The 47855-nt window shown below is 59.4% G+C and carries 41 protein-coding genes and 4 pseudogenes; 9 read left to right on the forward strand and 36 right to left on the reverse strand.

Annotated features, from left to right (window positions below; genetic code table 11):
* Positions 1-75: 75 nt before the first annotated feature.
* A pseudogene (locus tag ABRP93_RS07730) lies at positions 76-924 on the forward strand (HNH endonuclease signature motif containing protein); the annotation flags it as partial.
* Positions 925-987: 63 nt separating this feature from the next.
* Here the strand turns inward: ABRP93_RS07730 and guaA are convergent.
* The 3 genes from guaA to guaB form a co-directional block, all read right to left on the reverse strand.
* Entirely contained in the window at positions 988-2562 is a 1575-nt protein-coding gene (guaA, locus tag ABRP93_RS07735) for a glutamine-hydrolyzing GMP synthase (RefSeq protein WP_349887539.1), read from the reverse strand.
* A 143-nt stretch (positions 2563-2705) separates the two neighbouring features.
* Complete coding sequence (locus tag ABRP93_RS07740; protein WP_349887540.1) at positions 2706-3857, reverse strand: GuaB3 family IMP dehydrogenase-related protein; 1152 nt, start codon at positions 3855-3857, stop codon at positions 2706-2708.
* A gap of 7 nt (positions 3858-3864) precedes the next feature.
* Positions 3865-5385 (reverse strand): IMP dehydrogenase, encoded by a 1521-nt coding sequence (gene guaB, locus ABRP93_RS07745; protein WP_349887541.1) that lies wholly within the window; start codon positions 5383-5385, stop codon positions 3865-3867.
* 120 nt (positions 5386-5505) lie between these two features.
* On the opposite strand from guaB, the gene ABRP93_RS07750 reads away from it, so the two are divergent.
* The gene (locus ABRP93_RS07750; RefSeq protein WP_349836557.1) at positions 5506-5877 is read left to right on the forward strand and encodes a DUF5319 domain-containing protein; all 372 of its coding nucleotides are present in this window, start codon (positions 5506-5508) and stop codon (positions 5875-5877) included.
* Between the two features lie 20 nt (positions 5878-5897).
* Here ABRP93_RS07750 and ABRP93_RS07755 read toward each other — a convergent pair whose 3' ends face one another.
* A complete protein-coding gene (locus ABRP93_RS07755) occupies positions 5898-6659 on the reverse strand; it encodes a hypothetical protein (RefSeq protein ID WP_349887542.1) in 762 nt (253 codons plus the stop codon).
* A gap of 65 nt (positions 6660-6724) precedes the next feature.
* Entirely contained in the window at positions 6725-7297 is a 573-nt protein-coding gene (locus ABRP93_RS07760; RefSeq protein WP_349887543.1) for a sigma-70 family RNA polymerase sigma factor, read from the reverse strand.
* A gap of 434 nt (positions 7298-7731) precedes the next feature.
* On the opposite strand from ABRP93_RS07760, the gene ABRP93_RS07765 reads away from it, so the two are divergent.
* Positions 7732-8028: a WhiB family transcriptional regulator gene (locus tag ABRP93_RS07765; protein WP_023016784.1), complete on the forward strand. Its 297-nt coding sequence runs from the start codon at positions 7732-7734 to the stop codon at positions 8026-8028.
* A gap of 79 nt (positions 8029-8107) precedes the next feature.
* Here the strand turns inward: ABRP93_RS07765 and ABRP93_RS07770 are convergent.
* The 6 genes and pseudogenes from ABRP93_RS07770 to ABRP93_RS07795 form a co-directional block, all read right to left on the reverse strand.
* A pseudogene (locus ABRP93_RS07770) lies at positions 8108-10447 on the reverse strand (AAA family ATPase).
* Positions 10448-10529: 82 nt separating this feature from the next.
* On the reverse strand, positions 10530-12149 hold the full coding sequence (gene groL, locus ABRP93_RS07775) for a chaperonin GroEL (protein WP_023025277.1): 1620 nt from the start codon (positions 12147-12149) through the stop codon (positions 10530-10532).
* Between the two features lie 9 nt (positions 12150-12158).
* A complete protein-coding gene (groES, locus tag ABRP93_RS07780) occupies positions 12159-12452 on the reverse strand; it encodes a co-chaperone GroES (protein WP_005277188.1) in 294 nt (97 codons plus the stop codon).
* Between the two features lie 176 nt (positions 12453-12628).
* Positions 12629-13870, reverse strand: coding sequence for an ATP-binding protein (locus ABRP93_RS07785; RefSeq protein ID WP_349887544.1), 1242 nt, complete (start codon positions 13868-13870; stop codon positions 12629-12631).
* Positions 13871-13976: 106 nt separating this feature from the next.
* The gene (locus ABRP93_RS07790) at positions 13977-15236 is read right to left on the reverse strand and encodes an FtsX-like permease family protein (RefSeq protein ID WP_349887545.1); all 1260 of its coding nucleotides are present in this window, start codon (positions 15234-15236) and stop codon (positions 13977-13979) included.
* A complete protein-coding gene (locus ABRP93_RS07795; protein ID WP_349887546.1) occupies positions 15220-15825 on the reverse strand; it encodes an ABC transporter ATP-binding protein in 606 nt (201 codons plus the stop codon). The genes ABRP93_RS07790 and ABRP93_RS07795 overlap by 17 nt, the downstream gene beginning before the upstream one ends.
* A 112-nt stretch (positions 15826-15937) precedes the next feature.
* Here ABRP93_RS07795 and ABRP93_RS07800 point away from each other — a divergent pair, with 112 nt between their 5' ends.
* The gene (locus ABRP93_RS07800; protein WP_349887547.1) at positions 15938-17089 is read left to right on the forward strand and encodes a sensor histidine kinase; all 1152 of its coding nucleotides are present in this window, start codon (positions 15938-15940) and stop codon (positions 17087-17089) included.
* On the forward strand, positions 17086-17721 hold the full coding sequence (locus ABRP93_RS07805) for a response regulator (protein WP_284852068.1): 636 nt from the start codon (positions 17086-17088) through the stop codon (positions 17719-17721). The genes ABRP93_RS07800 and ABRP93_RS07805 overlap by 4 nt, the downstream gene beginning before the upstream one ends.
* An 11-nt stretch (positions 17722-17732) precedes the next feature.
* Here ABRP93_RS07805 and ABRP93_RS07810 read toward each other — a convergent pair whose 3' ends face one another.
* From ABRP93_RS07810 to ABRP93_RS07855, 10 genes are all read right to left on the reverse strand, one after another.
* The gene (locus tag ABRP93_RS07810; protein WP_349887548.1) at positions 17733-18161 is read right to left on the reverse strand and encodes a hypothetical protein; all 429 of its coding nucleotides are present in this window, start codon (positions 18159-18161) and stop codon (positions 17733-17735) included.
* Between the two features lie 89 nt (positions 18162-18250).
* The gene (gene tsaD, locus ABRP93_RS07815) at positions 18251-19294 is read right to left on the reverse strand and encodes a tRNA (adenosine(37)-N6)-threonylcarbamoyltransferase complex transferase subunit TsaD (RefSeq protein WP_349887550.1); all 1044 of its coding nucleotides are present in this window, start codon (positions 19292-19294) and stop codon (positions 18251-18253) included.
* Positions 19294-19815 carry a GNAT family N-acetyltransferase gene (locus tag ABRP93_RS07820; protein WP_349887551.1) on the reverse strand — a complete coding sequence of 174 codons (522 nt, stop codon included), beginning with the start codon at positions 19813-19815 and terminating at the stop codon, positions 19294-19296. The genes tsaD and ABRP93_RS07820 overlap by 1 nt, the downstream gene beginning before the upstream one ends.
* A complete protein-coding gene (tsaB, locus tag ABRP93_RS07825) occupies positions 19812-20504 on the reverse strand; it encodes a tRNA (adenosine(37)-N6)-threonylcarbamoyltransferase complex dimerization subunit type 1 TsaB (RefSeq protein ID WP_349887552.1) in 693 nt (230 codons plus the stop codon). Before tsaB ends, ABRP93_RS07820 begins: the two co-directional genes overlap by 4 nt.
* On the reverse strand, positions 20504-21013 hold the full coding sequence (locus tag ABRP93_RS07830) for a hypothetical protein (protein WP_023025258.1): 510 nt from the start codon (positions 21011-21013) through the stop codon (positions 20504-20506). The genes tsaB and ABRP93_RS07830 overlap by 1 nt, the downstream gene beginning before the upstream one ends.
* Before the next feature lie 174 nt (positions 21014-21187).
* Positions 21188-22777 (reverse strand): aspartate:alanine exchanger family transporter, encoded by a 1590-nt coding sequence (locus ABRP93_RS07835; RefSeq protein WP_349887553.1) that lies wholly within the window; start codon positions 22775-22777, stop codon positions 21188-21190.
* Between the two features lie 88 nt (positions 22778-22865).
* Positions 22866-23366 carry a tRNA (adenosine(37)-N6)-threonylcarbamoyltransferase complex ATPase subunit type 1 TsaE gene (tsaE, locus tag ABRP93_RS07840; protein ID WP_349887554.1) on the reverse strand — a complete coding sequence of 167 codons (501 nt, stop codon included), beginning with the start codon at positions 23364-23366 and terminating at the stop codon, positions 22866-22868.
* The gene (alr, locus tag ABRP93_RS07845) at positions 23356-24453 is read right to left on the reverse strand and encodes an alanine racemase (RefSeq protein ID WP_349887555.1); all 1098 of its coding nucleotides are present in this window, start codon (positions 24451-24453) and stop codon (positions 23356-23358) included. The genes tsaE and alr overlap by 11 nt, the downstream gene beginning before the upstream one ends.
* Positions 24454-24564: 111 nt before the next feature.
* Positions 24565-26436 (reverse strand): glutamine--fructose-6-phosphate transaminase (isomerizing), encoded by a 1872-nt coding sequence (gene glmS, locus ABRP93_RS07850; protein WP_349887556.1) that lies wholly within the window; start codon positions 26434-26436, stop codon positions 24565-24567.
* 224 nt (positions 26437-26660) lie between these two features.
* Positions 26661-29465, reverse strand: a complete 2805-nt coding sequence (locus ABRP93_RS07855) for an FAD-binding and (Fe-S)-binding domain-containing protein (RefSeq protein WP_349887557.1) — start codon at positions 29463-29465, stop codon at positions 26661-26663.
* A gap of 202 nt (positions 29466-29667) precedes the next feature.
* Here ABRP93_RS07855 and ABRP93_RS07860 point away from each other — a divergent pair, with 202 nt between their 5' ends.
* Complete coding sequence (locus ABRP93_RS07860) at positions 29668-30501, forward strand: dienelactone hydrolase family protein (protein WP_349887558.1); 834 nt, start codon at positions 29668-29670, stop codon at positions 30499-30501.
* 22 nt (positions 30502-30523) lie between these two features.
* Here ABRP93_RS07860 and ABRP93_RS07865 read toward each other — a convergent pair whose 3' ends face one another.
* The 4 genes from ABRP93_RS07865 to glmM all read right to left on the reverse strand — a co-directional run bounded on the left by ABRP93_RS07865 (position 30524) and on the right by glmM (position 34315).
* Positions 30524-30820 (reverse strand): hypothetical protein, encoded by a 297-nt coding sequence (locus ABRP93_RS07865; RefSeq protein ID WP_023025251.1) that lies wholly within the window; start codon positions 30818-30820, stop codon positions 30524-30526.
* Positions 30820-32556: a hypothetical protein gene (locus ABRP93_RS07870; protein ID WP_349887559.1), complete on the reverse strand. Its 1737-nt coding sequence runs from the start codon at positions 32554-32556 to the stop codon at positions 30820-30822. The genes ABRP93_RS07865 and ABRP93_RS07870 overlap by 1 nt, the downstream gene beginning before the upstream one ends.
* Positions 32556-32870, reverse strand: coding sequence for a hypothetical protein (locus ABRP93_RS07875; protein WP_023025249.1), 315 nt, complete (start codon positions 32868-32870; stop codon positions 32556-32558). Before ABRP93_RS07875 ends, ABRP93_RS07870 begins: the two co-directional genes overlap by 1 nt.
* Before the next feature lie 101 nt (positions 32871-32971).
* Positions 32972-34315 (reverse strand): phosphoglucosamine mutase, encoded by a 1344-nt coding sequence (glmM, locus tag ABRP93_RS07880; RefSeq protein WP_349852264.1) that lies wholly within the window; start codon positions 34313-34315, stop codon positions 32972-32974.
* A gap of 194 nt (positions 34316-34509) precedes the next feature.
* Here glmM and ABRP93_RS07885 point away from each other — a divergent pair, with 194 nt between their 5' ends.
* Positions 34510-36435, forward strand: a complete 1926-nt coding sequence (locus tag ABRP93_RS07885) for a BCCT family transporter (protein ID WP_349887560.1) — start codon at positions 34510-34512, stop codon at positions 36433-36435.
* Positions 36436-36767: 332 nt separating this feature from the next.
* Here ABRP93_RS07885 and rpsI read toward each other — a convergent pair whose 3' ends face one another.
* The 6 genes and pseudogenes from rpsI to eccCb form a co-directional block, all read right to left on the reverse strand.
* Positions 36768-37310, reverse strand: coding sequence for a 30S ribosomal protein S9 (rpsI, locus tag ABRP93_RS07890; protein WP_023025246.1), 543 nt, complete (start codon positions 37308-37310; stop codon positions 36768-36770).
* Positions 37310-37753 (reverse strand): 50S ribosomal protein L13, encoded by a 444-nt coding sequence (rplM, locus tag ABRP93_RS07895; RefSeq protein WP_034653789.1) that lies wholly within the window; start codon positions 37751-37753, stop codon positions 37310-37312. The genes rpsI and rplM overlap by 1 nt, the downstream gene beginning before the upstream one ends.
* Positions 37754-38135: 382 nt before the next feature.
* Positions 38136-38423, reverse strand: coding sequence for a WXG100 family type VII secretion target (locus ABRP93_RS07900; protein ID WP_005277116.1), 288 nt, complete (start codon positions 38421-38423; stop codon positions 38136-38138).
* 44 nt (positions 38424-38467) lie between these two features.
* A complete protein-coding gene (locus ABRP93_RS07905; protein WP_284853378.1) occupies positions 38468-38782 on the reverse strand; it encodes a WXG100 family type VII secretion target in 315 nt (104 codons plus the stop codon).
* A 133-nt stretch (positions 38783-38915) separates the two neighbouring features.
* The gene (locus ABRP93_RS07910; RefSeq protein WP_349887561.1) at positions 38916-40082 is read right to left on the reverse strand and encodes a type VII secretion-associated protein; all 1167 of its coding nucleotides are present in this window, start codon (positions 40080-40082) and stop codon (positions 38916-38918) included.
* Positions 40083-42464: pseudogene (gene eccCb / locus ABRP93_RS07915) on the reverse strand (type VII secretion protein EccCb); the annotation flags it as partial.
* A 96-nt stretch (positions 42465-42560) separates the two neighbouring features.
* Between eccCb and ABRP93_RS07920 the strand changes: the two are divergent.
* Together ABRP93_RS07920 and ABRP93_RS07925 are read left to right on the forward strand one after the other, a co-directional pair.
* Positions 42561-42789: pseudogene (locus ABRP93_RS07920) on the forward strand (hypothetical protein).
* Between the two features lie 178 nt (positions 42790-42967).
* Positions 42968-43873, forward strand: a complete 906-nt coding sequence (locus ABRP93_RS07925) for an IS3 family transposase (RefSeq protein WP_349887562.1) — start codon at positions 42968-42970, stop codon at positions 43871-43873.
* Positions 43874-44227: 354 nt separating this feature from the next.
* Here the strand turns inward: ABRP93_RS07925 and ABRP93_RS07930 are convergent, their stop codons facing one another.
* The 5 genes from ABRP93_RS07930 to ABRP93_RS07950 form a co-directional block, all read right to left on the reverse strand.
* Positions 44228-45109, reverse strand: coding sequence for a hypothetical protein (locus ABRP93_RS07930; protein ID WP_349887563.1), 882 nt, complete (start codon positions 45107-45109; stop codon positions 44228-44230).
* A 2-nt stretch (positions 45110-45111) separates the two neighbouring features.
* Positions 45112-45660 (reverse strand): flavoprotein, encoded by a 549-nt coding sequence (locus tag ABRP93_RS07935; protein ID WP_349887564.1) that lies wholly within the window; start codon positions 45658-45660, stop codon positions 45112-45114.
* 58 nt (positions 45661-45718) lie between these two features.
* Positions 45719-46477, reverse strand: coding sequence for a T3SS effector HopA1 family protein (locus ABRP93_RS07940; protein WP_349887565.1), 759 nt, complete (start codon positions 46475-46477; stop codon positions 45719-45721).
* A 14-nt stretch (positions 46478-46491) separates the two neighbouring features.
* Entirely contained in the window at positions 46492-47574 is a 1083-nt protein-coding gene (locus ABRP93_RS07945) for a hypothetical protein (RefSeq protein ID WP_349887566.1), read from the reverse strand.
* 31 nt (positions 47575-47605) lie between these two features.
* Positions 47606-47855: hypothetical protein (locus tag ABRP93_RS07950; RefSeq protein WP_349887567.1), on the reverse strand; the 250-nt coding region annotated here is incomplete at its 5' end.

The following is a 47855-nucleotide window of genomic DNA, read 5'->3' on the forward strand; positions in this document are numbered from 1 at the left end:
GGCATGGTGGAAAGGTACCTCACTTCCCCAGCGAGATGCTGGTTTCAAGGTGTCCACCATCTGGGGGTCAGGTCCCGCGTAGTTAACCGCGCGCCCAGCAAGAAACAGGCGTGGGAGCTGCGCGCGGAATGCTGTGCGATGTCTGCGGAGATGAGCGTTATCATCAAACACGCCCGGCGCCGGGTGCGCGAGATGAAAAAGTCCACGGTCAGCCCCGGCGTGCGCACGTACCGGCGGCCCAATGACTACTGGACGCTCGCTATTACGGGCACTTCTCGCTTCATCGCGGATCTGCAGGGCGCGATTACTGCCACCGATAAAAAGCCGCTGCAGGCGGTGGAAGATATCTTCTTCGGTGCCGGCAGCGCCGCGCGCTCCACGGTGGTCACCAACGCCATCGTGCCGCTGGAGAAATTCATTCGCATCCGCGACGGCCACGGCGACGACGTGCAACTCGATCTCACCAACGGTGCGACCATGTCCGGTACCGAGTACCTGCGCCGCGTGCTTAACGATGCCGGCTATTCCGCCCCCGGCCCCAGCCCCAGCGGCAACGGCGATGGCAACAGCAGCGGCAGCGGGGACGGCGAAACGGGCTATGTCACCCTCGTGCACCCGGTGGAAGGACCGGTCAACCTCTACCGCACGGCGCGCGTGGCCACCGATAAACAAAGGATGATGGCGGCCGCGGAAAATCCGCGCTGTGCCTGGCCCGGGTGCAACCAACCGGCGGATCTATCCCAGGTCCACCACCTGACGGCCTGGAGCCGCGGCGGGGAGACCAATATGAAAAACCTCGTCGTGTGCTGTGCCTACCACAACGGCATCAACGACGACGATCCCAATGCCCCGCCCCGGCGCGGGCGGCTAGAAAGAGTGGGCGGTCGCATCGTCTGGCGGCCACCCGTAACGCCCCGCAACTAGCCGCAGGTATGCGAAAAGGCGCTCAAGTACTGAGCGCCTTCTACGCATGCCGTTTTGTGGGTTTTACTCCCACTCGATGGTTCCCGGTGGCTTGGAGGTGCAATCCAAGACCACGCGGTTGACGTCCTTGACCTCGTTGGTGATGCGGGTGGAGATCTTCTCCAGCACGTCATACGGCAAACGGGTCCAGTCCGCGGTCATGGCGTCCTCGGAAGATACCGGGCGCAACACGATGGGGTGGCCGTAGGTGCGGCCATCGCCTTGGACGCCGACGGAGCGGACATCGGCAAGCAGCACGACCGGGCACTGCCAAATCTGCTCGTCCAAGCCGGCATTGGTCAGCTCGGTGCGGGCAATCAGATCCGCCTGGCGCAGGGTCTCGAGGCGATCCTCGGTAACCTCGCCGATGATGCGGATACCCAGGCCCGGGCCCGGGAAGGGCTGACGGCCGACGATCTCTTCCGGCAGGCCCAACTCGCGGCCCACCGCGCGCACTTCGTCCTTAAAGAGCAGGCGCAGCGGCTCGACGAGCTCGAACTCGACGTCATCCGGGAGGCCGCCGACGTTGTGGTGCGACTTAATATTGGCGGTGCCGTCGCCGCCGCCGGATTCGACGACGTCCGGGTACAAGGTGCCTTGGACGAGGTAGTCGACGGTGGAGCCGGCGGGGGCATCGTCAAGCACGCCGGCCACGGCGCGCTCGAAGGAGCGGATGAACTCCGCACCGATGGCCTTGCGCTTTTCCTCGGGGTCGCTAACACCCGCCAGCTTTTTGAGGAAGGCCGAACGCTCGTCGGCGGTGACCAGCTTGGCGCCGGTCGAGGCCACGAAATCCGTTTCAACCTGCTCGCGCTCGCCCGCGCGCAGCAGGCCGTGGTCGACGAAGACACAGGTCAGGCGATCGCCGATGGCGCGCTGCACCAAGGCCGCGGCCACGGCAGAGTCCACGCCGCCGGACAGGCCGCAAATAGCGCGGCCCTCCTCGCCTACTTGAGCGCGGATATCCGCGATGAGCTGCTCGGCGATATTATCGGCGGTCCAGTTCTGCTCCAGACCGGCGATCTCCGTGAGGAAGCGGGTGAGCACTTCTTGGCCGTGGGGCGAGTGCAGCACCTCTGGGTGGTACTGCACGCCGGCCATCTGCTTGGCCGGGCACTCCATCGCGGCGACTGGGGCGCCGGCGGAGGTTGCGGTTACGTCGAAGCCCTCGGGGGCGGCGGAGACGGCGTCGCCGTGGGACATCCATACCTTGTGCGTGGGCTCGAGGCCCTTGTGCAGGATGCCGCCCTTGACGTCGATATCGGTGCGGCCGTATTCACGCTCACCGGTAGACGATACGGTACCGCCGAGGATGTGGTTCATGGCCTGGAAGCCATAGCAAATGCCGAAGACCGGGACGCCAAGCTCCAGCAGCTCAGGCTTGAGCGCTGGGGCGCCATCGGCATAGACGGACGACGGGCCGCCGGACAAAATAAGCGCGGCGGGGTCTTTAGCTTTGATTTCCTCGATAGAGGCGGAGTTGGAAACAACCTCGGAGTAGATTTTGGCCTCGCGCACGCGGCGGGCAATGAGCTGCGCGTACTGAGCGCCAAAGTCCACGACGAGGACTGGGCGCGGGGTAGTATTTGGCTTAGTCACGCCCCATAGTCTAACCCATAGGCCCCGCGGCCTAGGAAGCGCTTGCCCATGCAGGGCACCGCGGTGACTTTCAGACCGTGGGGCGCAGCGATTCGGGGCGCGGCGGCGCGGGCCCGCACGGTGCGAGGCGCGCCGCGCGCTACTTAGTAGCGAACCGCGAGCTCGACCTTCTGGAAGGACTTCAGGTCGGTGTAGCCACACTTTGCGAGGGCACGCCGCAGCGCACCCACAAGGTTGGTGCGGCCGAATGGTTCGCTAGATGGGCCGTGCAGCACGGTTTCCAGGCTCGGCGCAGCCACGGGCGCGGCATTACCTGCGGTGAGGAAATCCACATCAAGGTCGGTATCGACGCCGGCGAACTGCGCGTATCCGCGCGGGAACCGCGGGTGGCCTGCGGTAGCCGGCCAGTACCATCCCCTACCGCCTGCCTCGCGGGCCTGGGCAAGAAGGGGGCCGAGCGCGACGCTATCGGCACCGCAGGCGAAGGCCTTGGCGATGGTCCCGGAGTTATCGAATTCCGCATCCGCAATGATGTGCACGTAGCGACCCTCGGTCTCGTCGAGGTAGTCGCGGCGGGCGGCGGCGGCATCGGCAATGGCGGTGGCCATGGCGGTATCGATGCCGACGGTTTCCGCGTTGGTCGTCACACCCGCGCCAACGATGACGCCAGCCGCCCCGGTGCGCATCAAGTGCAGCGCCGTGGTGTAGTCGGCCACGCCACCGGCGATGACGGGTACTTCAAGCGAGCCGATAAATTCCTTCAGGTTCAGCGGCTCGCCACCGGTGGCGACGTGCTCCGCAGACACCAGCGTGCCCTGGATGAACAGTAGCTCGGCCCCGGCGGCAATGGCCTTCGGCGCCATCTCGCGGGCGTTTTGAGGCGAAACGCGCACGGCGACGGTTACACCGGACTCGCGCACTTGGGCGATGCGGGAGGCGAGGAGGGCATCGTCAAGCGGGGCGGCGTGCAGCTCCTGAATGGTGGAGTTATCGCCCGGCTGGGAATAAATGCGCGCCAACGCACCCTCGAGGTCCTCGTGGCGGCCCCACAGGCCTTCGGCGTTGATGACGCCCAGCCCGCCCTGCTTGCCCATCTCGATGATGAACTCGGGCGTGGCGAGCGCATCGGTGGGGTGCGAAACGAAGGGAGTATCGAAGGTATAGGCATCGATATTCCAGGTGGTATCCACGTCCTTGGACGAGCGCGTGCGGCGCTGGGGGACGATGGAGACCTGGTCTAAATCAAAGGTGCGGCGGGCCTCGCGGCCGATGCCGATTTCGGCGTATTCACGCATGATTGTCCTAGCGGTAGTTCGGGGCTTCGGCGATTTGCTGCAGGTGGTGCGGGTGGGATTCCTTCAGGCCCGCGGCCGTGATCTGGACAAATCGCTTGGTCTTGAGCTCATCTAGGGTGGCCGAGCCGGTATAGCCCATGGCCGCGCGCAGGCCGCCGATGATTTGGTGCACGATGGCATCGATCTCACCGCGGAAGGGCACGCGTCCCTCCACGCCTTCTGGCACGAGCTTATCTTCGCTGCGCACATCGGCCTGGAAGTAGCGGTCCTTGGAGTAGGAGCGCTTCTCGCCGGAGAGCCCGCGGCCTTGCATAGCACCCATGGAGCCCATGCCGCGGTAGCGCTTGTACTGCTTGCCCTGGTAGACCACGATGTCACCGGGTGCCTCGGTGGTGCCGGCGAACATGGAGCCCAGCATGACGGTATCAGCACCGGCGGCCAGCGCCTTGGCGATGTCACCGGAGTACTGCATGCCGCCATCGCCGATGACCGGCACGCCCGCGGGGGCGGCGACGGTTGCGGCTTCCATCAGCGCGGTGATCTGCGGCGCACCGACGCCGGCGACGACGCGGGTGGTGCAGATGGAGCCTGGACCGATGCCGACCTTGATGGCGTCCGCGCCGGCGTCGATCATCGCTTGGGCTGCCTCGCGGGTGGCGAGGTTGCCGCCGATGACATCGACCTTGTCGCCGAAGTCCTTCTTCACGCGGGAGACCATCTCGAGCACGCGGTTATTGTGTGCGTGGGCGGAGTCGACGACGAGGGCGTCAACGCCGGCATCGACAAGCGCGGCGGCGCGCTGATAGGACTCCTCGCCGGTACCAATGCCCGCGGCAACCAGCAGGCGGCCGGAAGCATCCTTGGAAGCATTGGGGTACTGCTCGGATTTTACGAAGTCCTTGACGGTGATAAGGCCAATAAGCTTGTTATCGGCATCAACAATCGGCAGCTTTTCTACCTTATTGGCCGACAGAAGCTCTAGGGCCTCGTCCTTGGATACGCCCTCGCGCGCAACGACGAGCGGCATCGCGGTCATGACATCGCTGACCTTGCGGTTAAAGTCCGACTCGAAACGCATATCGCGGTTGGTGCAAATGCCCAGCAAGGTGCCATCCCCATCCACAACCGGCAGGCCGGAAATGCGGAAGCGGGCGCACAGGGCGTCGACCTCGCCAATGGTCATCTCGGGGCGGGCGGTGACCGGGTCCGTGACCATGCCAGACTCGGAGCGTTTGACGATTTCTACCTGCTCGGCCTGCGCCTCCGCAGAAAGGTTGCGATGCAGCACGCCGATGCCGCCCTGGCGCGCCATGGCGATGGCCATGCGGGCCTCGGTCACGGTATCCATCGCTGCGGATGCCAGCGGCACGCCCAGGCGAATGTTGCGGGTAAATTGCGCGCCGGTATCGACCTCGGAGGGCACGATATTAGACTCGGCGGGCAAAAGAAGCACGTCATCGAAGGTCAAGCCGCGCAGGGCTACCTTGTTCGGGTCATCTCCACCAGTGTGAATAGGGTAATCGCTCATCGAGGTATCTCCTTAAACAGGTTCAGCGGCTACCTCAACTGTAGTGCGTGCCCGGCCAATGGCACCATTCAGGCTAGGGGTTAATTGCCTTAAGCGGGCAAGTTCAATAGGCTCGCAGGCGTGAACTTCTTCGCCAATATGCCCCGCGATCCTTTTGCAGACGATCCGAACGACCCTGCGTCCTTCCTGGAGGAGGACGAGCAGGTCATGCCGCTTTCCGATGAAGACCGCGTCGCCCTCATCCACGATCTCGCCTTGGTAGAGAAATTCGCAACTGTGCTCGGACCACGCGGGATCGACGGCATCTTCTTCCTGTGTGAAGACTGCCAGGAAAACCACTTCTACGAGTGGGATATTATGGCGGCCAATATGCGCGCCACGCTGGCGGGCGAGCTCGCCCCAGTGCACGAGCCGGGGGCGGAGCCCGACCCGCGCCGTTACGTGCCGTGGGACTACGCGCTAGGCTACGTAGACGGCCTAGAGAACCGCTAGGGCGTAAGTCACCGCCCTCGTTATTCCTCGGCGCCCGCCCCCAACTGAATGGTTGTGGTGGGTGCTTCTTCGGGCTCGCGCGTCTCCGGCTGCGGATTCGCCGGCGCCTGCTCCGTTACCACCACGGTTGAGGTCTCGTACTGCGTTTCCGTTACGGTTGTTGGCGCTGGCTCGGGGTTATCCTGCGGCTTTTGACCCGGCGCGGTCTCAGTGGCAGTTTCTGTCACGGTTTTCGCCTTCGGGCGGGCAGGGCGCTTCTTTTCGGCTTCCTCCTTGGCGGCGATGGCATTTTCTTCTTTGCCTTCGGCCTCTTCGAGCTTGGAGCGGGCTTCCTTCATAAGCTCGCGCGCACCATCGAAATCTCCCTCTGCCGCGCGGGATTCCATCTCATCTAAGGTGCCGGCCAGCTCCACGTTGCGGGTCTCATCCGGCCTATCAAACACGCCAGAATTAACCATGACCCCGCCCGCACCGGCGAGGATTACGGTGGCGGCGGCCGCACCGATAAGTCCATGCATCACGGGGCGATTGCGCCGGCGAGACCGCGCCTTATCGAGACTGATGACTTCCGGTTCTTCCTCTGCCCCGTCCACGCGCGGGGCTGGCGGCATCTGTTTATCGATGTCCCCCTTCAGCCCTAGCAGCAACCCAGCGAGCTCATCGCTGCCGTTGGAAGGGTCTTTACCCTGCGACAGCTCGGTGAGGAATGCATCATCATCTACCAAGGGCTGAAGCTGCTCCGTCAGGTCATCGTTATTCTTTTTGGAGTGTTTGGAGGCCATGATGGTTTCTGTCCCTCCTTCCTTTCTTAAGGTTTACGCGTGTCTCTAGAGCGGGGATTGTTGCTTTAGCCCTCAGTGGCTAGTTGTTGCCCAAGGGCCTTTCGCAATTGTGCGAGGGCTCGGTGTTGTGCGACGCGAACCGCACCCGGGGTAGATCCCACGATATCGGCGGTTTCTTCTGCCGAAAGACCAACGAACACGCGCAAAATAACGATGTTTTTTGCCTTGTCACTTAAGGTATCGAGCAAGGCGCGCATTCTGTTACTACCATCATTTTCTAGCGCCCATTCCTCGGGCGTCGCCTCGTTTGCAGTGTTTTCTGGAAGCTCCTCGGCGGGCGTGGAGCGATCGCGGCCCATGGCGCGGTGGGCATCGGTAACCTTATTAAATGCGATGCCGTAGACATAGGCCATGAAGGGCCGGCCCTTATCTTCATAGGATTCGATAGATGTGGCGACGGCGAGGCAGATTTCTTGGGTCACGTCCTCCGCGGTGGGCTGGCGCCCGCCACCGATCCGCGCACGACAATAGCGCAGCACCTGCGGCTGAATAATTTGCAGGATAGATTGCAGTGCGCGGCGGCTTCCACCAGCGGCCAGCGGAACGAGATCCGCTAGCTCTTTATCCTTATCGCTCACGAGTGCACCCTCTGCAGACTTTTAAATCGATATTCAACCATATTTCCTCTGGGGTATTGAGCGCAAAGGGCCAACTACGGTACACACCAGCAAACCTGCGACCCGGCAACCACGGCAACGCTCTTGCTTGACGATGCCCCAGTAGGAAAAGCACCGCGCTGAAGCCTGTGTCGGCGGTTGTTGTGGCTCTCCAACAGGGTTTATGCCACTTGCACCATAGAAAGAGGAAAATTCATGATTCGTTAACCTTAGCCATTATTGCAGGTAAAAGGGTGTTAACGAGTCACATAAATGGAAGCAATACCTGGAAGTAAAACACTAGTAACCCTTTGTTTACCCAGACGCGACACACTACGAATCGTTGCGGTTCGCGGATGACTCTCCACCAGCCGCCAGAGTAAGAATTCTCGTCCTGTAAAAGGAGCGTAAGTAACGTGTCTCAGTCCAAGTCTCTTCTCGGACCTACTGCAGATGTATGGGATTGGCAGTTGCAAGGTGCGTGCCGCGGTGAAAACTCGGACGTGTTTTACCATCCAGACGGAGAGCGTGGCCGCGCCCGCGCCCAGCGCGAAAATCGCGCCAAGGCCATTTGCAATTCCTGCCCAGTTATTGAGCTCTGCCGCGAGCACGCCCTGCGTTCGGCAGAACCGTATGGTGTATGGGGCGGTATGAGCGAATCCGAGCGCGTCGTGGCGCTGCGCAAGCGCCGTCGCGCGACGGTCAACGCTTAATCCAGGCGCAAAGCCCTCACACCGCTTTCGCAGCAGGCGCGTGCGAGTGGGAGCACACGCGGAAGTGCGGCGTTTCGAGTTAGCCTTCCGCGGCTAGCGCTTCCTGCAAATAGCGCCCCGTGAGGGACTCCGTCAAGCCCGCCAGTTCTTGGGGCGTGCCGCTAAAGACGAGGTGCCCGCCGGCAGAGCCGGCACCAGGGCCGAGCTCGATGACGTGATCGGCGTGCGCGAGCACGGCGAGGTTGTGGTCGATGCAGATGACGGTATTGCCGGCATCGGCAAGCTGATCCAGCAACTGCAGCGTGCGTTCGGTATCGGCGGGGTGCAGGCCCGTGGTTGGCTCGTCTAGCACGATGACGTCTGCGGTCGACTTTTTATCGGCAAGGTGCGCGGCCAATTTAAGGCGCTGGCGCTCGCCGCCGGATAGCGTCGATAGTGGCTGGCCAAGGCTTAAATAGCCCACGCCGGCAGAAACGAGCGTGTCACAAATCTTGGCCGCGGCGGGCACTTTGACGCTGCGCAAAAAATCGGCGGCGCGGGAGGCGGAAAGTTCGAGGACATCGGCGATATTGAGCTCGCCCAGGCGGTACTCCAGCACGTCGGCGGAAAAGCGCCGGCCCTGGCAGATTTCGCAGGGAACGTCCACGCCGTCCATGACCCCGAGTTCCACATACACCACGCCCGCGCCATTGCATTTTGGGCACGCGCCCTCGGAATTAGCGGAGAAGAGGCCGGGTTTTACACCATTGGCCTTGGCAAAGGCCTTGCGGATGGGGTCGAGGGCGCCGGTATACGTTGCAGCATTGGACCGGCGCGATCCCTTAATGACACTTTGCCCGATGTGCAGAAGCCTGTCTCCTGCTACCCCTGGCAGGCACGCGGCCAGCGAAGACTTGCCGGAACCGGCAACCCCGGCGATGACCGTGAGTACTCCCTCCGGAATATCGACATCGACTCCCTGGAGGTTATTGCGCTGCGCGCCACGAATGGCAAGGGCCTTGGTGGATTCGCGCACCGATTCTTTCAGCGTGGCGGGATCGGCAAGGTACTGCGCGGTTACGGTGCCGCTTTGCCGCAGCTGCGCAGGAGTTCCTTCGAAGACGATGGTGCCGCCTTCGGTGCCGGCGCCGGGCCCGAGATCCACGACGCGATCCGCAATGGCGATGGTGGACGGGTTGTGCTCGACCACGAGGATGGTATTTCCCTTATCGCGCAGGCGAAGCAGCAAGTTATTGATGCGCTCGCAATCGTGCGGATGCAGGCCGGCGGTGGGCTCGTCGAAGACATAGGTGACATCGCTAAGCGGCGAGCCCATGTGGCGCACCATGCGGGTGCGCTGGGCTTCACCGCCGGACAAGGTCCCGGTGGCGCGCGATAAGGTGAGATAGCCAAGGCCGAGCTCGATGGCGGTATCAACGTCGGCAGAAATGGCATCTACCAGCGGCTGTGCGCCGGGGAGATCGAGCTGAGCGAGCCAGCCGTGCAAGTCCGTAAGTTCCATCTCACAGACATCTGCGATGGACGCGCCGGCGATATAGGACTCGCGGGCGTGGCGCGCCAGCCGCGTGCCGGCGCACTCAGGGCAATCAACGAAGACTACGGCCTGCTCGACGAAGGCGCGCATGTGCTTTTGCAGGCTTTCGACCGGCTTGCTCAATACGTTGGTGCGCAAGCGCGTGGCAAGGCCCATATAGCTCATGTTGACGCCGCCGACCTTGGTCTTGGTCTAGGCGAAATACAGGTTGTGTTTTTGCTCTTTACTGAACTCGCGCACCGGAATATCATCGGGATACAGGCCAGATTCGGCATAGCCGCGCCACATCCAGGAGCCGGGCTTCATGCCGGGGTAGATAATGGCGCCATCGGCAAGCGAAAGCTCCTCATCCACCAAGCACGATAAATCGATATCGGATACCTACCCCGTGCCCTCGCACTTCGGGCACATGCCGCCGGCGCGCTCAAAGCGGCGAACCTCCTTGGTGCCGTTGACCTCGATGGCGCCCTGTCCAGAAGCGGAGGGAACGTTGAAAGAATAGGCCGCGGGGCCGCCGGCGCGCGGTGAGGCGGCGCGCGCGAACAGCACGCGCAGAAGGCCGGTGATATCGGTGGCGGTACCAAAGGTAGAACGCGACGATGCCGCCATGGGCTCCTGCCCCACCACTATGGCCGCGGTAAGGTGCGCCAAGCTATCCACGTCCGGCCGGGCCAGCGAGGGCATGAAGCCTTGGACAAAGCCGGGATAAGTCTCATTGACCAAGCGCTGCGATTCCGCGGCGACGGTATCAAAGACGAGCGAAGACTTACCAGAGCCGGACACGCCGGTAAAAATGGTTAGCTTGCGCTTGGGAATCTCCACCGAAACATCGCGCAGGTTATTTTCCCGCGCGCCGGTAATAATAATGCTCTCCACGAGCTTCAAGTCTAAACCAAAAGCCCGCTGCTCCCTCCCCTGGCTAGGCGGGGAAGGTGCGGCGGGCTCTGGGCTATATGCAGCGCAGGAATTAGTGGTGGTGATGGCCGTGGCCGGCCTCAGCGTCGTCTTCTTCCTGCGGCTTTTCCACAACGGATGCCTCGGTGGTAAGAACCATGCGGGCAACGGAGGTGGCATTGACCACTGCGGAGTGGGTGACCTTTACGGGATCGATGATGCCGTTATCGATGAGGTTGCCGTACTCCAGGGAGTTGGCGTTAAAGCCTTCACCGTTGGCCATCTCAGATACGCGGGAGACGATGACGGAGCCATCGAGGCCTGCGTTTTCTGCGATCCAGAAGGCTGGGCGGGTCAGGGCGCGGGCGACGGCGAGAACGCCGACTTTAGCCTCACCCTCGAAGTCCTGGGCAAAGGACTCGAGTTCCTTGGAAATCTGCACCAGCACGGAACCGCCGCCGGCGATGACGCCTTCTTCGACGGCCGCACGAGCGGCGTTGATGGCGTCCTCGACGCGCAGCTTGCGCTCGTTGACCTCAGTCTCGGTGGCGGCACCGACGCGAATGACGGCCACGCCGCCGGAGAGCTTAGCCAAGCGCTCCTCGAGCTTTTCCTTATCCCAGGTGGAATCGGTGCGGGCGATTTCGCCGCGGATCTGTTCACGGCGATCATCGAGGGCCGCGGCGCTGCCTCCGCCATCGACAAGCACGGTGTCTTCCTTGGTAATGGTCACGCGGCGTGCGGAACCCAGCACCTCGAGGCCGACCTCGTTCAAGTTGACGCCCACCTCAGGGTCCACCACGGTGGCGCCGGTAACCACGGCCAAGTCATCCATGAAGCCCTTGCGGCGCTCGCCAAAGTACGGTGCCTTTACGGCGGCGACCTTCAGGACCTTGCGGATGGAGTTGACCACGAGCGCCTGCAGCGGCTCGCCCTCGACGTCTTCCGCGATGATGAGGGTCGGGCGGTTGGTCTCCGCGATCTTTTCCAGCAGCGGCAAGAAGTCCGGCAGGGAAGAAATCTTGTTGCGGACGAGCAAAATGGCGGCATCGTCAAGCACGGCGTGGTTGGTCTCTTCCTCCGTAGCGAAGTACGGGGAAAGGTAGCCCTTGTCAAAGGAAATACCTTCGGTGACATCCACGGTGGAGTCCATGGTCTGGGACTCCTCAACGGTGACAACGCCGTCCTTGCCCACCTTTTCCATGGCACCGGCAACCATCTCTCCGACCTCCGGATCGCGGGAGGACACGGTGGCTACCTGCGCGATTTCGGAGGCGGAGTTGACCGGGGTGGCGCGTGCCTTGAGCTCCTCGACGGCCTTTTCCGCCGCTGCGGAGATGCCGCGGTTGAGCTCAATTGGGTTAGCGCCGGCTGCAACGTTGCGCAGGCCCTCAAAGATGAGCGCCTGGGCCAGCAAGGTCGCGGTGGTGGTGCCGTCGCCAGCGATGTCGTTGGTCTTGACCGCAACGGACTTAACCAGCTGCGCGCCCAGGTTCTCGAAGGGCTCCTCGACATCAATATCGCGGGCGATGGTCACGCCGTCATTGGTAACGGTCGGGCCACCGAAGGCCTTGGACAGTACGACGTTGCGGCCGCGCGGGCCGAGGGTGACCTTGACGGCATCAGCCAGCGTATCGACGCCGCGCTGAATTCCCTCGCGGGCTTCTTGGTCGAATGCAATAAGCTTTGCCATAAGTAGTTCCTACTTCTCGATGATGGCGAGGATGTCGCGCTGGCTCAGCAGCAAGTACTCTTCGCCGTCGTACTTCAGCTCGGTGCCGCCGTAGCGGGAGAAGACAACGGTGTCGCCTTCCTTAACGTCCATGGGGATGCGGTCATCGTCGTCTTCCCAGCGGCCCGGGCCGACGGCGATAACGGTTGCTTCCTGCGGCTTTTCCTTTGCCGAATCCGGGATAACCAGGCCGGATGCGGTGGTGGATTCTGCTTCTACGATCTGTACGAGGACGCGGTCCTCAAGCGGCTTAATAGTTGCCATGATGTTTCCTCCGTATTGTTCGTTTGCGCACCTTAATGGCGCGCGCGTGCCGGTTGTGGATGTCCAGCACAGCCGTCGTCGCGGGTGAACAACTGTGGGTCAAACAACCTGATTAGCACTCTACCCTCGTGACTGCTAACCCTCAACAACGACGCGACCCCCGCAGCCGGGCCGCGCTACGGTGCCAAGTGCGTCAGGGACACCACGTGTACTCCGCTCGGATGCCGAAAGCTCAGGTTTCCTCCCGTCACGATCATCAAGACGGGCGGAGCCTCCCATTCGAAGCGTTCTGCGAAGGCCTGCAAATTGCTTGCCGCCTTCTCAATGATCTCTTGGCTTTGCCCCAATTTAATTTCTACGAAGACGGTCCTGCCCGCCAGCTCAAATACCGCATCTACTTCCAGCCCAGATGCGTCACGGGCATGAAAAATACGCTTTCCACTTAACACCGCTAAATCATGGACTACTTGGGATTCAAAAAGCTGCCCGGCAAAGGCAAGGTTGCGCAGTAATTTATCCGGGGACGCGTCCACGGCAGCAGCCGCCAACGCCGGATCCGCCAGATGCCTCTTTGGTGCCGTTCGCAGGCTAGCCCGGGAGCGAAGATGAGAGGACCATGCCAACTGTTCTTCCACGATGAAGATGCGTTGCAACGCGGCAAGGTACTCGCTGACCGTAGCCCTTTGCGCGCCAATATCGGTAGCAATAGAAGAAATGGACTGTTCTGTAGCTACTCCACGGGCAAGCGAACGAATAAGCGTCGTTACTTTTACCGGATCTCTTCGCACACCATCGGCGGCATTGATATCCACGTGGGCTACGGTATCGATATAACTGCGCAGGTTCTCTTGTGCCGCCTCAACGGAATAATTCCGGTTTGCGGGCCAGCCTCCGTGCGCCATACGCTCGATAATCCCTGCAACATCTACAACCGTCTCCCCATTCGTCTGCGGGGATTCCTGAGCTACCAATTCGGCTAATGATACTGCGCCATTAGAATGCCCTGATTCATAAAAACTGAAGGTCTTCATCCGCAGCCTAGCTATACGCCCCGCGCCCGAGTGCCTGGATTGCTCCTCCATTGGCGCTGTTGACCCAGTGAGAATGAACTGCCCGGGTGCTTGCCGGCGGTCAATTTCATGCCGCACCAAGTTCCACAACTGCGGTTTTTCTTGCCACTCATCAAAAACTCGCGGCGTCTGCCCCTCCAACGCCAAATCTGGGACCGTGCTGAGCTGCATGTCGAGGTTTAAATCCGTATCCACCTGGACAAGACTCCCCGCAATTTGCCGAGCGGTCGCAGATTTCCCGCAGCCCTTTGGACCTTCTATTAGCACCCCTCCGGATCGCTGCAGGGCCTCATGAAGCCGCGAATCTTCTACTCGTGGAAGATACAGATAGCCGTCTTGACCATTCATTTTAAACCCATCCATCAGTTTGAGTGCGTTTTACCCATCAGAATATCAGAGTTTCACCCATCAGTTTGAGCGCGTTCTACCCATCAGAATATCGGCGATCCATCCATCAGTTTGTGCGGATCTGGGCGGTTGAGCGCAGGAATCCCGCAAGAATGAGCTTGACGGCGCACAGCGCAAGAAACATTGCGCCAAAAATTAGACCGAATGGCGCCCACCACACCCCGGCGAGGCCCTCCCATAGGGCGCCCATCCAGGAAGGAGAATCGGGATGCAGCAGGTGGTTGAGCAGTATCACTACCGTTGCGCTCAAGGCAATGACTATGGCCGCAGCAGTAACAGTCAGGCAGAAGGCCTCGCCCACCTGCACCCGCGCCCACGCCGCCGGTGAGGCGCCGGCCAACCGCAGGCCGCGCACATCGCTGGCGATGCGCGAGCGCATAATGAGCGAGGTCAGCACCGCACCAACGATGCTCGGGGCAACGACTGGGCCGAGAAACGCCGCGAAGACTCGCCCCGATGACAAGGTATCGAGGCTTGACGTACCTTTGAGCATCATCACCCCAGAGCCCACTGCAACGATCAGGCCACCGAGCAATACCCACGGCACGATATGAGGCACTGAGAAGCGGCGGCGCACCCGCACATTGGCCCCGGCGATGCCGCACAGGCGCGTCCATTGGTCCAGGGCGGGCATAAGCCACGGCGTCATGAGTGCCACCAGGATGACCAGACCCATGGAAGCGGCGAGGCTATCGCCAGGATCTTCTATCTGCAGGCAGCCGTACACGGCACCGCCTACCAAACCTGCGGACACGAGGCAGCGCAGCACCACCCACACCGGGCGCGGTTCCACTCGCGGGCGAAAGACCCGACGCAGCGGTATGAGGGCACCGCAGACCGCCGATGCCACACACACGGACACGGCAATGCGGATGACCAACGGGGTGATGGCCAACTCCGGCATGGGAATCCCGTCGCTGCGAAAGGCCGCGGCCATAGGCTCGACAAACAGGCGCGCCGGGAAGGTCCCGATGAGCGCCGCGAGAGCGCTTACGGCACTGACCTGCCCCACGATGAAGCTATTGATCATCCACCCGGGCATGCCAATCATGCGCCACGAGCGGTAGACGGGTTCGCGTTCCTCAATAATCAACCGCATCTGCGACAGCGTAATCAAGACTACGGCGCAGACCGCCATGCCCAGCACGGTGCCCCCGAGTGGCCCCGTGGGATCATCGTCCGCGTCCGAGGTGGCCACCAACATCGATACCGCTAGCGCGCACGCGGCCGATGAGACCACCATGGTCAGCGCGACGGCGAGCCAGGATAGCCAATTGCTTTGTAAATCCTTAAGCCACACCAGCATGGTTGGCCTCCTGGAGCTCAATGATGCGGTCGGCAGCCTCCGCGGCAAGGTGCGAGTGGGTCACCATGACCACCGCGGCCCCGCCCCGTGCGGCGGTGCGGAGATGGGTAAGGACGAGCTGGGCGGTGGCATCGTCAAGCGCGCCCGTGGGCTCATCGGCAAAGATATACGGCGCACCGGCCAGCAAGGCGCGGGCGACGGCGACGCGCTGCTGCTGGCCGCCGGAAAGCTGTGCGGGCAGCCGGCGCTCCAGACCGTCAAGCCCCAAAGACGCAAAGGTCTTCCGCACCTCGTCGCGGGTGCAGCGCCGGCCAGAAAAGTGCGCGGTCAACGTGGCATTCTTGCGGGCGTTGAGCGATTCCAGCAGGTTATAGTCCTGGAATACAAAAGCACGCTCCGTGCGGCCCGGCGCGTTGACCGTGCCGGAGCTGGGCTTATCCAGCCCGGAAAGCAGGTTCAACAGCGTGGTCTTGCCGCTGCCGGATGGCCCCATAATCGCGACAAATTCCCCCGGCTCGATGTTTAAGTTCACCTCGGCAAGAGCTGGATGGGTGCCGTAGCGCTTGCTCAGATTCTGTGCTTTTAACATGCCTCCCATTCCACCGGCCGCATCCCGCACGCGCGATGGGGAAGGCTGCCCGAAAAATGGTGGGGCTAGCTCTACTGCCACCACCCCGGCGCGGCGGCTAGGCTGAACGGATATGCGAACTGTCAAGGCCAATGGGTGGAGCCTCGCCCTCGGAGTGCTCGCGCTTCCGGGACTGGTGGTGTCGGTGCTCATGCTGCCGTGGATTCCGCTAGTAGCCCGCGCCGCGGAGTTTATCGGCCGCTGTGGTGCGAGGTGGATGGGCGTTGATATTCCCGCGCGGCGGGCCAACCGTTGGTTTGATTGGCAGCAGTTTTATCACCTCATACTGCAGCTTCTTATTTGCGTGGCCTGCTTTACCAACTGGGTCTTTGTTGGTTTTGTCGCGGGCGTATTAGTTATCGCGCCGTTTATTCCACAGGCCGAGTTCAACGTCGGCGAGTGGACCACCGATAATCGCCCATTGATTTTTGTCGTGTGCTGGCTCGCAGCCGCAGTGCTCCTCGCTTTGCTGGTGGTGCTCAACCGCCTGCTGGTCAAGGCCTCTATTTCTTTAACCCGGCTCGCGCTGAGCCCCTCTGCCCAGGAATTGGCGGCCTCACGCGCCACGCTTATTGATGCCTTTTCGGGCGAGCGCCGCCGCATCGAGCGCGAGCTCCACGATGGTCCCCAGCAGTACCTGACCGCGCTCAAGCTCAACCTGGCTGCGGCCAAACTCCAGTCTCCGCCCGAGGCTCAGCAGGCGCTTGCCGATGCCGAACATAACGCCACCCATGCCCTATCCGCCCTGCGTGCTACCGTGCGCGGCATTGCACCACAGGTACTTTTCGATGACGGCCTCATCCCCGCCCTCGATGAACTCTTGGCCCACAGCGGGCTCGACGCGGAATTGCACGTTGAAGGCGCGGAACGCTCGATTGGGGAAACGACAGCACTACTGGCCTACCACGCGGTAGCAGAGGCGCTGACCAACGCATCCACCCACGGCGGGGCCACCGCCGCCAGCGTGTCCATCTCTTTTGGCGACAATCTCCGCCTCAGCGTCCGCGATAATGGCGTCGGCGCTGGGACCAGCGCCGACACGAACACCGGCACGAGCATCGGAACACACTCCGGAAAGAGCACCGGAGCAACCGCGGGCACAGGGCTGGCCGGGCTGCGCGAGCGGGCCGCGGCACTTGGCGGCACCGTCGACTTCTCCCCTGCCCGTACAAAGGGACAAGGAGCAACCTTCACCATGTCACTACCGCTAAAGGAGGCCCGATGAAACTCTTATTGGCAGAGGATTCTGCCCTCTTGCGCGCCGGGCTAGAACAGCTTTTGACGGCACTGGGCCATAGCGTGACCGCTGTCAACGATGCCGAGGAATTGCGCGCCTGCGCGGGCAGCGATGACTTCGATCTGATCATTAGCGATGTCCGCATGCCGCCTACCATGAGCGATGATGGCTTGCGTGCCGTGCACGATGTGCGTGCGGCGGACCCGTCGCAACCGGTGGTGGTGCTCAGCCAATACGTGGCGGCGAGCTACTTGGACCGGCTCTTAGAGCACGGCGGATTCGGCTACCTGCTCAAGGAGCGCGTATCCGATGTGGACGAATTCGTGCACACCCTTGAGGAAGTGGCGGGTGGTGGCACCGTCGTCGACCCAGAAGTGGTCACCGCCTTGCTATCCGCGCGGCGCACGGGGCTGAGCCAATTAACCGCCCGCGAACGCGAGGTTTTGGGGCTCATGGCACAAGGCTTGAGCAATCAAGAAATTGAAGACGCGCTGGTATTAACCGCAGGGGCGGTAAGCAAGCACGTGTCCAATGTTTTTCTAAAACTCGGGTTTCGTCCCGAAGACGCCAATCGCCGGGTCAAGGCCGTGCTGATGTGGCTGCGCCACACCGAACGCTAAAGGATGGGTGCTTACGCGCTCTTCGTGGAGTTGATGACCGCAGCGCGCCAGAGCGTGTACTCGTCCGGGAAATCCTCGCGGTAGTTTTTCACCGCACGGATGCCGTGCTCGACGGAAGCGATGACCTCATCGATGGTGTCCTCTTCGCCCTCTGCATCCACGAAGATAACTGGGCCGCTGATAGCGCGGATGGGATCTTGTAAAAAGGCGGAGTTTCCCGTGTCGGCGGCATTGCGCGCCAGGGAAGCAACCGGGTTGGGCTCGGCGCCTTCCTGCTTAGCTTCTGGGTTATACAGCGCGGCGTAGGTCGTCCCGTCATCTTGAAAGACGACGGAGACGCGCCCCTCGGTGGTGCCGCCCAAAAACTGGTTGGCGTGTTCTAATTCGAACTCGATTTTTCGGCGAGTGAGATCGGGGTTGACGAGGAAACCAACGGTCATGAGAGAAAGCTCCTTTAAAGCCGAGAGGGCATGAACGCGTTAAAGGTTACCGCCGACTCCCCCACCCTGCAGTGCGAGGAAGAAGAACTTTAGGTTAACTGTGGCTCTTCCACATCCAATTGCGTATCGGTACCGATACCCAGGTTCGACGGCGCAGCCCCCTCATGAATGAGCTGGGCGCCAAGTGCAGCAATCATCACGCCGTTATCGGTGCACAGGTTAAACCGCGGCACGCACAGCTCGACACCCGCGGCGTTGCAGCGCTCGGCGGCCAGCTCCCGCAGCCGGGAATTGGCCACGACGCCGCCACCGAGCAGGAGCACCTTCGCCCCGGTATCCTCGCAGGCGCGAATGGCCTTGGCGGTGAGCACATCGGCCACAGCTTCTTGGAACGAGGCGCATACATCCTCCACGGAGATGGTCTCGCCGGCCTTTTCGGCGCGCTCCACATAGCGTGCAACGGAGGTCTTGAGCCCCGAGAAAGAGAAATCATGCCGGTGCTCGCCGCGCAGGTCTTCGGCGCGCGACATGCCACGGGGGAAGTCGATGGTGGGTTTTCCGCGGGCAGCCAGCTTATCAATGACCGGCCCGCCCGGGTACCCCAGCCCTAGGAGGCGGGAGACTTTGTCGTAGGCCTCACCGGCGGCATCGTCAAGCGTGGAGCCCAACTCGCGCATGGGCTTTCCCACGGCCTCGACTTCGAGCAACTGCGTGTGCCCGCCGGAAACCAGCAGCGCGACCGAGTGCGGCAGGCTCTCGCCCTCAAGGTTGGCCACCGCCACATGGCCGCCGAGGTGGTTGACGCCATAAAAAGGCACGCCCCACGCTGCGGCATAAGCCTTGGCCGCGGAAGCGCCCACCAGCAGGGCGCCGGCCAGACCCGGGCCCACGGTGGCGGCAATGGCATCGGGCTTATCGATGCCCGCCTCCTCCAACGCCGCCCGCATCACCTGCGGCATGGCCTCCAGATGCGCGCGGGAGGCGATTTCGGGCACGACGCCGCCAAAGCGCGCGTGCTGCTGCATCGACGAAGCAACGGCATTGGCGATGATCTCCATGTGGCCGTCCTGGTCCAGCTCGACGATGCCCACCCCGGTCTCATCGCAGGAGGACTCGATGCCCATGACCTTCATTACTGCTCCTTTGCTTCGCGCTGGCTTGCTTGTGGCGACTGGCTGGGGCGCACCATGACGTGCGCATCCGCGCCAGAAGGCTGATAATAATTGCGGCGAATCCCCTCGATGCTAAAGCCATAGCGTCGGTATAGCTCGATGGCGGGATCGTTTCCCACGCGCACCTCTAAGAAGATGGGCGCGCTTTTTAAGTCCGCGATATAGCAAATATTGTCCATCATCATGCGCGCGATGCCGCGGCGCTGGGCCTTTGGATAGACGCCAATGGTGTGGATTTCAAACTCTGGGTCAGCGGCTGGGCCCATCATGCCGATGCCGGCATAGCCCAATAAGACCGGCTTCTCGCCATCCTCCGGAGCTGTGGGATCGAGGGCGCCTTCCACCCCGAGGTAAAAGTTGAAGGGCTGGGCCATTTCTTGCTTAAATACCGCTCCTGACCACGGAGTTTCACCGGGAAAAAGCACCTTTTCCAGCTCGGCGCAGCGCGGGGCATCGGCGGGGGTGAGCTCGCGCAGGTTCACAGGCGCACCTCTGGAATGGCCGCGGAAAGCTGCTGCTTTTTGGGCGGAACCGCATCGGGGCGGCGCAGGTACAGCGGTACGAATGGCTCCGGATCCGCGTCAAGCCGCGCGACGGCCACCAGGCCCGCTGCGGTGGGTGCGGCTTCGCTGCGTGGCAGCGCAGCAAGTTCCTCCGGCAACTGCTCAGCCAGCTTTTCCGGGATGACCACCCGCGCAACGTCTCGCACGTCAAGCTCCCCCGGCTTCGAAACGTCTGGGCCCGCAACGCGTTGTCCCGCGCGGTAAGTGGCCCAATAAATTTCCTTGCGGCGGGCATCGGTAGCAACCAGCGCCGCGTCCGCCGTGTCCCTTTCATCGGCTGCATCGGCCCCCGCTAGCGCGGCGTGCGCGATGGCATCGTGGGTGCAGACGCCGTGGAGGGGGATGGAGAGGGCATCGGCAAGCGCCTGCGCCGTAGCCATACCAACGCGCAAGCCGGTAAAGGGGCCAGGGCCCATGCCCGCAACGATGGCGTCGAGGGCGCCGAGCTCCACCCCGGCCTCACTCATCACCGCGAGGATGGTGGGCATGAGCCGTTCATTGTGCGCGCGCGTATCGGCCAGCACGCGCTGTGTTATCTGCCCAGACTCGGTGTCGACTACCCCGGTAACCAGGGCGGTCGTCGCCGTATCAATGGCCAGGACGCGCATTAGCCGACCAGCTTCCACACGCCGTCTTCACTCTGGAAGGCCAGCGGCTGGGAGCCCTGAACCAGTGGAACTCCGCCGTCGAGGCCGTGGCCCTGCTGCTCCATGGCCTTAACCTGGGTGTTGATCATCTCGCAGACCTCAACCTCGGAGGAATCCAATTCCTCTACATAGGGGTCAACGTTGTGGCCCAGCGCCATGACGTAGCTCTTGCCCTCAGGAACGACGCCGTCCTCAAAAGTGATGTCATCGGGGTTGGGGGCTGCTTCCTTAACTTTATCTTCCGCCATGCCTGGGCAGATGAAGCCGATGGCGCTGTAGTCGGCGCCGTAGACATCAGACGGGATGAGCGACATTACCTCAAGGTTCCGCGGGGCGTGCTGCAAGGTGTTGGTGAGGTTGCCCTCCAGGGAATCCTCATCACGCAGGGTAGCCCCGGCAACGAGCACCATCATCACAATGATAAATAGCGCGATAATGGTCGTGGTCAGGTTGCGTGCAAATTTAGTCATGGGGTGAGTAACGCTCCTCGGGTCAAGGGGGTCCTATATGTACATATGGTGAAGTGATTGTCAGTTCTATTTCCGAGGCTACTCGGCGGCCAACAAGCACTCACCCACTGGGTAGTGCCTGCCAGTGTAGGCGGCTTACCCAGTGGGTGAATAATTAGCGCGGGACATATGGGGCTAAAGCAATAACAATAGCAGCACCTGAGCGGCGATAATCTTGCCAATGATGGTGGTTGGATACACCGTTGCCCAGCCGCGCCCGGCAAGCTCCGTGCCGGTTTGGCCCCGGATATAGGCAAATACTGCTGGGTTCGTGGTCATGCCGGCCGCACAGCCCATAGCCTCGTCCCACTTTAAGCGCAGCACCAGCATGCCGATGACGCCGATGAGGATGGCCGATACCAAGGTAATGATAAAACCGACGCCGATGATGGTCAGCGAGGATGGATCCGTCAGGGCATCGCGGAACGATGCGCCTGCTGATGTCCCCACGCCCGCCAGGAAGAGCGTCAGCCCCAGGTTCGAAATGGTTTCCCTGGTATGGAAGGGCATCTGCCAATTAATGGGGCCGGTGCGGTTCAGGTAGCCGAGGATGAGGCCGACCACGACGGGACCGCCGCCAAATCCCAGCTGCAGGGTCGATCCGCCCGGCATGGGGATGGGAATAAGGCCCAACAGCATGCCCAAGGTCAAACCGATGGACATGGACAATAGATCAGCATTACCGAGCGCCGATTCAGAATCGCCCAAGTACTTGCGCACCTCGCGCACGTGGTGCGAGCTACACACCACGCGCACGCGGTCAGAGTAATTCAGCACCATATCTGGGTGCGGAACCGCATCGCTATCGCCCTTGCGCACGCGCGCGATAATAAAGCCATGCTCGAGCGCATCGATATCGCGGATGCGCTTGCCCGCGACCTTCGGGTTCGACACGGTCACGCGCTTATACTGCAAACCCGCCTCTGGGGTGAGCTCCACGGGGTATTCCTCACCGAGCACCTCGATGGCACCGGCGACGTCTTTTTCGGAGCCATTAATAAGGAATGCCTCGCCCTTGCGCAGGGGCATATCCGGCTGCGCAAGCCGGTGGTGTTCCATATCGGAAATCTCGCGGGTAGCCACCACGGTATGCCCGGTGACGCGGTACAGGTGCCCGGCCGTATCCGGGAAGTCTTTGGTCAGCCGCACGCCTTTGGCTACCAGCGGAGCGGGAATCATCCCCTCTTTCTTGGCATCTTCCTCGTGGTCCACCTTGAGGATTTTCGCGCCAATAGCGGCGACCAGGATCGCTCCGATAACCGCACCCGGGTAAGCCAGCGAATAGCCGACGACCGGGGTGGAATTGCCCAGCATATCCACCACTGCCGCCATACCTGGTGTGGACGACAGCGAACCGGCAAACATGCCGGCCGCCACATCGGTTTCGAGGCCGAAGACGCGGATGAGCCCGAAACCCACGCCGACCAACAGGACCAACATGCCGATCATAAAGACGGTCAGCGTCCAGCCACGGGTAGCAAATTCGCGGACGAACGACGGCCCGAAATTAAGACCGATGGCATAAACAAAAATGGCCAAGCCGAATTGATATACCAGCGGTGGAATTTGGATATCCGGATTGGCGGTAGAAAGCCCGAGCGCCACGAACATCGCGGCCGCGGCACCGAGAGAGATGCCAAAGAATTTGATTTTGCCAATGGCCAAACCAATGGCCATGATGGCAAAAAGGGCGAGCAATGGACTAGAGGCTAGGAGATCTAACACCCTTCAAGGATCCCGCACCTTAAATACCTAAAGCAACTTGACGCCCTAAGATATCCATCACTTATACCTTAAAATTAATGAGATCTACCTAATCATTGTGGCGCCATGACCAGCTAATACGGCGCACGTCCTCATCGGCGCCGGAAAACTCCGCCGGTTCGCGGTCGATGCTGATAAAGAGGTACCTATCTGCGATCTGCTCGATAAGGCCGCCGCCCCATTCGGCGACGACGACGGCATCGGCAAGCTCGGTGTCCAAGTCCAAGGCATCCAGCTCCCCCAGGGGATCGCCGGAATTGGCCCCGCCCTCATCCAAGAGGCGGTACGCGTCCACGTGCACCAGGTCCGGTCCCCCAACCCGGGAGCGGTGCACGCGGGCGATGACGAACGTGGGCGAGGTAATCCGGCCCTTGACTTGCATGCCCTGGGAAATTCCCTGGGTAAAGGTGGTTTTTCCCGCGCCCAATGGGCCATCCAGGATAACGACATCGCCAGCTTCTAGTGCGGCGCCCAGTTCCTTACCGCAGGCGTGGGTCTGCTCCACCGTTGCCAGATCGCGGGTTCCAGACTCAGGAAAATTACTGCGCATCGGCCTCTCCTATATATTCGCGTTCGGTGCGGCCGGTGGGTCGGCACACCACTTCATAGTTGATGGTGCCCACGGCATCGGCAAGCTCAGTGGCAGACATGCCACCCTGTCCAAAGATGGTGACCTCATCACCGGGGGCAATGCCGTGCAGGTTATCTCCTAGATCCACCACTATTTGGTCCATGCACACCCGGCCTACCTGGGGATAAAGTCGCCCGTCGATGCCCACCTGAAGGTAGCCCTGGGACGCGCGCGGCAGGCCATCAGCATAGCCACAATCCACAGTGGCCAGGAACCCTGGCTTATCCGCGCTCCAGGTACGCCCGTAACTGGTGGCCTCATTCTTTTCGATCGGCTTGACCCCGAAGACATTCCCAGACCAGGTCATTGCCGGGCGCAGGCCATGCTCTCTCCCTGCGATGGGCTCGAGCCCGTAGCAGGCGATACCCACCCGCACCTGCTCAAAGTGCGCCGATGGGCGCGAGAGCGTGGCCGGCGAATTGGCCAAATGATTAACCGGGCACTCCAGCCCAGCAGCGCGTGCCGCATCCAGGGCGCGCCGAAACTCTTCTTCCTGGGCGTCATTATGCGCATTATCCGGATCGTCCGCGCAGGCAAAGTGGGACATGAGGCCCAGCACGGTGATATGCGGGGCTTCCCGCAGCAGCGCGAAAACCTCATCCCAGTCCGCCTTATCCACCCCGGAGCGGTGCATTCCGGTTTCGACCTTGATATAGACCTCGGCGGGAATCTCTGCCTCTACTAGCTTCTGCGCCTGTGCCGGGGAATTGACCGCAATCTGGATGCCACAGGCCAGGGCCTCTTCTAGCACCTGATCCGTCTGCCAGATCCATGCCGCGATGGGCGAATCCACCCCCATGCGCCGCAGCTGCACTGCTTCTGTCAGCGTGGCGACGCCAATGGAATCCGCCCCCGCCTCCAGCATCACGGGCACGACTCTTTCTACGCCGTGCCCGTAAGCATCCGCCTTCACCACGCACATCAGCTTGACGTCTGGGCCGATCTTCTCCTTCATCAGCCGCACGTTATGCGCGATGGCAGCAAGGTCAATTGTGGTTTTCAGCATGCCACTATTGTGCCACTTTCCACCCGCGCGCTGAATTTACTGCAGATATGCACAAGACCCCTCTCCCACCTGTGCAAAAAGGACGAGAAAGGGGTCAGAACCGCCGGAAGATTATTCCACGGTCACGGACTTGGCCAGGTTGCGCGGCTGGTCAACGTCATAGCCCTTGGACTTTGCCACGTGCGCGGCAAAGATCTGCAGGGGCACCGTCGCAAGCAGCGGCTGCATCAACGTCGGCGCCTTTGGCACGCGGATGACGTGGTTAGCGTAATCCTCTACCGCGGTATCGCCTTCTTCTGCGATCACGATGGTAATGGCACCGCGGGCGCGGATTTCCTGGATATTGGATACCACCTTGGAGTGCAGCGAATCGCGCCCGCGCGGGGATGGCACGATGACAAAGACCGGCTGGCCCTCCTCGATCAGCGCGATCGGGCCGTGCTTGAGCTCGCCTGCGGCAAAGCCTTCTGCGTGCAGGTAGGCGATCTCCTTGAGCTTCAGCGCGCCTTCAAGGGCAACCGGGAAGCCCACGTGGCGGCCCAGGAAGAGCACGGATTCCGCATCCTTCATGGAGTTAGCCAGGCCAGCTACCTGCTGTTCTTCATCGATGACGCTTTGTACCTTTTCCGGCATATTGCGAAGCTCAGCAAGTACTCCCTGAATTTCATCGGAGAACATATTGCCGCGCAGCTGTGCCAAGTACAGGCCCAGCAAGTAGGTCGCGGTAATCTGCGCCAAGAAAGCCTTGGTGGAGGCCACAGCGATTTCGGGACCAGCGTGGGTGTACAGCGCCGCATCGGATTCGCGCGGAATGGACGATCCCTGCGTATTGCAGATAGCGATGACCTTCGCACCCTGCTGGCGTGCGTGACGCACGGCCATCAAGGTGTCCATGGTCTCGCCGGACTGGGACAATGCCACGACCAAGGTCTTCTCATTGACGATCGGATCGCGGTAGCGGAACTCGTGGGCGAGCTCAACCTCGGTGGGGATGCGGCACCAGTGCTCGATGGCGTACCGCGCCACATGGCCGGCATAGGCCGCCGTGCCGCAGGCGATCACGATGATCTTATCGATGGACTTCAAGACCGACTCATCGATGCGCAAGTCATCTAGGGTCAGCTGGCCCTGCTCATCAAAGCGGCCGAGCAAGGTATCGCGCACGGCGGCAGGCTGGTCATGGATTTCCTTTTCCATGAAGGAATCAAAGCCACCCTTTTCAGCGGCGGCCGCATCCCACTTGATCTCAAAGGCCTTGCCTTCAGTGGGGTTGCCGTCGTAGTCAGTAATGACGACATCGTCAGCAGTGATGGTGACTACCTGGTCATTGTCCATTTCCACTGCGGACTTGGTGTAATCAATAAAGCCCGATACGTCAGAGCCCAAGAAGTTCTCGCCCTCGCCCAAACCAATGACTAGGGGCGAATCGCGGCGGGCGGCAACGATGCGATCCGGCTGGTCGGCGTGAATGGCCAACAGGGTAAACGCGCCGTCGAGGCGCTTAGCAGTCAACTGCATCGCCTTGGTGAGGTCACCTGCGGCGTCGTTGTGGAAAACATCGCCAAGCAACGCAGCGGCAACTTCAGTATCGGTTTCAGAAACGAAGTTGTAGCCCTTGTTCAAGAGCTCGGTCCGCAGCTCCGCGAAGTTTTCGATGATGCCGTTGTGCACCACGGCCAGCTTGCCGCCGTCAACGACGTGCGGGTGCGCATTGAGATCGGTCGGACCACCGTGCGTGGCCCACCGGGTGTGCCCGATTCCCAAAACGGAATCCTGCAGCGGACGCGCTGCAATCTCATCATCCAAGGCAGCAACCTTGCCCGCCTTCTTCCGCCAGCTAATCTCCCCATCGGCGTACATCGCCACACCAGCGGAGTCATAGCCGCGGTATTCCAGTCTGTGCAGACCTTCCACGACTACATCCAGAGCGAAGTATTCGCGGTCACCGCTAGCGTGACCAACATATCCAACAATTCCACACATAAAAAGGAATCCTACCTCATTGGTCAACACGAACCGGGGGTTGGACTAGGGCCTGTTATTTATGGCCGCACACTTATTCGGGCCTTTTATAGTTACTGGAAACTGGCCTGCCCACCGCTAGTTTTCGCACCCTCGGTGAGCAGCCCTCCCGCCCTGCGGCTGACTGGGGCGCGGAAGAAGACGGGGGCATCGGCAAGCAGCCGCGCCCCTTCCCCACCGGGCTGCTAGCGCGTGGCGCGCTCCAGCATCTCAAGGACGTGGTGGTAATCCTCGCCGGTGGCGCGGGTCATGCCCAGCTCACACGTGCGGTTGGTAGAGGCGTGATACTGCGCGCCCAGCTCCGTGACCTGGGCGGCCTCGGCGCGGGTGGCGGACTCCGTGAGCTCTGGGTGGAGCATGCCGCGGTCGCCGGCATAACCGCAGCAATTCCAGGCGGTGGGGATGTGTACCTCCGTGGCTGCAGCCCGGGCGACCTTTTCTACATCTCCCATCATGCCAAGCTGGAACGCCGAACAGGTCGGGTGAATCGTCATGGAATCGACCGGCTGGGTGGTCTCGAGGCGCGGCAGCAGCGTATCGGCGGTGAAGCTCAGCGCATCGATGACGGTGATGCCGATGGATTCCAGCATCTCCTGAAAACCCGCGGTACAGCTGGACGCGTCCACGATCACGGGCAGGCAGGCGTTATCCGTGGCCTCCATGACGGTCTCGCGCACGCGCTGCTCCATGATGTCGTGACCCTTGCGCATGCCCTTTGAGGACCATGGCGTTCCGCAGCAGAGCTTTTCTATGCCCTTAGGCACCTCCAGCGCGATCCCCGCCCGCTCCAAGACGGTAATGAAGGCTTCCGTTGCGCCCATGCCCTCGCCTTGCGGGGCGAACATAGAGTTTACGCAGGCTGGAAGGTAGATTCCCGAGGTTTCAGCGTAGCGATCACCCACGCGCCCGGCCAGGCGCTCGCGGGACTTGCCGCCCTTGCCGAGCTCCGGCTGGTATCCCGGCACGGTATCGGGGCCGATGAGCGAGCGGGCCACGTCGGTAACCTTCGTCACCAGCTGAGCCGGCAGCATGTGCGCACCGGTCAGCGCCGTTGCGGCACCGCGGCTGGTTACCTGCCAATTCTTGGCGGCAGCGGACCAGACCTTTTCTTCTGTGGCCCCGGCATTCTCGTGGCGCAGCTTCTTGATGAATTTGCCGGTATCGATGCCCACCGGGCAGGCGGTTAAGCACATGGAATCCACGGCGCACGTATCGATGCCCATGTACTCATAAGCCTCATCGAGTTCTGCAACCAAGTGCGTATCGCCATTTTCCTGCGCCCGCTGGCGGGCACGGCGCACCACGATGCGCTGGCGTGGGGTCAAGGTGAGGTCCCTCGACGGGCAGACCGGCTCGCAATAGCCGCACTCAACGCACGGGTCGATTTCTTCTTCCACCGTGGGGTTGAGCTTGATATTTGTAATGTGTGCATCGGGGTCATCGTCCAAGATGACACCTGGGTTCATCGTGCCGGCGGGATCGCAGGCGCGCTTGAGCAGCTGCATGACCTCGTAGAGCTCATCGCCGTACTGGCGGCGCACATACGGGGCCATGGCGCGGCCGGTGCCGTGCTCGGCCTTGAGGTTTCCCTCTGCCGAAAGCACCAAGTCCACCATTTCCTCATTGAAGTTGTTATAGCGGCCAATGGCGCTATCGCCCTCGAAGCGGTCCGTTAGAAGGAAGTGGGTATTGCCGTCTTTCGCGTGGCCGAAAATGACCGCATCATCGTAGGAATAGCGGGTAAAAAGCTCCTGCAAGGAGGAACAAGTATCGGCCAAATCCCCCACCGGCACCACAACGTCTTCCAAGAGCGCCGTGGTTCCTGAGGGCCTCGCTTCTGCCACTTGGGCATACAGGCCCTTGCGGAAGTTCCACGCGGCGGTGCGGGTGGGAATATCGGCAGAAAACTCCGCCGGCGATTGCAGGTCCAATTCCCGCAAAAGGGACGAGCCCTTGTTCTCTTTTTCCCGCAGCTCTTCCTTGTCATCGGATTGGTACTCGATGAGCAACGCGGCCTGTGAATCCACATCGAAACCGGTAATGGCCTGCGGGACCTTATCAAAGCCTTGGCCCACGCGAATGGAGGCAGAATCCATCAGCTCCAGGGTGGCGGCACCGGTCTCCACCAGGGAAGGCAATGCCTTCGTAGCGGCGGAGAGATTATTAAAGACCGCCACGGTAGTCGTCGTGAGGGAAGAGATGTGCACGGTGCGAAAGACCGCTTCCGCGATAAACGCGAGTGTGCCTTCGGAGCCCACCAACAGGTGCTCAAAAAGCTTGACGGGGCTATCAAAATCCAGGAAGGAATTAAGCCCGTAGCCCATCGTATTTTTTAGCTGGAAGTGGCGGCGGATGATATCTACTGATTCCTGGTTATCGCGCACGCGGCGCTGCAGGCGGATGAGCGTATCCACCAGCTCGGGTTCTTGCGCTTGGAATTGCTGGTCCGCATCCGCGTCCGCAGTATTGATCACCGTGCCAGAAGGCAAGACAAAGGTCAGCGATTCCAAGGTGTTGTAGGTATTAAACTCGGTGCCGCAGGCCATGCCGGAGGAATTATTCGCCACCACGCCGCCGATGGTGCAGGCCGCCTCGCTGGCCGGGTCCGGGCCAAGCTTGCGGTTGCGCAGCCCTAAACGCGCATTGACCTGGCGCACGGTTGCCCCTGGCTGCACGCGCACCCGCTTGCCGTCATCGAGGACGTCTATGCCCCGGAAATGCTTGCGCACATCCACCAGATACCCCTCGCCGGAGGCCTGGCCGGCCAAGGAGGTGCCGCCCGAGCGCAAGGTCACCGGAATGCCGTGCTGCCGCCCCGCCTTGAAAATAGCGGCCACGTGTTCTGCCGAGCGCGCTTCAATAACGGCCTTCGGGGTGTAGAGGTAGTGCGAGGCATCGGAGGCATAGGCCACCCTGTCGATGATGCCGGTCTTTACTTCCGGACCATCCTGCGGAAATAATTGGTCGATCTTAAGGGTGCCGGTAGTCATTTGCGGCGACCTGCCTTCCCAGAGAAGCATAGAAAATGTTACCTAGTGCACATTTTCGCCTGCTTTCTCGCCGGCGCGCAAGTAAGGCAACCCATAGAAATTCGGCGCCGCGCACCCCTTTTGGCCTCCGCGAATCCCCCGCATGTGCCACTCGCCACCCCTTGCCACCAGCACGGGGTGATCTTCATCTATCCTAGAATGCGTGTCTGCGAATTTGAATAAACACCTAGGAACGTTATCTAAGCGTGGCCGCAACCGCGTGCTGGTTGGCGACCTTGATTATGCAGGTATTACCGGCAAGGTTTATACCCCTGCGGAGGGCCAAGGCCTGCCCGCCGTCGCCTTTGGCCACGATTGGATGCACAGCATCAAGGATTACCACGCCACGCTGCGCCACCTCGCCAGCTGGGGCATCGTCGTGGTTGCCCCCAATTCTGAAACCGGCTTTTTCCCGGACCACCGCAACCTGTCCGCAGACATGGAATCTGCGTTGCAGATCGCCGCTGGGGTGAGGCTGGGGACCGGCAATATCACAGTATCGCCGGGCAAACTCGGCATGATCGGTCACGGCATGGGTGGCGGCACCGCGGTTTTGGGCGCGGTTGATAACCCCAAGGTGAAGGCCGTTGCCGCGATTTATCCCGCCGTGACCGCCCCATCCGCCGTCGAGGCCGCCCGCAGCCTCGATACGCCAGGCTTGGTCATTGGCTCTGGTCGCGATGACATTTTCAATGCCGGAAACCCCGCCAAGCTGGCCTATAACTGGCGCGGCCAGGTGGCGTTCCGGGCCATCGACAAGGGCACTCAGGCTGGCTTTAGCGAAGATCGCTTCCGCAAATTGGCCATCGGTTCCGGTGCCTTCCAATCTGGCCCCACCGAAATCGCCCGCGGCCTCGTCACCGGTTTCTTGCTCTCCACCCTTGCCGGCGAGTCCGCCTACGATGGCTTTGCGGATCCTGAGGCGAGCGCGAAGAAGGTAGAAAGCTTTACTGGCGACGAACTAGCCGAGCGCGCCGGCGTTGCCCGCGATGACTAAAAGCTAACTCGCTGAATTAGACCTATCCACGTCGCAGCACAGATTTCACCTGCCCCGATGCGTTATTGACACGCGTTGGGGCAGCACCATTTTGGCCGCTTCTGCCACCGCGGCGCCACGTTCCAGCAGCTGCTTGCCGATGCCCCACCGCATCACCTTCCTTTCCCCCATGCTGCTCATTTTTGGCCTGCTGCACGGCCTTGGCCGTGGACTTTTCTAGCTCGTCTTGGGCCTTAGCCAGGCTTTTTTCAAATTCCAACATGCGTCGCGCGGTGCGCTCACGAAACCCTTGCGCGAATTCTGCGAAATCGTTATTCATTACCACTGCCCTGCCTTTCGTGCAGTCACGGATGGTTCATCTGAGTCTGGCGCTGGCGCAGGCTGGGTATCAGCCTCGGGAGCAGGTGCCGGCGCCGGGGCTGGGGCCGGTGGCTGTTCAGGTGCCGGTGCCGGCGCTGGTGCTGGTGCGGACTCAGGTTGAGGCTGCGGCTCTGGCGCAGGTGCTCCAGCTCCAGCGGCTTCTGCTGACTGCAGGTGCTGCACCTTTTCTGGAGGCGGGGCAGGCTCTTCCACCTGGGAAAGCTCCGGAGGTGGCTCAATCGTTCCGTCTTCCGGGCACGGTTCAGGCTCGGGTTCGGGTTGAGGCTCAGGTTCTGGGCACGGTTCGGGTTCCGGTGCTGGTTCCGGTTCAGGGCAAGGTTCCGGCTCGGGTTCTGGCTCAGGCGCAGGCTCGGGCGCAGGTTCCGGACAATCGGCATCCGCGATGTTTTCCAGGCACTCCGCAGCGCCCTCAATGATGAGGCCTACACCCACCAACGCAATTCCTGCGCCGACGATTCCCAAGCTGCCGCTGCAGGAGGACTCGATGTCACAAGCCGCATCTTCTTCTACGCCAGCCGGTGTTGTTGGTTCCTCCTCGCACTCAGAATCCTCCGGCACAGGCTCAGGGACTGGGTCGGGCTCCGGCTGAGGTGCGGGTTGTTCCTGTTGTTCCGGTGGGCAATCTTGTGGTTTCGGTTCTGGTTCGGGTTCCGGATCTGGGTCCGCATGCGCCGGCGTGGTCGTGGATTCGGTCGGTCGAGGATTATTGTTCACCGAACCGCGGCACTGCTGGCACTGGCACCCGGAAGGATGCTGCTCAGGTGTGGGGTCAGGTGCTGGCTGTGGGGCCGATGCCGGCTTTGGATCTAGTTGTGGTGCCGGTTTCGGATCTGGCTTTGGCTCTGGGGTTGGTTCCGGCATCGGCTCCGGCTGGGGCGGGCACTCAGCGGTGGATGCGGGCTGCGTCGGTTGCGCTGGCTGTGGCGGGTTGGAGGCGGTGTCGCCCCCACCATCGGGCATCGGACGAGTAGGAGCTGGCGTGTCTGGGCACTTTTCCACCGGTGGTGGGCAGGAATCTTCCTCGGCTTCTGCCGGCTCGGGGCATTCCTCAGGTAGAGGGCGCTCGCAGACGCATTCGCAGCGGGACTCAAACTCGTCGTAACAGGATTCAATGGCATCATCGCGATCCCGGCACGTGCTGGCGATTGAATCATTGGTGTCATCGATGATTTTCGCACCAATGGTGGAAACGATGGGAATAATGAACTTGGCCAGCGGATGCCTAGTTGCCACCATGGACAAGATATTAAGCAGCGGGATGACCGCAGAAATCAGCTCTGTCAGTGCGGTATCGGAGGTATCGACGACATCGGAAATAGCGCTCGAGCATTGCTTGGCGGAGTCAGTAAGCTGCTTGCCTTCATCGCGGTGGATATCAAAATCCTTTTGAATGCCGGTCAGGTGCTCGCGCAAGGTGCCATGGGCAACATCGGAATCATCCGTGCGCAGGAAATCCGCAAGGCCTTTCCCGCCGCCGTGCGGCAGATTTCCTCCCACCGCGGAGATGGTATGGCGCAGTATGTTTTGCGGGGCGATTCCATCTACCGCGCTGATGAGCTCACCCAGAAGCCCCAATGGCATGCTGGGACCAGAGTAATGTCCCAGGCAGGCCAATTGGAACTGCGAAATGGCGGCGGAATAATCCCCTAAAAGCGATTTAGTCAGCGTACTCACTAGTCCACGGCCTTTCCGCTCTCTCCTGCAAAGGAGCGGCTAAAGCCGACATCATACGTGGCGAATGCGCGCATCTGGTCGTGCGCTGCCTGACCTGTGGCAGAGATATTGTCTAAGCGCCACGTTCCATTGTCATGAATGCGCGCGAGGATGCTGCGGATGCGTTCCCCGTGCCCGGAGAAATTTCGCCCAGCCGCCGCAATAGGAAAGTCTGGAACGTCGGCGCGGTGAGCTTGGCGCTGTTCATCATTGGCGCTTATAGCTTGTTGTAGTGCTGTCATCGCCTCTGCAGGGCGAAGGAAAACCTCAGACATCGGTATAAATCCCCAAATCCATATGCGGTAAGTGTGCTCACCTTCATTGGACTGGGGTTTATACCAAATGGTTCCCCAATACTTCTTATTTTCTTAACTGCCTACACCGAGGCGACGACGGCAGAAAGCCTACCTGCCACCTTGCGGGCGTGCTCCTCTTCGGCTGCTTCCACCATGACGCGGAACAGTTCTTCGGTGCCGGAGGGGCGCAGCAGCACGCGGCCGGTCTCCCCGAGCTCCTCTTCTGCCTCCACAATGGCCTGCTTAACCTCGGCAGAATCCATGATCGCGGCCTTATTGGATACCGGAACGTTGATGAGCACCTGCGGCAATACGGTCATGACGGAGGCCAGTTCCTTCAAGCTCTTTCCAGACTTGGCCATGCGCGCCATGATGGAAAGGCCGGTGAGGGTGCCATCGCCGGTAGTGGAGTCATCGGGAAGCACGACGTGCCCAGACTGCTCGCCGCCCAGGGAGAAATCGCCGCGGTGGAGCTCTTCAAGCACATAGCGATCGCCCACTGCCGCGTGGCGGACCTCAATGCCTTGCTTTTCCATGGCGAGGGTCAGGCCGAGGTTGGACATAACCGTGGCGACGAGCGTATTAAAGCGCAGGTCATTGTCTTCCTTCATCCCTACCGCGAGCAACGCCATGATCTGATCGCCATCGACCACGTTGCCTTCGGCATCGACGGCGAGGCAGCGGTCCGCATCGCCATCGTGGGCAAGGCCCAAATCGGCACCGTGCTCGAGCACCGCTGCCTGGGCTTTTTCAATATGGGTAGAACCACAGTTCTCGTTGATATTAAAGGCATTGGGCCGGTGGTAAATCGGGATAACCTCAGCGCCTGCTGCTTCATAGGCGCTGGGAGCGACTTTCGACGCCGCGCCGTTGGCCGTATCCACAACCACCTTGATGCCGCTTAAGTCAGTGGATACAACATCCTTGAGGTGCTCTAAATAGCGCTCGCGCCCATCAGGGGCCTCCGAGATAATGCGACCCAACTTGGTGCCCGTTGGGCCTTCCTCAACGAGGTTATCCATCGCAGCCTGAATCTCATCTTCCACGCTATCCGGCAATTTCTTACCGCCAGCGGAGAAAAATTTAATGCCATTATCTGGCATCGGGTTGTGGGAGGCAGAGATCATCACGCCGAGATCCGCACCATAATCATCCGTCAAAAAGGCGATGGCTGGGGTAGGAAGCACCCCCACGCGCACAACGTCCACGCCGCGGGACGCCAAGCCTGCGGCGATAGCGGCATCGAGCATTTCACCCGATACGCGGGGATCACGGCCGATGATTGCCAAGGGGCGGCGCTCATAAGATTCGCGCTGCGCAGTAAAGACCTCTGCAGCCGCTTGTCCCAGCGTCAAGGCCAAAATGGGAGTCAGCTTTTTATTCGCGAGGCCGCGAACTCCATCGGTTCCAAATAGTCGAGTCATGCAGTCAATTATGCCTTGTAGGACCCATCGGTTGCATGTTTGGGCATCGGCAAGCAGGCCAGTTGGGTAACCAACATCACGAAAAATGTGCTTGTGGCGAAAAGCGAAATTTGCTTTAAGTCGTACTTTCCGGCATTTATATGAAATTATTAGCTAGGTTATACTTCACTCTTTTGCCTTAGAGAGGATCAACGATGAACGAACCTAGATCTTCAGGTGACAAGTCACCTGAAACTACCTCGCAGAAGGCACGGTCAGCCATTGCGAAAGCCGCTTCTGGGGAACGCGCTATTCATCCAGCCCTCATCCCCGGAGTAAGTGTCGAAAACACCCGCGCAGATTTTAAGACCAATAAAACGGTCTTTGCGGTGGCCTTGGCATCTACATTTGCCGTTATCCTGTGGGCCATCATCGCCCCAGATAATCTGGCCAGCACAGGAAGCACCATGCGGGCGTGGGTCGTCCAGAACTTTGGATGGCTATTTACGATCATCATGATTGCCACCACGGCATTCCCGCTGACAATCGCTATCGCCCCAACCGGCAAAATTAAGCTCGGCGCAGATGATTCCAAGCCCGATTTCTCCCGGAACGCCTGGATCGCCATGCTCTTTGCCGCTGGCATGGGAATCGGCCTAGTTTTCTACGGCCCGATGGAACCGCTTGCCCTATTCTTGACTCCACCGCCGTATCTCTCCGGCGTTGAATCCGGCAGCCAAGAAGCCATCCTTCCGGCCTTTGCCCAGGCTGTGCTTCACCACGCTACGTTGCCGTGGATGATCTTTGCGCTGGTGGGCGGCGCGCTTGCCTATGCTGCTTATCGACGCGGCCGCATCCCGCTTATTTCCTCGCTATTTGAACCCCTCATTACGGATTCGAATAACCGAGTATTTGGAAAGATCGTCGATATTTTCGCAGTGTTGGTCACCCTCTTCGGCACGGCGACCTCGCTGGGTATCGGCGCCCTGCAGATCCGTACGGGAACCTCGATTCTTACCGGCAAGCCCCTCGAAGGAAACGGCATCATGGTGGTGATCATTACGATCCTCACCATCCTTTTCATCCTTTCCGCAATGTCCGGCATCAAGCGCGGAATCCGCATCCTGTCCAATATCAATATGGGTTTGGTCATTGGCCTCGCGGCCTTCGTGCTCATCACCGGACCAACGCTCTACATTTTGGACCTGATTCCCGCCTCCCTGCTGCAGTTCTTCAAGCACTTCGAAGACATGATGTCTTTGTCCGCCTCCCAGGGTGAACCGGAGAAGGAATTCGTCACCGCTTGGACCATGCTGTACTGGGCGTGGTGGATTTCCTGGTCGCCCTTCGTCGGCATGTTCATCGCGAAGATTTCCCGCGGGCGCACCATTCGCGAATTCGTCTTTGTCATCATGCTCGTACCCACCACCCTTTCGCTTTTCTGGTACGTCATCTTTGGTGCCACTGCGATCAAGACCCACCTGGATGGAGACGGAATCGAGATTGAAGGTTCCGGCGAGAATGTGATGTTCGATCTCATGAGATCGCTGCCGCTATCCAGCATCACCACGGTCATCGTTCTCCTTGCTGTGGTGGTCTTCTTCAATACGGCAGCTGACTCCGCTACCAACGTCATGGGCTCTATGTCCCAATCTGGTCGACCGGTTCCCTCAACATTGATTTCTGTAATTTGGGGTGTTGCCCTAGGCGGTATTTCCTTGTCCCTGCTGCTGATTGCCGGCAAGGATGCACTGAGCGGCCTGCAGTCCATCATGGTCTCCAGCTCGCTGCCGTTTACCTTCATCCTCATCGGCATCATGGTGGCGTGGGGCAAAGACTTGGCACGCGACCCCGCAATACTGCGCAGGAAATACGCCCATGCTGCCATCGAGCGCGGCACCCACTTGGGCCTCCAAGAGCACAATGGCGACTTCGTCTTCAGTTCTTCTGCCGTTCCAGAAAACCACGGTGCCGGCGCCGAAATTGAAAACGATGATCCATACCTCCACGAGTGGTACACCATCAACGCATCGGATGAATACCTCGCAGAGCAAGCCGCCCTACGCGAAGAGCGGCGCGCCGAGCTCAAGGACTTTGCACAGAAGAAGAACAAGGACAGGGCCGCAGAAGACGATGAGTAGTCTCTCTGTTTAATCGGCCTTCCCCTTCCCCTTGCCGCTAGCCCGCTTCCATCGCACTGCGCATTAATGCTTCCGCGACTGGAAGCGGGCTTTTTCTACTCCGCAGTGCCGTGGCGCATCGCGGTGCCTACGGGCTCACTACGGTCTCAGCGGGGCCGCTCATGCCCCGAACACGGTTAAGCGTTAAGAGGCCATCGAGGGCCGGCCAGGCGAGTTTAGCCGACTTGACCGGAGAGGGGCATCGCCAAGAGCAATAAAACGACAAAGCCGCTGCCTCCCAGAATGGGAAGCAGCGGCAGTGTATGGCGCTTGCGCGCGCAGTAGAAGCGAAATTAACGCTTGGAGTACTGCGGTGCGCGACGTGCCTTGTGCAGACCAGCCTTCTTACGCTCAACTGCACGAGCGTCACGGGTGAGCAAACCAGCCTTCTTCAGGGCGGAACGATCAGCCGGGTTGTAGATGTTCAGTGCACGAGCGATAGCCAGGCGCAGGGCGCCGGACTGACCGGTCGGGCCACCACCGTTAACGGTGACCTTCAGGTCAAACTGGTTCTCGCGGTCCAGCAGGGTCAGCGGGGTGAGGATGTCCTGCTGGTGCAGCTTGTTCGGGAAGTACTCAGCGAACTCGCGGCCGTTGACCACGATCTGGCCGGAGCCAGCAACGAGGCGAACGCGAGCGACGGCGCGCTTACGGCGACCGACGGTCTGAATTGGGCCCTCGTGGACCGGAGCAGCGGTCTCAACCTCTGCCTCGGTCTCAGCGTTGGCGCTAGCCAACGAATCACCGATGGTGTTGGTGAACTCTTCGGTAGCGGCGCTTGCTGCAGCGATGTCAGCAGCCTCGGCTACATTGTTGTCGATGTTCTGCTCAGCCATTACTGTGCCACCTGCTTAAACTCGAAGGTTTCCGGCTTCTGACCGGCGTACGGGTGCTCATCGCCTGCGAAGACGTGCAGCTTCTTGATGGAAGCGCGGGAGAGCTTGTTGTGCGGCATCATGCCGGCAACAGATTCTTCGATAACGCGGACCGGGTTGGCGTCCAAAGACTGACCCAGGGTCATGGACTTCAGACCGCCCGGGTAACCGGAGTGGCGGTAGCGCATTTCGCGGTCGCGCTTGGTGGAAGAAACGTGAATCTTGTCAGCGTTGATGATGATGACGTGGTCACCGGTGTCAACGTTGGGTGCGAACTGTGGCTTGTGCTTGCCGCGCAGCAGGTCTGCCACGGTGGAAGCAAGCTTGCCCAGTACCACGTCAGTAGCATCGATGACGTACCACTTGCGGGTGATGTCACCGCTCTTTGGGTGGAAAGTAGACAAAATGACTCCTTGAAAGTCTGTCTCGGAACTGCCGGCCAGCGCTAAGCATCCATTCGCTTCCCAACAGCGGCCGGTGGAGACCTGCGGGAAGCGCTTCGCCAGCTGCTTGCCGACGAGCGAACACATAGGGCTACAACTTTAGCCGTGACCTATAGAAAACACCAAAACGCCGAAACCGGCACCTTCTCAGAAAGAAAAGGTACCGGTAAAAGAGGTGCTAGGCGGCGGTTTCTGTGGTGGTTTCTGCGGTTAGCTATTGCGATTAGCGCGGTGCGGGGACGGCGGCTGCGTTCGCCTCCTGCCGGTTGGATACAGGCACAGGCGCCGCTCGTCCCTCCTACCGTGCTTAGAGAAGCAGGTTAGTTAGATACCACCCAGTGCGTTAGCCCCAGCTAGCGGCGGCGCGGCGGTTGACATCGCTCATGGCGTCATTGCCCTGAGAGACGGTCTTGGAGATGGTCGCCAGCACGGTGTTGAGTTCTTGTGCTGCCTTATCCCACTTGGCCTGCGCCTGGTTATAAGCCACTGCGGATTCACCTTCCCACGTGCTCACCATGGGCTGGAGGCGGGATTTGAGGTCGGCCAAGGTGCTGTTGATGCGGCCGGAGGTGGCGTTGATATCAGCTGCGGCAGAAGAGATGGCGCCGAATTGGTACTTGATCTCGGACATGTGGAAAATGGTTCCTTTCGAAGTTGCTGGTGGAGGTGGCTGGGTTACAGGGCGAGGCCGCCGCCAACATTGGAGAAGGCCTGGGTATTTTCGGCTTCGACGTTGTCAAAGTTGCGGGCATTGCTGCGGATGTTTTCAGAAATCGACGTCAATGCCTCGCGCAGTTGTTGCGCGGAGGTGTTGTAGCGCTGCATCAAGTTATCGAATGAAACCTGCGCCTGGCCGGCCCAGCTGCCGCGGACAGAATCCACTACACCCTGCAGGCGGGTGAGCTCGCCTTGGACTTCGTCATTGGTGTTATCCACGCGGCCGGCAGTGGAGACCATGACATCGGCTTGTGTCTTAAAAGTCTGAGACATAACAGTGCGCCCCTCCTTAGGGCGGGAAGAGATGTTGAGTGTGATTTCCCCCGAAAAAGCTTCTGTGCTTTCTCACCGTTATTGGACTGAGCTCAGACCCATATGGTTCCCAGGAAATTAAAAACTTTTCTGTTTATTTCTTACTCAGGGATTCAGTGGCCATCCTGCACGCGGCTTTTTGCACGGCATTGGCGTTATGGCGGGTATGGCACCCCACCGACATGTGGTGCCCGGTCTCTTCCCAGATGGTCCATTCCACAACGGAGCCATCGCCGGGGTCTTCTATATAGTGCAAACGCCCTGCGTCCTCGGATACATCGCGCAGTTCCGGATCCTTATCCACCTGCGCTTTTATTTCATCAAAGAGCGCCTCGGCCGGAACGTTAAAAAGCGAGTCCGACGCTAAGAGGATCCTCAAATCAGGGTCTTTTCCTGAGGCGGTAACCAGTCCTTCCTCCACGGTGGCTTGAAATCCGGTGGGAAGGACAACGGAGAGCCCTTCAATATCGAGGCGTTTTTCGCCTGGGTTGAGCTCGCCATCACCGCCCGCGTCGCCAGCCGCACCGTCGTCGCCATCACTGCCATCGCTGCCACCACCACCGGTTTCTTCCGCCGGCACCGAATCAGCGACGCTCGCAGCGGTGGCGCTTCCGGCGGTGGCACCGGCATCACTATCGTCCTCATCATCGGACGCATTTGCGCTCATGGCCCACCACGAGGCCCCGACGACGGCGAGAATCACCACGACGATCGCGACGTGGAACATATCGATGGCACCTATCCAACCGCGCAGCTTATCGCCCCACCGCGTGCCTGCTTCCTGCCCCTTGCCTGCTCGCGCACCAGTTCCAGTTCCGGCTCCGGCTTCAGCCCCTGCCTCCGGAGCCGCTTCCGCGCGTTCCATGGGGACATCCATCTGGTCGGTCGGCACGGATTCTGGGGCGCCCGCAACCGATTCAGTACTTCGTGCTGGAGTTGATTCCAGTGCGTGCGACACGTCCTGCTGCTGCACGCGGGCGCCGGCTACATCGAGCTGGCGGGTCAGGATGGTCACCGCTTCCCGGGAGATGGCGGTGCCCGAGGGATCCGCGATGACGAATACGTCCACGTCCGGCCAGACAGATCCAGCGATCTTCGCTATCTGGTCCATGACGTGGCCTAAGGCCTTGCCTTCTACGATGCCGGTTCCAGCGAGATCGTAGCGATACACGGTTTCCGGGCCTTCAAAGATGGTGGCCGCATCCATGACGGTCACCGTAATTGTTGCCGGTGGCGCGGATGTAGGCGTTTCTGTAGACATTTATTCTTTTCCTTCCCCATAGACCACCTGGGCGATTCCCAGGTTTTCGCCGCGGATGCTCCACTGCCCGCGCCCGGGCGGCTGGTGGCTAGGCTTGAGCCCAAAGATGGTGCCTTCGTCGCGGTCGGCATCGAAAAGCAGGAATGCAGGTTGCAGGTCGCGCACCGCGGAAAAGAATTGGCCGAACAGCGCCCGTCCGATGCCGCCGGATTTTCGGGCGATGACCATGTGTAAGCCGATGTCCCGCGCGTGCGGCAGAAGATCGATTAAGGGTGCGAGGGCGATATCGCTAACCAAATCTGCATCATCGATCACCACGAAAATATCTGGGCCCTCCCACCAATCGCGGGCGGCGAGTTGCTCTGGGGTGATATCTGCTCCCGGCAAGCGTTGTTCCAGCGTGCGCACGGTATTGACGATTGCCTCCTGCGCGCTGGATTGCGTCGCGGCATAGGCCGCCACCATGTCCTGATCCAGCGTGCCCAGGTGAGCACGGCGCTGATCGATGACCACCAGTCGCGCCTCCTCCCGCGGAAGGCTACTAACCCCGCGCATTATCTGTGCCAAGAAATTGGACTTGCCACAGCCCTGGGCACCGATGGCAACTAGGTGCGGTTCGCGCTCCGGATTCCACGCCAAAGTGGAAAGGTCGCGCCCGCCGATGCCCCACGGGATGCCACCAGTAGGTGCTTCGCCATGGGCGGCGAGCGCCTCTGGGGTCAGCACCGCGGGCAGCATCTTCAACCGCGGTGTGGGAACGGCGTTAGCATGCACGCGGCAGATATGGGCAATGTCTTGATTCGAGGTGTGGGCGAGCAGCATATTTTCGCCGGCCTGTGTCAGCCCCCTGCCCGGCGCGCTGGGCAGTTTTTGCTGCAGCTTGCGGTCAATAAGCGAATCGAGCGCCTCGCCCAAGCGCAGCTCAAGGCGGTGGGCGATGAGATCCCTAATCGCCGGGCGCATCGTGGTCCACCGGGAGGTCGCGATGACGACGTGGACATTGGCGGAGGCGCCGTCCGCAACGATGTCCGTGATGGACTCAGCTATATCCTCAAACTCCGCGTTGGACGGGCCAATGTGGTGCCAGCCGTCGATAACCAAGAAGGTCTCGCGCGATTCCGGCCGGCGAATAAACCCGGCGACCTCGTCTACGATGCGGCGGATCTTCTCGCCTTCCTCGCGACCGGCTACCCCGGCAACGTGCGGTAACCGGTCCAGGGCGGCTAGCTGCCCACCGCCCAAGTCGATGACATAAAAGCGGATATCTTCCGGCCGCAGGTGTAGCGCCAGAGAGGAGACTATCGTGCGCAGCGCGCCCGACTTGCCGGATTGCGGTCCCCCGCACAAGGCAAGGTGGCCGCCGTGTTGGTGAAAATCGATGACTAGGTGGTCTTGCCGCTGGTAGTAGGGTCTATCGATGATCCCAATCGGCGCGGACAGTTCCGCTGCGGTGGACTCCGCGCCCTCCATATCGAGGGACGATAGTTCAATGACCGGTGGCAGCGGAGGCAGCCAAATGCGGTGGGCCTCCTGGCCGCGTGCGGCGGCCTCTTCGCCGGCGGCGCGAACCACCTCAGTAAGAACCGATGTAGATTCATCCATTACCACCGCAGGAGAATTCTGTACAGCGGCATCGTCCTGCGCCCATCCCGTAAAAAGCTCCACCCGGCGCGGCGGGCCGGAAGGATTACCTTCCAGATCCGTGACCGCGTGCATCCCCGCGCCAGGTGCAGCCCGGCGCGCGAGCGGCCCTGATACGTAGGAAGCCTGAAACCGGGTGAGATCCTCGGCATCGGATTTCAGGTAGCCGGCGCCGGGTTGGCCGGGAAGGTGATAAGCATCGGTGACGCCTAGGACCTGGCGGGATTCGGCGGAGGAAAAGGTTTTGAGGCCGATTCTGTAGGACAAGTGGGAATCTAGCCCCCGCAAGCGCCCTTCCTCGAGCCTTTGGGAGGCTAAAAGGAGGTGCACGTGGAGGCTGCGCCCCAAGCGCCCGACGGCAACGAAAAGTTCTGCGAAGTCGGGATGCTGGCCCAAGAGCTCGGAAAATTCGTCCACGACGATGACCAGCGCCGGTAAGGGGCCGTAGTTACGTACGGCATCCGCAGAGGCGTTGTATTCGCCTACATTGGCAAAGTTGCCGGCGGTGCGCAGGAGTTCTTGGCGGCGGTTCATCTCCCCGGAAATGGCATCATACATGCGCTCTACCAGGGTAGATTCCTCTTCAAGGTTGGTAATGACCGCGGAGGTATGCGGCAGGCGGTCACAGCCTAGGAAGGTCGCACCGCCCTTGAAATCCACCAGTACCAGATTGAGCTCATCCGGGCTATGCGTGGCGGCCAGTGCGGTCACTAGGGTGCGCAGGAGCTCAGATTTAAACGAATGTGGGTTGTGGGTACGATAGAGCGTTCCACGTACAGAACGGTACGACACACATACAGAACTGGTCTCCATGTCAAACACGTACACCCAGGTGTTATGGCTGGCCCCTGTCCTTTTAACATTGAAGTGTCCCAGGGTTTGTTCCGTTTGAGTAGATGGGAAAATCTGGAACATGCCAAGAAAATTTGACCAGGATGCGAAGGACCGTGTGGTCCGTCTCGTGGAAGATCGCATCTTGGCGGAAAATATGTCGATGCACCCCGCGTGCCAGGCAGTAGGCCCAAAGCTGGGGGTTTCATGGCACACGGCTCGTCAATGGACTTAAGCCTGCTCGCCGTGCAGGAAGAACCCCAGAACCTGTACCTGAAGATTTGGCCGCCGAAAACGCGAGGCTACGTCGTGAAAATCAAGAGCTCCGCGACACTAATGAGCTACTGAAGGCCGCGTCAGCTTTTTCGCCTCATGACTCGACCCCAAACGTTAAGAAATGATCCGGTTCATCGATGAAAACCGGAATCGTTTCTCTGTCGAGTTCATCTGCACTGGCGTTGAAAAATAACCGGGCTGGTGGGTTTAACACCTCGCGTGGGTATCGCCAGTCCAAGGCTCGCGGGTTAAGTGCTCGTCGACTTCGTGATGCTGCGTTGGTTGAACGCATTAGTGCTGTTCATAGAGATAATTATGGTGTCTACGGTGTGCGGAAAATGTGGCATGCGCTTCGCCGTGAAGGAATCGATATCGGTCGTGAACAAACCGCCCGACTGATGCGCCTGGCTGGTGTTTCTGGCACAGGCACAGGCGGATCACCAATTACAACCCGAAAAGCTAACGTGCCTGATTTGCGCCCGGACTTGGTCGAGCGTGAATTTAAAGCCCGGGGCCCGAATAAGCTGTGGGTGGCCGACATTACCTATGTACGGACACGAAAAGGATTCGTCTACACCGCGTTTGTCACCGACGTCTACTCCCGGCGGATCGTCGGGTGGGCGCTGTCAGATTCGATGCGGACCGAAGCTTTGCCGCTGCAAGCTCTCAACCAAGCGATTGTGAGCGCGAGGGAAACAACAGGTCTCATTCATCATTCGGATCACGGATCGCAGTACGTCAGCGTTGTCTACAACGAGCGACTTACCCAGCACGGCATTGCCGCTTCCACCGGCACTGTTGGTGACTCCTATGATAATGCTCTGGCTGAAAATGTTAACGGCTCCTACAAGAACGAGCTAGTCCATAACCGCAGGTGGAATGATGTTGTCGAGGTAGAAATCGCGACGTTCGAGTGGGTGTCATGGTGGAACGAGACAAGGCTCCACCAAAGCCTGGGATACCGAACCCCGGTCGAGGTGGAAACCGAGTTTTGGAAGCAGAACTTGCCACAGGCAATAATGGAAAACAAGGCAAATGCCTAGGAACAAAACTCGGGACACTTCACAACGTCCTCTTCGCCATGATGCGCAACCACGAGTATTACCGCGACCCCTCCCCAGCAAAGGAAGCCGCAGCAGCCTAACCCCTAACTACGAAACAAGCCGACTGGGCAAAATCCCAGTCGGCTACCAGTCGCGCAAAACAACACACCTAAAATCCCGAGTTGAGGATCCGCCCCCGTCACCCCCACCCGCGAGATTGACAAACTACATAGGAACACCCCCAATTTGGCGGGTCCCTGATATCCAGCCCAGTCATGCTAGTAAGTTGGGTGATCTACGGAACAGGAGCCAGGCCCGACTGCCGTAACGGACCAAAAGAGGTCTAGAATCGTCCTAGTCTAGGTTGGCCGCCTCCAATAGTCCTTGACAAGGAATTTTCATCGCATACTTCAAAGAAGATAACTTCCCTTTATATTGCGCAGTATGTATATACTGTGCATGGTGAGCCAGTACGTAGAGATAGATCACCCGATTAAGAACGTCCTCTTGGCGTGTCGAGAGAGATGAAGTCACATGTAGATAGAGTGAACTCAAAGGCCTTCGCACACAATTCACACGAGACACGGAAAGATCGAATAGGTCGGCAAGCAACGCAGCATGGGCCACTAATTCCGTCCCCCACACTAAATCGTCCCCACCTACAATAAAAAGCTTTCCTCTATTGTCAAACCATAGATTTCTAAACCGGAAGCAACCATGCATAATTTGTTTTCTTTGAGAGAAATAGGTAGAAAAGTAGCCAAAATTACAATCAATATTTGTTCTAGATATGCCAACATCATAGAAGGCTCTCTCCACGAGCGGGTCGCCTATTAGATAAGACAATTCCCTAAAATCCCTGGGCAAAGCCTGCACAAATAACTCTTCGAGTGACCGATATCTCTCGGCAGCTTCGGTTGTGAAGTCCTGAATGTTACAAAAAGATTGACGTGCGTACAACAGGATTAAATCTTCTAGCTCCTTTTGCGAAAGACTTTTTTCGTAACCCCGAATAAGCTTCCAAAATGGAGAAACCAAAGGAGCGCCAATCACAAAACTTTGCCCACTACACCGTCCCCAATAGATAGACGAACTTGGCGAAAAAGAACCTTCCATATGAAAGCGATTAGGGTTCGTTTCTGAGTATTTTCTTACTTCTATATCCGGAGAAAATCGGACATCGGCTGCAGGCCTACGCCATACTTCCCGCATGGAATTTTTTAATATTCTTTCCATAATTATTCTACCAATAAATCTAGAATGAACTCGATAAGACGTGACGAGCTACCAAAACCCGATGATCTTTGCGTTACACTTGAAGCGCTAACTGTGCTGATAGGAGGAAGGAGAAAAACGTTCTCCCACGCACCGAGTTCGCTTTCAACACGCCGAAAGGCCACCGATTCGTTACCGCCGGGAGGCAAACATGGAGCCAATAAGATAGGTTTCTTAGTACACTGGATGGCCAACGATAACGGGGTTGAACAGTCGTATGAAATAAAATTCGTTAAAAAATTCAAAGTAGCAGGCGCAACAACAAAGGCATCATATCTTTCCTCCATTAATACATGTTTTGGAAAGTACTCCTTGTCCATGCCCCATAGATCAAATTGTACCGGCGCCCCCGACAGCGTTGACACTGCAACAGGGGTCACAATACTTGCAGCGCTTTTAGTTAAAAAAGCCTCTACATCTATCGTTTTAATCTCCGTCTTGAAAAAGTGCAATATACCCGGCAAGGACGCAGCGGATAGAGAACCAGTAATGAGCCACGCTATTTTCTTCATGACACCTTTCTCTTAAGAGCTATATAAACGGCAGTGCTCCTTCAAATTCGGACAACAACTAAAACACTAATCCGTTTGACTTCCTACGCCTTTCGATGATCAAATCCGCACACCTACTGGACCTTTCAAGACCAAAGCTAAGGCCGCGTTCGTTTAATGACTCCTCCTCGACAGCCATACCGACGGAACGGGTTACCGGAGTAACAAAAATCGAATGCGGAAGTAGTCCCTCCGCATCGGTATTTAGTAATGAATCCGACTCGAAAAGATCGTAGGCTTCCTCAAATTCCTTCATCGTACAAAAATAAAAGACTGAATCGTCCGTTCGAGCTATGGACGGATTCCAGCTTGTCTTAGCTTGAAAAGACACGCCCTCACTATTCAACAAGTCAACAACGCGCGTGAATTGCTCTACTCGACGAACCGCATCAGGCGCGGTCAGGTAATATCGCCCAATCACCCCCGACTGCGGTTTCCATCCCTGATTTCCGAAGATATGAACGAACCCGGGAGACCGATTAATCGATACATCTACGCTCTTGGAAGGCACTTCCTCATCCTTGGATTGCAGCACATGGAATCGGTCACGCAAAACTCTGATAATGTCAGCTTTCCCAGTTCGAGGAATTATTTCTTTTTCACGGGCATGAAATTTACTATAAATAACTCGTGCGAGACTTCTCGACGCACTCTCCTTTTCTATGTCGATTATTTCCCCAGAAGGGGAATCCAAGAAAGCCGGGGTCTGAAGCAAAGAGGGACTTTTAAAAGATAAACAACTATCAATTGTGTGGATGATTTCTTCAAACGAACCCATATCACCAATGTCCTTTAGAAGAAGGTTAAGCCGCGATCGGAGGCTATTTGTACACCAATGGACGCCAAGGCGAGTTCACGTGGGCGGACCACATTTGATTTAGCGCTAACAGTATAAAGACGAAACAGGCCTGCTAACCCCAATCGCGCCTCAAAGAGCCGTTCCTCAGTGCGAGACAGGGGGTCTCCTCTTGCGCCAACATAGCCGTCAACAAGATGGAGTACTTGGTTAGCAGCTTTCTCCGCAGCTTCATCGTAGGCCTTAGACAACCCGCGCCAATCCTCAGTTTTGGCAAGATGCTCATCGACAATACTACGTATCTGACCGTAGAACAGGTCCGCGGCAGCAAAGCTAAGATCGCTCAATACGGGTGCAGCACCGCATTCTTCCCAATCGCAAACAAAGACTGAGCCATCATCGGCCTGAAGCAACTGAGAGGCTTTCAAATCACCATGCGAAAATACAGAGCGTTCACATTTACCCTCTATCTCGAAGTACAATTCAGAAATTAAATCCGATTCGCCGCGAATGAGTGAGAGAACTTCAGCTCCACCTCGAGGTAGCAACGAGAGCGTTGCGGATTCTTCTAACTTAGATAGGAAATACAACATTCCGACTGAATCCGCCGCTTTCCTTCCGCTGAAAGCAGAAGGAATAGCGATGGTTTCCAGAGATTGAATAAATCTACCAAAGCTATTGATGATCGAATTATCAATACCTGAGCCCTCGGAAGAAAGCGGAAGAACACCTTCCTTAAAATCTGAAACAACATAATAATCGCCAGGATAACGGGACGATTCCACGATTCTTTTGGAGGTTAGGGGAGAAAAACGTGGAACACAAGGGAAATCTAGCTCACTGGCCAATTGCTCGCCAGTAACCCTTCTTTGGATATCGTCATTCTCAGGATCGCGAATTAGAACTTTAATAAACTCTTTGTTAATGTTGCTCGAATCCGCAATGTAGTATTCACTGCGGCCTACAAAATCCCCAACCGAGAGAGAAAAATCCCCTCCAAGAGACTTTTGAATATCAATTTCAGTAGAATTAGCCCAAGAGGTTTTGGGATACTTGTTTTCTAGAATGACATTAGACACTGTGCTCTCAGAGGGAATTCTTTGAATCACGCTAGCAACCCAAGGAAGCAGTTGCAGTAACAGTATAAGCAATCGTATCGCCACAAACGGCGGAGGAAACTGTGGTAGGAGTGGTGCGCCCAGCTACCGTAGTGTTCGTATCTGATGCGATTGACCGAGCAGAAGTATAGCGATCGAATTCAACCATGTTTACACCTTTCTCAAATGGACCTGACCCCCAGATGGTGGACACCTTGAAACCAGCATCTCGCTGGGGAAGTGAGGTACCTTTCCACCATGCC

Origin of the sequence: Corynebacterium sp. KPL2850 (genome assembly GCF_040225855.1) — a bacterium.
In the GTDB taxonomy this organism is placed as follows: Bacteria; Actinomycetota; Actinomycetes; order Mycobacteriales; family Mycobacteriaceae; genus Corynebacterium.

Bases quoted from the DNA above. Each gene is read 5' to 3' on its own strand.
- ABRP93_RS07785 (WP_349887544.1), bottom strand. From the start codon at position 13,870: ATGAATGGTCAAGACGGCTATCTGTATCTTCCACGAGTAGAAGATTCG.
- groL (WP_023025277.1), bottom strand. From the start codon at position 12,149: ATGGCAAAGCTTATTGCATTCGACCAAGAAGCCCGCGAGGGAATTCAG.
- tsaB (WP_349887552.1), bottom strand. From the start codon at position 20,504: ATGCGCGTCCTGGCCATTGATACGGCGACGACCGCCCTGGTTACCGGG.
- ABRP93_RS07885 (WP_349887560.1), top strand. From the start codon at position 34,510: ATGAACGAACCTAGATCTTCAGGTGACAAGTCACCTGAAACTACCTCG.
- ABRP93_RS07925 (WP_349887562.1), top strand. From the start codon at position 42,968: ATGAAAACCGGAATCGTTTCTCTGTCGAGTTCATCTGCACTGGCGTTG.
- ABRP93_RS07795 (WP_349887546.1), bottom strand. From the start codon at position 15,825: ATGTTAAAAGCACAGAATCTGAGCAAGCGCTACGGCACCCATCCAGCT.
- ABRP93_RS07830 (WP_023025258.1), bottom strand. From the start codon at position 21,013: ATGACTAAATTTGCACGCAACCTGACCACGACCATTATCGCGCTATTT.
- ABRP93_RS07790 (WP_349887545.1), bottom strand. From the start codon at position 15,236: ATGCTGGTGTGGCTTAAGGATTTACAAAGCAATTGGCTATCCTGGCTC.
- ABRP93_RS07800 (WP_349887547.1), top strand. From the start codon at position 15,938: ATGCGAACTGTCAAGGCCAATGGGTGGAGCCTCGCCCTCGGAGTGCTC.
- tsaE (WP_349887554.1), bottom strand. From the start codon at position 23,366: ATGCGCAGTAATTTTCCTGAGTCTGGAACCCGCGATCTGGCAACGGTG.
- ABRP93_RS07810 (WP_349887548.1), bottom strand. From the start codon at position 18,161: ATGACCGTTGGTTTCCTCGTCAACCCCGATCTCACTCGCCGAAAAATC.
- ABRP93_RS07855 (WP_349887557.1), bottom strand. From the start codon at position 29,465: ATGACTACCGGCACCCTTAAGATCGACCAATTATTTCCGCAGGATGGT.
- glmS (WP_349887556.1), bottom strand. From the start codon at position 26,436: ATGTGTGGAATTGTTGGATATGTTGGTCACGCTAGCGGTGACCGCGAA.
- ABRP93_RS07910 (WP_349887561.1), bottom strand. From the start codon at position 40,082: ATGTCTACAGAAACGCCTACATCCGCGCCACCGGCAACAATTACGGTG.
- ABRP93_RS07740 (WP_349887540.1), bottom strand. From the start codon at position 3,857: ATGCGTGAATACGCCGAAATCGGCATCGGCCGCGAGGCCCGCCGCACC.
- ABRP93_RS07805 (WP_284852068.1), top strand. From the start codon at position 17,086: ATGAAACTCTTATTGGCAGAGGATTCTGCCCTCTTGCGCGCCGGGCTA.
- guaB (WP_349887541.1), bottom strand. From the start codon at position 5,385: ATGAGCGATTACCCTATTCACACTGGTGGAGATGACCCGAACAAGGTA.
- tsaD (WP_349887550.1), bottom strand. From the start codon at position 19,294: ATGAAGGTCATGGGCATCGAGTCCTCCTGCGATGAGACCGGGGTGGGC.
- ABRP93_RS07900 (WP_005277116.1), bottom strand. From the start codon at position 38,423: ATGTCCGAGATCAAGTACCAATTCGGCGCCATCTCTTCTGCCGCAGCT.
- ABRP93_RS07905 (WP_284853378.1), bottom strand. From the start codon at position 38,782: ATGTCTCAGACTTTTAAGACACAAGCCGATGTCATGGTCTCCACTGCC.
- ABRP93_RS07940 (WP_349887565.1), bottom strand. From the start codon at position 46,477: ATGGGTTCGTTTGAAGAAATCATCCACACAATTGATAGTTGTTTATCT.
- ABRP93_RS07935 (WP_349887564.1), bottom strand. From the start codon at position 45,660: ATGAAGAAAATAGCGTGGCTCATTACTGGTTCTCTATCCGCTGCGTCC.
- ABRP93_RS07865 (WP_023025251.1), bottom strand. From the start codon at position 30,820: ATGAATAACGATTTCGCAGAATTCGCGCAAGGGTTTCGTGAGCGCACC.
- glmM (WP_349852264.1), bottom strand. From the start codon at position 34,315: ATGACTCGACTATTTGGAACCGATGGAGTTCGCGGCCTCGCGAATAAA.
- ABRP93_RS07875 (WP_023025249.1), bottom strand. From the start codon at position 32,870: ATGTCTGAGGTTTTCCTTCGCCCTGCAGAGGCGATGACAGCACTACAA.
- alr (WP_349887555.1), bottom strand. From the start codon at position 24,453: ATGCTGAAAACCACAATTGACCTTGCTGCCATCGCGCATAACGTGCGG.
- ABRP93_RS07930 (WP_349887563.1), bottom strand. From the start codon at position 45,109: ATGGAAAGAATATTAAAAAATTCCATGCGGGAAGTATGGCGTAGGCCT.
- groES (WP_005277188.1), bottom strand. From the start codon at position 12,452: ATGGCAACTATTAAGCCGCTTGAGGACCGCGTCCTCGTACAGATCGTA.
- ABRP93_RS07755 (WP_349887542.1), bottom strand. From the start codon at position 6,659: ATGGCCTCCAAACACTCCAAAAAGAATAACGATGACCTGACGGAGCAG.
- rpsI (WP_023025246.1), bottom strand. From the start codon at position 37,310: ATGGCTGAGCAGAACATCGACAACAATGTAGCCGAGGCTGCTGACATC.